54 protein-coding genes, 1 tRNA gene, 1 other RNA gene and 1 pseudogene (1 of these 57 running past the window's edge) are annotated in these 53,744 nt (G+C 71.0%); 31 read left to right on the forward strand and 26 right to left on the reverse strand.

From position 1 onward, the window contains the following. From JTJ31_RS17940 to JTJ31_RS17980, 9 genes and pseudogenes are all read left to right on the forward strand, one after another. Positions 1-620: pseudogene (locus tag JTJ31_RS17940) on the forward strand (hypothetical protein); the annotation flags it as partial. Between the two features lie 85 nt (positions 621-705). Further along, positions 706-2,028 (forward strand): Tol-Pal system beta propeller repeat protein TolB, encoded by a 1,323-nt coding sequence (gene tolB, locus JTJ31_RS17945; protein ID WP_207540109.1) that lies wholly within the window; start codon positions 706-708, stop codon positions 2,026-2,028. A gap of 124 nt (positions 2,029-2,152) precedes the next feature. Then, positions 2,153-2,656 (forward strand): peptidoglycan-associated lipoprotein Pal, encoded by a 504-nt coding sequence (gene pal / locus JTJ31_RS17950; RefSeq protein ID WP_207540110.1) that lies wholly within the window; start codon positions 2,153-2,155, stop codon positions 2,654-2,656. Between the two features lie 44 nt (positions 2,657-2,700). Continuing rightward, on the forward strand, positions 2,701-3,585 hold the full coding sequence (locus JTJ31_RS17955; RefSeq protein ID WP_236020411.1) for a tol-pal system YbgF family protein: 885 nt from the start codon (positions 2,701-2,703) through the stop codon (positions 3,583-3,585). Beyond that, positions 3,576-4,817 (forward strand): tRNA lysidine(34) synthetase TilS, encoded by a 1,242-nt coding sequence (gene tilS, locus JTJ31_RS17960; RefSeq protein WP_207540111.1) that lies wholly within the window; start codon positions 3,576-3,578, stop codon positions 4,815-4,817. Before JTJ31_RS17955 ends, tilS begins: the two co-directional genes overlap by 10 nt. A gap of 25 nt (positions 4,818-4,842) precedes the next feature. Continuing rightward, complete coding sequence (ftsH, locus tag JTJ31_RS17965) at positions 4,843-6,762, forward strand: ATP-dependent zinc metalloprotease FtsH (RefSeq protein WP_328805771.1); 1,920 nt, start codon at positions 4,843-4,845, stop codon at positions 6,760-6,762. Between the two features lie 60 nt (positions 6,763-6,822). Next, the gene (gene folP, locus JTJ31_RS17970; protein WP_207540113.1) at positions 6,823-7,833 is read left to right on the forward strand and encodes a dihydropteroate synthase; all 1,011 of its coding nucleotides are present in this window, start codon (positions 6,823-6,825) and stop codon (positions 7,831-7,833) included. Positions 7,834-7,881: 48 nt separating this feature from the next. Further along, a complete protein-coding gene (locus JTJ31_RS17975; RefSeq protein ID WP_207540114.1) occupies positions 7,882-8,634 on the forward strand; it encodes a DUF3750 domain-containing protein in 753 nt (250 codons plus the stop codon). A 29-nt stretch (positions 8,635-8,663) separates the two neighbouring features. Beyond that, a complete protein-coding gene (locus JTJ31_RS17980; protein ID WP_207540115.1) occupies positions 8,664-8,975 on the forward strand; it encodes a putative quinol monooxygenase in 312 nt (103 codons plus the stop codon). A gap of 32 nt (positions 8,976-9,007) precedes the next feature. Here JTJ31_RS17980 and lpdA read toward each other — a convergent pair whose 3' ends face one another. Next, complete coding sequence (lpdA, locus tag JTJ31_RS17985) at positions 9,008-10,399, reverse strand: dihydrolipoyl dehydrogenase (protein ID WP_207540116.1); 1,392 nt, start codon at positions 10,397-10,399, stop codon at positions 9,008-9,010. 202 nt (positions 10,400-10,601) lie between these two features. Between lpdA and JTJ31_RS17990 the strand changes: the two genes are divergently transcribed. Beyond that, complete coding sequence (locus JTJ31_RS17990; RefSeq protein WP_207540117.1) at positions 10,602-11,585, forward strand: tripartite tricarboxylate transporter substrate binding protein; 984 nt, start codon at positions 10,602-10,604, stop codon at positions 11,583-11,585. 74 nt (positions 11,586-11,659) lie between these two features. Further along, entirely contained in the window at positions 11,660-12,628 is a 969-nt protein-coding gene (locus JTJ31_RS17995) for a tripartite tricarboxylate transporter substrate binding protein (protein ID WP_207540118.1), read from the forward strand. 24 nt (positions 12,629-12,652) lie between these two features. On the opposite strand, the gene argF is transcribed toward JTJ31_RS17995, so the two are convergent. The 3 genes from argF to JTJ31_RS18010 form a co-directional block, all read right to left on the reverse strand. After that, a complete protein-coding gene (gene argF / locus JTJ31_RS18000) occupies positions 12,653-13,603 on the reverse strand; it encodes an ornithine carbamoyltransferase (RefSeq protein ID WP_207540119.1) in 951 nt (316 codons plus the stop codon). Next, the gene (locus JTJ31_RS18005; RefSeq protein ID WP_207540223.1) at positions 13,600-14,802 is read right to left on the reverse strand and encodes an aspartate aminotransferase family protein; all 1,203 of its coding nucleotides are present in this window, start codon (positions 14,800-14,802) and stop codon (positions 13,600-13,602) included. The genes argF and JTJ31_RS18005 overlap by 4 nt, the downstream gene beginning before the upstream one ends. A 129-nt stretch (positions 14,803-14,931) precedes the next feature. Continuing rightward, positions 14,932-15,495 carry an outer membrane protein assembly factor BamE gene (locus JTJ31_RS18010; RefSeq protein WP_207540120.1) on the reverse strand — a complete coding sequence of 188 codons (564 nt, stop codon included), beginning with the start codon at positions 15,493-15,495 and terminating at the stop codon, positions 14,932-14,934. Here JTJ31_RS18010 and JTJ31_RS18015 point away from each other — a divergent pair. The 7 genes from JTJ31_RS18015 (at position 15,494) to JTJ31_RS25425 (ending at position 19,701) form a co-directional block, all read left to right on the forward strand. After that, positions 15,494-16,087 carry a ubiquinol-cytochrome C chaperone family protein gene (locus JTJ31_RS18015; protein WP_236020412.1) on the forward strand — a complete coding sequence of 198 codons (594 nt, stop codon included), beginning with the start codon at positions 15,494-15,496 and terminating at the stop codon, positions 16,085-16,087. The genes JTJ31_RS18010 and JTJ31_RS18015 overlap by 2 nt on opposite strands. Beyond that, positions 16,084-16,578: a YceD family protein gene (locus JTJ31_RS18020; RefSeq protein WP_207540121.1), complete on the forward strand. Its 495-nt coding sequence runs from the start codon at positions 16,084-16,086 to the stop codon at positions 16,576-16,578. Before JTJ31_RS18015 ends, JTJ31_RS18020 begins: the two co-directional genes overlap by 4 nt. A gap of 114 nt (positions 16,579-16,692) precedes the next feature. Then, positions 16,693-16,893 (forward strand): 50S ribosomal protein L32, encoded by a 201-nt coding sequence (rpmF, locus tag JTJ31_RS18025; RefSeq protein WP_207540122.1) that lies wholly within the window; start codon positions 16,693-16,695, stop codon positions 16,891-16,893. A gap of 37 nt (positions 16,894-16,930) precedes the next feature. Next, a complete protein-coding gene (gene plsX, locus JTJ31_RS18030; RefSeq protein WP_207540123.1) occupies positions 16,931-17,980 on the forward strand; it encodes a phosphate acyltransferase PlsX in 1,050 nt (349 codons plus the stop codon). Between the two features lie 3 nt (positions 17,981-17,983). Then, positions 17,984-18,949: a beta-ketoacyl-ACP synthase III gene (locus JTJ31_RS18035; RefSeq protein ID WP_207540124.1), complete on the forward strand. Its 966-nt coding sequence runs from the start codon at positions 17,984-17,986 to the stop codon at positions 18,947-18,949. A gap of 3 nt (positions 18,950-18,952) precedes the next feature. After that, positions 18,953-19,339 (forward strand): integration host factor subunit alpha, encoded by a 387-nt coding sequence (locus tag JTJ31_RS18040; RefSeq protein ID WP_268957101.1) that lies wholly within the window; start codon positions 18,953-18,955, stop codon positions 19,337-19,339. Continuing rightward, a complete protein-coding gene (locus tag JTJ31_RS25425; protein WP_207540125.1) occupies positions 19,336-19,701 on the forward strand; it encodes a MerR family transcriptional regulator in 366 nt (121 codons plus the stop codon). The genes JTJ31_RS18040 and JTJ31_RS25425 overlap by 4 nt, the downstream gene beginning before the upstream one ends. 6 nt (positions 19,702-19,707) lie before the next feature. Here the strand turns inward: JTJ31_RS25425 and JTJ31_RS18050 are convergent, their stop codons facing one another. Both JTJ31_RS18050 and JTJ31_RS18055 read right to left on the reverse strand, forming a co-directional pair. Next, complete coding sequence (locus JTJ31_RS18050; protein ID WP_207540126.1) at positions 19,708-21,738, reverse strand: ATP-binding protein; 2,031 nt, start codon at positions 21,736-21,738, stop codon at positions 19,708-19,710. Between the two features lie 6 nt (positions 21,739-21,744). Further along, complete coding sequence (locus JTJ31_RS18055) at positions 21,745-22,269, reverse strand: adenine phosphoribosyltransferase (RefSeq protein ID WP_207540127.1); 525 nt, start codon at positions 22,267-22,269, stop codon at positions 21,745-21,747. A 155-nt stretch (positions 22,270-22,424) separates the two neighbouring features. Here JTJ31_RS18055 and JTJ31_RS18060 point away from each other — a divergent pair, with 155 nt between their 5' ends. After that, a complete protein-coding gene (locus JTJ31_RS18060; RefSeq protein WP_207540128.1) occupies positions 22,425-22,619 on the forward strand; it encodes a DUF2842 domain-containing protein in 195 nt (64 codons plus the stop codon). A 4-nt stretch (positions 22,620-22,623) separates the two neighbouring features. Here the strand turns inward: JTJ31_RS18060 and JTJ31_RS18065 are convergent, their stop codons facing one another. From JTJ31_RS18065 to JTJ31_RS18085, 5 genes are all read right to left on the reverse strand, one after another. Then, on the reverse strand, positions 22,624-23,436 hold the full coding sequence (locus JTJ31_RS18065) for a TIGR00282 family metallophosphoesterase (protein WP_207540129.1): 813 nt from the start codon (positions 23,434-23,436) through the stop codon (positions 22,624-22,626). Then, positions 23,433-23,975: a 5-formyltetrahydrofolate cyclo-ligase gene (locus JTJ31_RS18070; protein ID WP_207540130.1), complete on the reverse strand. Its 543-nt coding sequence runs from the start codon at positions 23,973-23,975 to the stop codon at positions 23,433-23,435. The genes JTJ31_RS18065 and JTJ31_RS18070 overlap by 4 nt, the downstream gene beginning before the upstream one ends. 18 nt (positions 23,976-23,993) lie before the next feature. Continuing rightward, positions 23,994-24,151: non-coding RNA, 6S RNA (gene ssrS / locus JTJ31_RS18075), on the reverse strand. 42 nt (positions 24,152-24,193) lie between these two features. Further along, positions 24,194-24,565: a cell division protein ZapA gene (locus JTJ31_RS18080; RefSeq protein WP_207540131.1), complete on the reverse strand. Its 372-nt coding sequence runs from the start codon at positions 24,563-24,565 to the stop codon at positions 24,194-24,196. 2 nt (positions 24,566-24,567) lie between these two features. Continuing rightward, the gene (locus tag JTJ31_RS18085; RefSeq protein WP_207540132.1) at positions 24,568-24,789 is read right to left on the reverse strand and encodes a hypothetical protein; all 222 of its coding nucleotides are present in this window, start codon (positions 24,787-24,789) and stop codon (positions 24,568-24,570) included. A 28-nt stretch (positions 24,790-24,817) separates the two neighbouring features. On the opposite strand from JTJ31_RS18085, the gene JTJ31_RS18090 reads away from it, so the two are divergent. The 3 genes from JTJ31_RS18090 to JTJ31_RS18100 are packed head-to-tail and all read left to right on the forward strand — an operon-like array spanning position 24,818 to position 26,946. After that, positions 24,818-25,231, forward strand: coding sequence for a hypothetical protein (locus tag JTJ31_RS18090; RefSeq protein WP_207540133.1), 414 nt, complete (start codon positions 24,818-24,820; stop codon positions 25,229-25,231). 35 nt (positions 25,232-25,266) lie between these two features. Continuing rightward, positions 25,267-26,187 carry a class I fructose-bisphosphate aldolase gene (locus JTJ31_RS18095; RefSeq protein ID WP_207540134.1) on the forward strand — a complete coding sequence of 307 codons (921 nt, stop codon included), beginning with the start codon at positions 25,267-25,269 and terminating at the stop codon, positions 26,185-26,187. A 54-nt stretch (positions 26,188-26,241) separates the two neighbouring features. Beyond that, positions 26,242-26,946, forward strand: a complete 705-nt coding sequence (locus JTJ31_RS18100) for a sulfite exporter TauE/SafE family protein (RefSeq protein WP_207540135.1) — start codon at positions 26,242-26,244, stop codon at positions 26,944-26,946. Here JTJ31_RS18100 and JTJ31_RS18105 read toward each other — a convergent pair. From JTJ31_RS18105 to dctP, 5 genes are read right to left on the reverse strand one after another with little or no spacing between them, the layout of a single operon-like run. Further along, entirely contained in the window at positions 26,878-29,040 is a 2,163-nt protein-coding gene (locus tag JTJ31_RS18105; RefSeq protein WP_207540136.1) for an acetate--CoA ligase family protein, read from the reverse strand. The genes JTJ31_RS18100 and JTJ31_RS18105 overlap by 69 nt on opposite strands. Before the next feature lie 38 nt (positions 29,041-29,078). After that, the gene (locus JTJ31_RS18110; RefSeq protein WP_207540137.1) at positions 29,079-29,510 is read right to left on the reverse strand and encodes a GAF domain-containing protein; all 432 of its coding nucleotides are present in this window, start codon (positions 29,508-29,510) and stop codon (positions 29,079-29,081) included. Beyond that, a complete protein-coding gene (locus JTJ31_RS18115) occupies positions 29,507-30,793 on the reverse strand; it encodes a TRAP transporter large permease (RefSeq protein ID WP_207540138.1) in 1,287 nt (428 codons plus the stop codon). The genes JTJ31_RS18110 and JTJ31_RS18115 overlap by 4 nt, the downstream gene beginning before the upstream one ends. Beyond that, on the reverse strand, positions 30,790-31,299 hold the full coding sequence (locus JTJ31_RS18120) for a TRAP transporter small permease (protein ID WP_207540139.1): 510 nt from the start codon (positions 31,297-31,299) through the stop codon (positions 30,790-30,792). The genes JTJ31_RS18115 and JTJ31_RS18120 overlap by 4 nt, the downstream gene beginning before the upstream one ends. Continuing rightward, entirely contained in the window at positions 31,299-32,330 is a 1,032-nt protein-coding gene (gene dctP, locus JTJ31_RS18125; protein ID WP_207540140.1) for a TRAP transporter substrate-binding protein DctP, read from the reverse strand. The genes JTJ31_RS18120 and dctP overlap by 1 nt, the downstream gene beginning before the upstream one ends. Positions 32,331-32,423: 93 nt before the next feature. Here dctP and JTJ31_RS18130 point away from each other — a divergent pair, with 93 nt between their 5' ends. Continuing rightward, positions 32,424-33,113 (forward strand): SDR family NAD(P)-dependent oxidoreductase, encoded by a 690-nt coding sequence (locus JTJ31_RS18130; RefSeq protein WP_207540141.1) that lies wholly within the window; start codon positions 32,424-32,426, stop codon positions 33,111-33,113. A gap of 7 nt (positions 33,114-33,120) precedes the next feature. On the opposite strand, the gene JTJ31_RS18135 is transcribed toward JTJ31_RS18130, so the two are convergent. The 4 genes from JTJ31_RS18135 to JTJ31_RS18150 are packed head-to-tail and all read right to left on the reverse strand — an operon-like array spanning position 33,121 to position 39,736. Continuing rightward, positions 33,121-35,205 (reverse strand): hypothetical protein, encoded by a 2,085-nt coding sequence (locus JTJ31_RS18135; RefSeq protein ID WP_207540142.1) that lies wholly within the window; start codon positions 35,203-35,205, stop codon positions 33,121-33,123. Further along, positions 35,205-37,880, reverse strand: a complete 2,676-nt coding sequence (locus tag JTJ31_RS18140; RefSeq protein ID WP_236020413.1) for a DUF4159 domain-containing protein — start codon at positions 37,878-37,880, stop codon at positions 35,205-35,207. Before JTJ31_RS18140 ends, JTJ31_RS18135 begins: the two co-directional genes overlap by 1 nt. A 7-nt stretch (positions 37,881-37,887) precedes the next feature. After that, complete coding sequence (locus JTJ31_RS18145; RefSeq protein ID WP_236020414.1) at positions 37,888-38,745, reverse strand: DUF58 domain-containing protein; 858 nt, start codon at positions 38,743-38,745, stop codon at positions 37,888-37,890. Next, positions 38,738-39,736 carry an AAA family ATPase gene (locus JTJ31_RS18150; RefSeq protein ID WP_207540143.1) on the reverse strand — a complete coding sequence of 333 codons (999 nt, stop codon included), beginning with the start codon at positions 39,734-39,736 and terminating at the stop codon, positions 38,738-38,740. The genes JTJ31_RS18145 and JTJ31_RS18150 overlap by 8 nt, the downstream gene beginning before the upstream one ends. A 140-nt stretch (positions 39,737-39,876) precedes the next feature. On the opposite strand from JTJ31_RS18150, the gene JTJ31_RS18155 reads away from it, so the two are divergent. The 6 genes from JTJ31_RS18155 (at position 39,877) to JTJ31_RS18180 (ending at position 44,965) form a co-directional block, all read left to right on the forward strand. Further along, positions 39,877-40,425, forward strand: coding sequence for a DUF1285 domain-containing protein (locus tag JTJ31_RS18155; RefSeq protein ID WP_236020415.1), 549 nt, complete (start codon positions 39,877-39,879; stop codon positions 40,423-40,425). Further along, positions 40,422-41,042 (forward strand): NUDIX hydrolase, encoded by a 621-nt coding sequence (locus tag JTJ31_RS18160; protein ID WP_328805772.1) that lies wholly within the window; start codon positions 40,422-40,424, stop codon positions 41,040-41,042. Before JTJ31_RS18155 ends, JTJ31_RS18160 begins: the two co-directional genes overlap by 4 nt. Beyond that, positions 41,033-41,263, forward strand: a complete 231-nt coding sequence (locus tag JTJ31_RS18165) for a DUF6111 family protein (RefSeq protein WP_207540145.1) — start codon at positions 41,033-41,035, stop codon at positions 41,261-41,263. The genes JTJ31_RS18160 and JTJ31_RS18165 overlap by 10 nt, the downstream gene beginning before the upstream one ends. After that, entirely contained in the window at positions 41,260-42,441 is a 1,182-nt protein-coding gene (locus JTJ31_RS18170) for a CCA tRNA nucleotidyltransferase (RefSeq protein ID WP_207540146.1), read from the forward strand. The genes JTJ31_RS18165 and JTJ31_RS18170 overlap by 4 nt, the downstream gene beginning before the upstream one ends. A 16-nt stretch (positions 42,442-42,457) precedes the next feature. Further along, complete coding sequence (locus tag JTJ31_RS18175) at positions 42,458-44,203, forward strand: ABC transporter ATP-binding protein (protein WP_207540147.1); 1,746 nt, start codon at positions 42,458-42,460, stop codon at positions 44,201-44,203. A 69-nt stretch (positions 44,204-44,272) separates the two neighbouring features. Continuing rightward, positions 44,273-44,965 carry a CBS domain-containing protein gene (locus JTJ31_RS18180; protein WP_207540148.1) on the forward strand — a complete coding sequence of 231 codons (693 nt, stop codon included), beginning with the start codon at positions 44,273-44,275 and terminating at the stop codon, positions 44,963-44,965. A 9-nt stretch (positions 44,966-44,974) separates the two neighbouring features. On the opposite strand, the gene JTJ31_RS18185 is transcribed toward JTJ31_RS18180, so the two are convergent. Continuing rightward, entirely contained in the window at positions 44,975-47,212 is a 2,238-nt protein-coding gene (locus JTJ31_RS18185) for a fused MFS/spermidine synthase (protein WP_207540149.1), read from the reverse strand. Positions 47,213-47,305: 93 nt separating this feature from the next. Here JTJ31_RS18185 and JTJ31_RS18190 point away from each other — a divergent pair, with 93 nt between their 5' ends. After that, on the forward strand, positions 47,306-48,364 hold the full coding sequence (locus JTJ31_RS18190) for an alcohol dehydrogenase (protein ID WP_207540150.1): 1,059 nt from the start codon (positions 47,306-47,308) through the stop codon (positions 48,362-48,364). 34 nt (positions 48,365-48,398) lie between these two features. Continuing rightward, positions 48,399-48,475, forward strand: a tRNA-Pro gene (locus JTJ31_RS18195). 33 nt (positions 48,476-48,508) lie between these two features. Here the strand turns inward: JTJ31_RS18195 and JTJ31_RS18200 are convergent. The 5 genes in view from JTJ31_RS18200 to JTJ31_RS18220 are tightly spaced (each overlapping or abutting the next) and all read right to left on the reverse strand, a layout consistent with a single transcriptional unit that may run on beyond the window. Continuing rightward, on the reverse strand, positions 48,509-49,375 hold the full coding sequence (locus tag JTJ31_RS18200; protein WP_207540151.1) for an ABC transporter permease: 867 nt from the start codon (positions 49,373-49,375) through the stop codon (positions 48,509-48,511). Further along, on the reverse strand, positions 49,372-50,319 hold the full coding sequence (locus JTJ31_RS18205; RefSeq protein ID WP_207540152.1) for an ABC transporter permease: 948 nt from the start codon (positions 50,317-50,319) through the stop codon (positions 49,372-49,374). The genes JTJ31_RS18200 and JTJ31_RS18205 overlap by 4 nt, the downstream gene beginning before the upstream one ends. After that, positions 50,319-51,842 carry an ABC transporter substrate-binding protein gene (locus JTJ31_RS18210; protein WP_207540153.1) on the reverse strand — a complete coding sequence of 508 codons (1,524 nt, stop codon included), beginning with the start codon at positions 51,840-51,842 and terminating at the stop codon, positions 50,319-50,321. The genes JTJ31_RS18205 and JTJ31_RS18210 overlap by 1 nt, the downstream gene beginning before the upstream one ends. Next, entirely contained in the window at positions 51,839-52,870 is a 1,032-nt protein-coding gene (locus JTJ31_RS18215) for an ABC transporter ATP-binding protein (RefSeq protein ID WP_207540154.1), read from the reverse strand. The genes JTJ31_RS18210 and JTJ31_RS18215 overlap by 4 nt, the downstream gene beginning before the upstream one ends. Then, positions 52,867-53,744, reverse strand: the 3' portion of a protein-coding gene (locus tag JTJ31_RS18220; RefSeq protein WP_207540155.1) for an ABC transporter ATP-binding protein. The gene runs 103 nt beyond the window's last position; 878 of the gene's 981 nt are visible here — the last part of the coding sequence; its start codon lies beyond the right edge, outside the window; it ends in the stop codon at positions 52,867-52,869. The genes JTJ31_RS18215 and JTJ31_RS18220 overlap by 4 nt, the downstream gene beginning before the upstream one ends.

The following is a 53,744-nucleotide window of genomic DNA, read 5'->3' on the forward strand; positions in this document are numbered from 1 at the left end:
CTCCGCCGCGTCCGCAGCAGCAGGCCCAGGCGCCGACGCCGCCCGCCCCGGCGACCCCGGCCCCGCCGCGCCCGGCGCCGCCCTTGCCGCTGCCGCCGCCCCCCGTTCCGCCGCCGCCCGAGCCGGCGCAGACGCCGGGCACCGGCCAGACGCCCCCTGTCCGCAACCCGGCGGAGCGCAGCCAGTCCGTGCTGAACACGCTGGAGCGTCTGCGCGCCCAGCAGCGGCAGACGCAGCCGCCCACGTCACGCCCCAACCCCGCACCGGGCGCGCCGCAGCAGGGCGGCGGCACGCCGCAGGGCACCGGCAACCTCACCGCCAGCGAACGCGCCGGCCTTGCCGACAAGATCAGCGAATGCTGGTCGGTGGATGCGGGGGCGCCGGGGCTGAACCAGATCAGCGTGGAGCTTCGCGTCGAGGTGGATGCGGGCGGCGTGGTGCGCGTGGTGCGTCCCAATGGCAGCGCGCCCTCCGAGCCGCGCGCGCGCATGGTCTACGAGGCGGCGCGCCGTGCGCTGCTCGATCCGCGCTGCAACCCACTGCCCTTGCCGCGCGAAAGGCTCACCGCCTTGCGTGACGCCGTGTTCCGCTTCCGCCCAAGCGACCTCGGGCTGCGCTGATCCGCCATCCCATGCGCGGGCACTTGACCCCTGAGCCGCAAGGGCCAAGGTGCAGCCCGCCGAGACCACCCCGGAGAGACAAGTCGTGAGCATCCAACGCCGCCAACTCCTCGCCGCCGCAGGCGCCGCCCCGCTGCTCTCCGCTTCGGCCGCGCTGGCGCAGGGCGGCACGGTGATCGACATCACCCGCGCGCGCACGGATCCCATCCCCATCGCGATTCCCGACATGGCGGGCGGGCCGCTGGGCGCTCAGATCAGCCGCGTCATCGCCAACAATCTCCGCTCCTCCGGCCTGTTCCGTCCGGTGGAGCGCGCGGCCTTCATCCAATCGGCCGACGCGGCCGCCGCCACTCCTCGCTTCCAGGACTGGCGCGTGATCGGTGCCGTCGCGCTGGTGACCGGGCGCGTGCAGCAGGGCGGCGACGGGCTGCGCGTCGAATTCCGCCTCTGGGACGTGCTGCCGGAGCAGCAGGCGCTCGGCACGGCCTACAACGCCTCTGCCTCCAACTGGCGCCGCATCGCCCACATCATCTCCGACGACATCTACAAGCGGATGCTGGGCGAGGATGGCTACTTCAACACCCGCGTCGCCTATGTGAGCGAGACGGGGCCGCGCGACCGCCGCGTCCGTCGCCTTGCCATCATGGATCAGGACGGCGAGAACCACGCCTTCCTGACCGATGGCCGATTCCAGGCGCTGTCGCCGCGCTTCCATCCGAACGCGCAGCAGATCGCCTTCATGTCGTATGAGCGGAACGAGCCGCGCGTGTGGCTGTTCAACCTGCAATCCGGCCGGCAGGAGCCGCTGGGCAGCTTCGGCGGCATGACGCTCTCGCCGCGCTTCTCGCCGGATGGGCGTTCTGTCGTCCTTTCCGCGGTGCGGGGCGGCGATGCCAACATCTTCGTCGTGGACCTCGCCTCGCGGCGCGAGCGGCAGCTCACCGCGGCGGCTGGGCTGGACGTGTCGCCCTGCTTCTCGCCCGATGGGTCGCAGATCGTGTTCAACTCGGACCGGGGCGGCGACCAGCAGCTCTACGTCATGGACGCGGGCGGCGGCGGTGCGCGGCGCATCTCCTTCGGCAATGGGCGCTACGCGACGCCGGTCTGGTCACCGCGCGGCGACCTGATCGCCTTCACCCGCATCGCGCGCGGCCAATTCGCCATCGGCGTGATGCGCCCGGACGGCTCCGGCGAGCGCATCCTGTCCGAGGGCTGGGCGATGGAGAGCCCCACATTCGCGCCCAATGGCCGCGTGCTGATGTTCTACCGTGAAAGCCAGGCGCGCGACTCGCGAGGCGGAGGCTATTCGGCACGCCTCGCGTCCATTGACATCGCGGGTTTCAACGAGAGGCCGATTCCCACGCCCACCGACGCAACCGAGCCAAGCTGGTCTCCGTTGCTCGGATGACCAGCCTTGCGCCAAGCGGGAAGCTTCTGCCTTGATTGCGCCACGCGGCAAGGCTACCGAAGCGGGTAGGCTTGTGCGCTGCAACACGCTCTCCCAAAAGACCGGCATGGATAGGAGAAAACCCATGGCCACCACGAAGTCCTTTCTCGCCGCCGTAATGGCGGCGGGTCTCCTCGCCGCATGCTCTTCGACCGACGAGAACGCTGCTGCCACCGGCGCCGGTGCCGCCATGGCCGGCACGGGCGCGGGCGGCGGGGTGGGCAGCATCCGCCCCGGCTCGCAGGAGGATCTGGTGGCCAATGTCGGCGACCGCGTCTTCTTCGACACCGACCGCTCCTCCATCCGCGCCGACCAGCGCACCGTGCTGGAGCGCCAGGCGCGCTGGCTGAGCCAGTACCCGCAGGTGCAGGTGATGGTGGAAGGCCATGCCGACGAGCGCGGCACGCGCGAGTACAACCTCGCCCTCGGCCAGCGCCGCGCCAACTCGGCGCGCGACGTGCTGGTGGCCTCCGGCGCCTCGGGCTCGCGGGTCCAGACGATCTCCTACGGCAAGGACCGTCCGGACGCGCTGGGTTCGAGCGAGGAGGCCTGGGCCCAGAACCGCCGCGCCGTCACCGTGGTGCGCTGACCACCGGCACCTTGCCGGTGGCATGATCTGGGGGGATTGCTCCGATGGCCATGTTCCGTGCTGAAACCGGTTCCTCCCGCAAGGGAGGGACGGCTCGGCTTCTCGCCGTCGCGCTGGTCGCGGGCGGGCTGTGGGCCGCGCCCGCCGCGGCGCAGATGGACAGCCGCGAGGCGATCGCCCTGCAGAACCAGATCCTGCAGCTGCGGCAGGAGATGGAATTCCTCCGCCGCGGCGGCGCTCCCGTGGCACCGCCCATGGCCGTGCCGCGTGGCGGCCCGGTCGGCGGCGGCGAGCTGGTGAACCAGCTGCTGGAGCGCGTCTCCATCCTCGAAGAGGAGCTTCGCCGCTCCCGCGGGCGGGTGGAGGTGCTGGAGAACCAGAACCAGCGCCTGCGCGCCGATGTGGAGAAGCTTCAAGGCGACCTGGATTTCCGCCTGAGCCGCATCGAGGGCGGCGGGGGAGGGGGCTCTGCCCCGTCGGCCCCCGCGCGCCCCTCGGCTCCGGCACCTGCCGCGCCAGCGGCGCCTTCCGCCCCGCCCCCGCGCACCCCCGAGGCCGCGATCCGCGAGGGGCAGGCCGCGCTGGCCCGCCGCGACTACGCCACCGCCGAGCAGACGGCGCGCGAAGTTCTCGCCTCCCGGGCCGGTGGCGCCCAGACGGTGAACGCCCAGCTTCTGCTCGGCGAGGCCCTGGCCGGGCGGCGCGACTTCGGAAACGCCGCCATCGCCTTCAACGAGGCCTTTACGCGTTCCCGCACCGGTCCGCGCGCGCCGGAGGCGCTGCTGGGCCTTGCCAGTGCCTTCACCGGCCTGGGCTCGCGCCGGGAGGCCTGCGACACGCTGGACGACCTCCGCTCGCAGTTCCCGCGCCTGTCGGGGCCGCTGGCGGAGAGGGCGACGCAGACGCGGCAAAGGGCGCAGTGCCGCTAACCCCGATCGGGGAAGCGGAATTCGCGGCGCTGATGGCGCCGCTCGGCCCCTTCGGGCCGGTTCTGGCAGTGGGGTGCTCCGGTGGGCCGGACTCCCTGGCCCTCACCTGGCTCGCGCATCGTTGGCGGCCGGGGCAGGTCCTGGCCATGGTGGCGGATCACGGCTTGCGGCGGGAAAGCGCGGCCGAGGCGGCCGGGACGATCGCGCAGCTCCGGGGGCACGGCATCGCGACGCGGCTCCTGTCCCTTTCCCTGCCGGGCGGTGCGCGCACGCAGGAACGCGCCCGCGCCGCCCGGAGGACCGCCCTGCTCGGTGCATGCCGCGAGGAAGGGGCGCTGCACCTCCTTCTCGCGCATCACCTGGAGGACCAGCGGGAAACGCTGCTGATGCGCGCCCTGGCCGGAAGCGGGGCCTGGGGCCTGGGCGGCATGGCGTCCGCCCAGCCCACCAGCGAGGCCCTGGTGCTGCGCCCCTTGCTGGAGCTGGTGCGCGACAGGCTGCGCGCGACCTGCGAAGCGGCGGGGCTGGTGCCGGTGGAGGACCCGTCCAACCGCAATCGGCGCTTCCTGCGCGCCCGGTTGCGTGAGGCTCCGTCTGGCCTCGACCCCGCGCCCTTCTCCCGGCGCCGATCCAGGATGGCGCGGGAAGTGGCCGAGCGCCTCGCGGTGGCGGTGGCGCTTCTGCCGGAAGGCTGCGCGCGCCTCGACTTTATGGCTCTGGGGAATGATGCGGTGGCGGCGCTGGCCCTGGCGCGGCTGGTGCAGGCCGTGGGGGGCGGAGCGCACCCACCCGCACCCTCTGCCCTCCGACGCCTGCTGAATGCGAGGGAAGGGAGCCTGGGCGGGACGATGCTGCGGCGGGATGGCTGGCTGCTGCGCGAGGCCCCGGCCCCGCCCGTCCCGGCCGAAGCGGGCGCGCTCTGGGACGGGCGCTTCCGGCTTGGCGCGGCCGCGCCGGGTCTCTCCCTCGGTGCGCTGGGCGCCGATGCGGCCCGGTTCCGTGCGGCGCGGCGCGACTTGCCCGCCCGCGCCCTCCAGGCCCTGCCGGCTCTTCGGGACGGAGAGGGGCGGCTGGTGGCGGCCCCACATGTCCAGTTTTCGGTCCAACCCTCGGGCAGCCTGCATCCGCTGCGCTTCGCGCCGCGTTCCGGTCCGGTCACGGAATGTTTTAGGCCGGTCCAAACCCCGTGCCAAAACGCCCTGGACTTCCTATGTTCACGGAAACCCGGCTGATGGCCGGCGAAGGGGAATGCGCAACGTGAGCAATTTCGGCCGCAACCTGGCCCTTTGGGTGATCGTGGCGCTGCTTCTGGTGGCCTTGTTCAACCTGTTCCAGCCCTCGGGCACGAGCAGCCGGTCCCAGATGCAGGTGGCCTATAGCGACTTCCTGAACGAAGTGAATTCCGGCCATGTCCGTGACGTGGTGATCCAGGGCCGCACTGTCGTCGGGCAGCTTTCCGATGGGCGCAGCTTCAGCACCTACACGCCGGAGGATCCGGCGCTGGTGTCCCGCCTGACCGAGCGCGGCGTGCGCGTGGTGGCGCGGCCGGAGGAAAGCGAGGTCAACCCGCTCTTCCAGATCCTGATCTCCTGGTTCCCGATGCTGCTGCTGATCGGCGTCTGGATCTTCTTCATGCGCCAGATGCAGGGCGGCGGCGGCCGGGCCATGGGCTTCGGCAAGAGCCGCGCCAAGCTGCTGACGGAGAAGCATGGCCGCGTCACCTTCGACGACGTGGCCGGCATCGACGAGGCGAAGGGCGAGCTGGAGGAGATCGTGGACTTCCTGCGCGACCCGCAGAAGTTCCAGCGCCTGGGTGGCAAGATCCCCAAGGGCGTGCTGCTGGTCGGCCCGCCGGGCACCGGCAAAACGCTGCTGGCGCGCTCCATCGCCGGCGAGGCGAATGTTCCCTTCTTCACCATTTCCGGCTCCGACTTCGTCGAGATGTTCGTGGGCGTCGGCGCCAGCCGCGTGCGCGACATGTTCGAGCAGGGCAAGAAGAACGCCCCCTGCCTGATCTTCATCGACGAGATCGACGCGGTGGGCCGCCACCGTGGCGCCGGGCTGGGCGGCGGCAATGACGAGCGCGAGCAGACGCTGAACCAGATGCTCGTCGAGATGGACGGCTTCGAGAGCAACGAGGGCGTCATCATCATCGCCGCGACCAACCGGCCGGACGTGCTGGACCCGGCGCTGCTGCGCCCCGGCCGCTTCGACCGGCAGGTGGTGGTGCCGAACCCCGACGTGGTGGGCCGCGAGAAGATCCTGCGCGTGCATATGCGGAAGGTTCCACTGGCCTCCGACGTGGAGCCCAAGACCATCGCCCGCGGCACGCCCGGCTTCTCCGGCGCCGACCTCGCCAACCTCGTGAACGAGGCGGCGCTGCTCGCCGCGCGCTCCGGCCGCCGCACCGTCGGCATGGCGGAGTTCGAGGCGGCGAAGGACAAGGTGATGATGGGCGCCGAGCGCCGCTCGCTCGTCATGTCCGACGACGAGAAGCGCATGACCGCGTACCACGAGGCGGGCCACGCCCTCGTCGCCATGCATGAGGAGGAGTGCGACCCGGTTCACAAGGCCACGATCATCCCGCGCGGCCGGGCGCTTGGCCTCGTGATGTCGCTGCCGGCGGGCGACCGCTACAGCAAGCACAAGTCCAAGATGCATGCTGAGCTGGCGATGGCGATGGGCGGCCGCGTGGCGGAGGAGATCGTCTTCGGCCCCGACAAGGTGAGCAACGGCGCCTCGGGCGACATCAAGATGGCGACCAACCAGGCGCGCATGATGGTCACCGAGTGGGGTATGAGCGACAAGCTTGGCATGGTCGCCTATGGCGAGAACAGCCAGGAGGTCTTCCTCGGCCATTCCGTCACCCAGTCGAAGAACCTGTCGGAGGAGACGGCGCGGCTGATCGACGCCGAGATCCGCGGGATCATTGACAACGCCTATGCCCGGGCCAAGCGCATCCTCACCGAGAACCGCGAGGAGCTGGAGCGGCTGGCCAAGGGGCTGCTGGAATACGAGACGCTTTCGGGCGACGAGATCCGGCAGGTGCTGCGCGGCGAGCCGGTGGTGCGGAACCGTCCGGACGAGCCGGCTTCCTCGGGCCGCGGCAGCGTGCCCTCCTCGGGGCGCAATCCGCGCCCGGATGCGGGCGGCTTCAGCCCGCAGCCGGCCGGCTGATCCTGGCCTTCGGTTGAACTTCAGCGGCGCGCTTCGGCGCGCCGCTTTCATGTCGGGGGGATGGTGGAGTTCTTTGAGCCGCTGGGATTGCTGGACGGGCCCGTGGGCTTCGCCGCCATCCGTGACGGGCTGGCCCTGCCGCTGCAGGGCGGACCGCTTGCCTTCACCTTGCTGCGCGATGGGGCGGGCCAATGGCGCGCCCTGGAGGATGCGCCCGAGGCGCTGACCCGTGCGCCCGCCCCCTTTGCCCGGCTGGAGCGGCACCGCGCCCGCCCCCTCGTCATGGGCATCGTGAACTGCACGCCGGACAGCTTCTCGGGCGACGGGCTCGGCGACCTTCACGGCGCCGCCATCGCCCAGGGCGTGGCAATGCTGGAGGCCGGAGCCGACCTGTTGGACATCGGCGGCGAAAGCACCCGTCCGGGCGCAGAGCCTGTATCTCACGAGGAGGAGATCGCCCGCATCCTCCCGGTGGTGCGGGAACTGGCGCGGCTCGCCCCCGTCTCGCTGGACACGCGCAACGCCCGCACCATGGCGGCGGGGCTGGAGGCCGGGGCGGCGATCATCAACGACGTCAGCGCCCTGCGCCACGATGGGGACGCACTGCGCGTCATCGCCCAGGCGCGCTGCCCCGTGGTGCTGATGCATGCCCGCACCACCGACCCCCGCACCATGCAGCGCGACGTCGCCTATGCCGACGCGGCACTGGAGGTAGCGCGCTTCCTCGAAGGCCGCGTGGCGACGATCGAGCGCCTGGGCATTCCACGCTCGCGCATTGCGGTGGATCCGGGGATTGGCTTTGGCAAGCGGGTGCAGGACAACCTCGACGTGGTGACGCGCCTGCCGCTCCTCGCGTCCATCGGCTGCACCATCCTGGTCGGCGCCAGCCGCAAGGGCTTCGTCGGCAAGGTGACGGGGGTGGAGGAGGCGGGGCGCCGCGTCATGGGCAGCGTCGCCCTGGCGCTGGAAGCGGCGGCGCGCGGTGCGCATGTGGTGCGGGTGCATGACGTGGCGGCGACGGTGCAGGCGCTAAAGATGCAGGAAGCGGTGCGCGCCGGCTTGGAGGCGTGACCGCGGGGCTTGCACGAAGCCACGAGACGCCAAACATCAGGCGGGACGATGTCCCTCCCCAAGCTCGGGCTGCTGCTCTTCGCCCTCTTCTTCCTCCTGCCCATTGCGGTCTCGGCCCTGCTGCACCAGCGCAGCGGGATCGGTGCCGGCTGGGCCATGGCAGACCGCTCCAGCGCCGGGCTGCTGCCCGACCCGGCGCTGCACCGGGACGCAGTGGTGCGCGTGCTCGCGGCCCCCACCGTGCGCTGGCGCGGCGTCGTTGCCGTGCATTCCTGGATCGTCCTGAAGGCCGAGGGCGCGCCGCGCTATACGCGCTACGACTACACCGCCTGGGGCGACCCGATCCGCGTGGATGGGTTCGCGCCCGATGGGCGCTGGTTCGGCCGCGCGCCGGAACTGGTCTTCGCCGCCGATGGCGCGGAGGCCGAGGCGATGATCCCGCGCCTGCGTGCCGCCATCGAGTCCTACGCTTGGCGCAACCGCGGCGATTACCGGGCCTGGCCCGGCCCCAACTCCAACACCTTCGTCCAGGCAGTGATGGACGCCGTGCCGGAGGCGGGGGTGGTGCTGCCCCCCAACGCCATCGGCAAGGATTTCCCGCATGACGGGCGCTGGCTGCGCCTGACCCCTTCCGGGTTGCGGCTCAGCCTTGGCGGCTATGCCGGGCTGGCCCTGGGCTGGGTCGAGGGGTTGGAGGTGAACTTCCTCGGCGCGGTGGCGGGGCTGGATTGGCGCCGCCCGGCGTTGAAGCTTCCCGGGCTGGGGCGGCTCGGTCTGGCCGCGGCGTCGGACGGGGCATAGGCTGCCTCCTCCACAACGAGGGGGAAACCATGATCCACGTCCTGGCCATCATCACCGCCAAGCCTGGCATGCGCGATGCGGTGCTGACCGAGTTCCGCGCCAACATGCCCGCCGTCCATGCCGAGCAGGGCTGCATTGAATACGGCCCCGCCGTGGATGCCGAGGGCTTCGGCAAGGTGCAGACCCCCTTCGGCCCCGACAGCTTCGTCGTGATCGAGAAGTGGGAAAGCCCGGAGGCGCTGAAGGCCCATTCGGCGGCCCCGCACATGGCCGCCTATGCCGCGCGCACCCGCGAGATGATCGCGAGCCGCGTCATCCATATCCTGAGCCCGGCGGGCTGACAGGGAAGGGGGCCTCCAGGCCCCCGCGCCCTTCAGATGTGCAGCGGGCGCCCGTCCACGGCCAGCGCCGCTTCCTTCACTGCCTCGCTCAGCGAGGGGTGGGCGTGGCTGGTGCGGGCCACGTCCTCGGCGCTGGCGCCGAACTCGATGGCCAGCGCCAGCTCCGCGATCAGCGTGCCGGCATCCGGCCCGATGATGTGGGCGCCCAGCAGCCGGTCGGTCTTGTCGTCGGCCAGCAGCTTCACGAACCCGTCCACGTCGCCCATGGCGCGGGCGCGGCCATTGGCGGTGAAGGGGAACTTGCCGACGCGGTAGCCCTGGCCGCGCGCCTTCAGCTGCTCCTCCGTCTCGCCGACCGAGGCGACCTCGGGCCAGGTGTAGACCACGCCGGGGATGGCGCCGTAATTCACGTGGGGCTTCTGCCCGGCCAGCTGCTCAGCCAGGGCGACGCCCTCCTCCTCGGCCTTGTGGGCCAGCATCGGGCCGACGATGACATCGCCGATGGCCCAGATGCCCGGGACGTTGGTGGCGAAATGCCCGTCCGTCTTCACGCGGCCGCGCTCATCCAGCTCGACGCCCACTTCCTTCAGGCCAAGGCTCTCGACATAGGGGCGGCGGCCGATGGCCAGCAGCACCACGTCGCAGCGCAGCGTCTCCGCCTCGCCGCCCGCGGCCGGCTCCAGCGTCAGCTCCACGCCGGAATTGTCCAGCTTGGCGCCCGTCACCTTGGTTTTGAGGCGGAACTTCATGCCCTGCTTGCCGAGGATGCGCTCGAAGGCCTTGCCGACCTCGCCATCCATGCCTGGGACGAGCCGGTCCAGGAATTCCACCACCGTCACCTCGGCGCCCAGGCGGCGCCAGACGCTGCCCAGTTCCAGCCCGATATAGCCGCCGCCGATCACCACGAGGTGGCCAGGCACCTTGTCCAGCTCCAGCCCGCCCGTGGAGGTGACGACGCGCTGCTCGTCCACCTCGACGCCGGGAAGGGGGATGCTCTCGCTGCCCGTGGCGATGACGATGTGCTTGGCCGCGTATTCCTCGCCGTTCACGGCGACCTTGCCGGGGGCGGTGATCCGCCCCTCGCCCTTCAGCCAGGTGACTTTGTGCTTGCGGAACAGGAACTCGATGCCCTTGACGTTGGAGGACACGACCTCCCCCTTGCGGGCCTGCATCCGCGCGAGGTCCAGCCCGACGGATCCGACCTGCACGCCATGGTCGGCCAGCTTGTGCTTCGCCTCCTCGAAATGCTCGGAGGATTGCAGCAGTGCCTTGGAAGGGATGCAGCCGACGTTCAGGCAGGTGCCGCCCAGCGTCGCGCGCTTCTCCACGCAGGCCACCTTCATGCCGAGCTGCGCGGCGCGAATGGCGCAGACATAGCCGCCGGGACCGGCGCCGATGACGATGACGTCGAAACTGTCGGACATGGAATTCCTCACGCGTGGGCCCACGGCTCTTAGCCCATGCGGGGAATCGCGCCAATCGCGAGGCCAGGAATGGTCCTTCCCACGCGCTCCGGGATGGGGATGCAGCGCCGAAACCGCTTTGCATTCCCCGCGCAACCGTGGCCAAATCGGGAGATGACGGCGCCGCAAGATGCGCCGGAAAATGTCTACGGAGGTTTGTCCAATGTCACGGCTGACTCGCCGCTCTGCCCTTGCGTCGCTGGGCATCATGGGGGGCGCGTCCACGCTCCCGCTGCCCGCGCTGGGCCAGTCTCGTTATCCCGAGCGTCCGATCCGCCTGATCGTTCCCTGGCCGCCCGGTGGCTCCGCCGACGCCCAGCTTCGCTCCCTCGGTGAGTTGGCGGGCCGCGCCCTGGGCCAGCCTGTGGTGATCGAGAACCGGCCCGGCGCCGGCGGCACGTTGCACGCCATCCATCTGGCGCGCGAGGCCCGGCCCGATGGCTACACGCTGGGGCAGATGCACCTGTCCATCGTCCGGCGACCCTTCCTGGTCAGCCGCCCGCAATGGGATGCGACGACGGATTTCACCCACATCATCGGCCTGACGGGCTGGCTCTTCGGCATGGCGGTGCCGGCCAACAGCCCGTTCCGCACCTACCGGGACATGATCGCCTACGCCAAGGCCAATCCGGGCCGGGTCACCTATTCCACTTCCGGCATCGCCACCACGAACCACCTTGCCATGGAGGACATCGCGCTGCGCGAGGGGGTGGAACTCCTTCACGTGCCGTTCCGTGGCTCGAACGAGGGTGTGACGGCGGCGCTGGGTGGGCAGGTTCACATGGTCGCCGACAGCTCGGCCTGGGCGCCGCAGGTGGAGGCGGGCTCGATGCGCCTGCTTTCCGTCTGGAGCGCGGAGCGCGCCCCGCGCTTCCCCGACGTGCCCACGCTGAAGGAGCTGGGCCACGACATCGTGGTGACCAGCAATTACGGCATCAGCGGCCCGCCGCGCATGGATGCCGGGGTCGTTAAGGTGCTGCACGACACCTTCCGCACGGCGCTGATGAGCGAAGAGAACACCCGCGTCCGCAACCAGTTCGACATGCCGCTCGTCTATTTCAGCACGGAGGAATACCAAGACTTCATCGTGCGCCGCGCCGCGTGGGAGCGCGACATGGTGACCCGCCTGGGCATCAAGATGGAGTAGGCTGCGAAACGCACACGCAGGACGAGGGCGCCACGGCCGAAAAGGCCGGGCGCGTGCAGGGAGGTTTCACGAGAATGACCACGAGACGCCGCGCGCTGCTGGGCGCGCTCGCCGCCGCGCCGCTGGCCACGCCGGCCTTCGGCCAGGCGCGCTTTCCCAACCGCCCCATCCGCTTCATGATCCCCTGGCCGCCTGGGGGCAGCCTGGACGCGCTGCACCGCGCGATGTTCGAGGTGTTCCAGAAGGACACCGGCCAGCCGGTGATAATCGAGAACATGCCGGGCGCCCGTGGCACCCGCGCCGCGATCTTCCTGATCCAGCAGGCGCGGCCCGACGGCTACACCCTGGCGCACCACCACCTGTCCATCCTGCGCCACCCCTACCTGACGCGGGCGCAGACCTGGGACCCGGTGAACGACTTCTCCTACATCATGCAGCTGACGGGCTTCACCTTCGGCACGGTGGTCCGGGCCGACAGCCCCTTCCGCACCTGGCAAGACATGATGGCCCACGCCAAGGCCAATCCGGGGCGGCTGACCTATTCCACCTCCGGCATCGCCACCACCAACCACATCGCCAAGGAGGACATCCTGGCGCGGGAGGGCGCGCGGATGGAGCACATCCCGATGCGCGGCGCGCAGGAGGGGGTGACGGCGCTGCTCGGCCGGCAGATCGACATGATCAGCGACGCCCAGGCCTGGCGCCCCCAGGTGGAGAATGGCGATTTCCGCCTCCTCGCCGCCTGGACGCCGACGCGCCTCGCCAGCGCGCCCAATGCGCCGACCCTGCGGGAACTGGGCTACGGCATGAGCGTGACCAGCCCCTATGGCATCGCCGGCCCGAAGGGGATGGACCCCGAGATCGTCGACCGGCTGCACAGGCTGTTCAAGAAGGCCATGGAGGACGAGACCTCGCAGGCGATCATGAATCGCTGGGAGATGCCGCGCGAGTATCTCGGCCCCGCGGAATACCTGGCCTTCGCGCGGGAGCGGATCATCTATGAGCAGGAGATGGTGCGGCGCCTGAACCTCAGCATCGACTGAGGCGCCGCGAGAACGGGCTGGCCGTCAGGCCAGCCCCATCGCCCAAAGCAGGATGCCCTTCTGCGCGTGCAGGCGGTTCTCCGCCTCGTCGAACACGACGCTCTGCGGGCCGTCCATCACCTCGTCCGTGATCTCCTCGCCGCGATGGGCGGGCAGGCAATGCATCACGATGGCGTCGGGCGCGGCCTGGCGCAGCAGCGCGGAATTGAGTTGGTAGGGCGCGAGGAGGTTGTGGCGGTTCTGGCCCTCGGCCGTCTTCTCGTCGCTCATCGAGATCCAGCAATCCGTCACCACGGCGCGGGCGTCGCGCACGGCGGCGACCGGGTCATCCGTCAGCTCAATCCGCGCGCCCTCGCGCCGCGCCCAGGCGAGGAGTTCCGCGGGCGGGCGCAGGATTTCCGGCGTGGCGACGCGGAGAGTGAAGTCGAAGCGCGCCGCAGCCTGGATGAAGCTCTGCGCCACGTTGTTGCCGTCGCCGGTCCAGGCCACGACCTGCCCGGCGATGGGGCCGCGATGCTCCTCGAAGGTCATCACGTCGGCCATCAGCTGGCAGGGGTGGGAGATGTTGGTGAGGCCATTGATGACCGGGATGGTGGCATGCTGGGCCAGTTCCCGGATGTTGGACACGTCCGAGGTGCGGAGCATGATCGCGTCCACGTAGCGCGACAGGACGCGTGCCGTGTCCTTCACGCTCTCGCCGCGGTTCAGCTGGATCTCCTTGGCGGTCAGCACCAGCGGCTCGCCGCCCAGTTGCCGGATCCCCACCTCGAAGGAGACGCGGGTGCGGGTGGAGGGAAGCTCGAAGATCATGGCGACGGTCTTGCCCGCCAGCGGCTTGCCGCTGATCTCGCCACGCTTCGCCCGCTTGCCGAGTTCCAGCATGTGCCGGAGGGTCGGCCCGTCCAGGTCCATCAATTCAAGGAAGTGGCGCGGCGCGCCACCTCCGGTTTCGACCGTCTTCAAGGCTGCGCTCACTTCGCCGCCTCCTGCGACGCAGAAGGCGTCATGCGGCGGCAGGCGCGGTCCAGCATCTCCAGCGCCTGATCGACTTCCGCCTCGGTGATGATGAGGGGAGGGGCCACGCGCAGCACGTTCTGCCCGGCCGCCACGGTCAGCAGCCCCTCGGCCACGCAGGCCGCCTGCATCTCCGTGTTGGCGATGCCGGGGCGGAGCTGCAGCCCGATCAGCAGGCCGGCGCCGCGCACGCCCTCGGCCACGGTGGGGTGACGCTCGGCCAGGGCAGCGAAGCCGCGCCACAAATAGCGCGCCACGCGGTCCACCTGATCGAGGAAGCCCGGGGCCAGCACCACGTCCAGCACGGCGTTGCCGGCCGTACAGGCCAGCGGGCTGCCGCCATAGGTGGTGCCATGGGTGCCGGGCTTAAGGTGCTGCGCCACCTTCTCCTTGGCCAGGATGGCGCCGAGCGGGAAGCCGCCGCCGATGCCCTTGGCCGCCGACATCACGTCCGGCTCGATCCCGGCCCATTGATGCGCCCAGAGCTTGCCGGAACGGCCCATGCCGGTCTGGACCTCGTCCAGGGCCAGCAGCAGGCCGAACTCGTCGCAGACGGCGCGGAGCTCGCGTAGGAAGCGCAGATCGGCCGGGCGGACGCCGCCCTCGCCCTGGATGGGCTCGATCATGATGCCAGCCGTCTCGGGCGTGATTGCGTCGCGGACAGCGTTCATGTTGCCGAAGGGCAGATGCTCGAAGCCCTGCACCGGCGGGCCGAAGCCGGCGAGGTACTTCTCGTTGCCCGTGGCGGCCAGCATGGCGAGGGTGCGGCCGTGGAAGGCGCCCTCGAAGCAGAGCATGCGGAAGCGCTCGGGCTGGCCGTTCTCGGCGTGGTACTTCCGCACGGCCTTGACCATGCCTTCATTGGCCTCGGCGCCCGAGTTGCAGAAGAACACCGAGTCCGCGAAGGAGGCCTCTACGTGGCGCCGCGCCAGTTCCTCGGCCTGCGGCACGCGGTAGAGGTTGGAGACGTGCATCACCTTCGCCGCCTGCTCCGCGATGGCGCGGACGAGGTGCGGGTGGCCGTGGCCGAGGCTGCTGGTGGCGATGCCGGAGCCGAAATCCAGGAATCGTCGCCCGTCCACCGTCCACAGCCAGGCGCCTTCGCCCCGCTCGAAAGCGAGGTCGGCACGGTTGTAGGTGGGCATCAGGGCGGGGATCACGTGGCTGCGCTCCTCTTCATGCGCGATCAGCCCCGGGCGCGGCTGCGCGCGGGGGAAGCCGTCAGGATGCCCGAAATCCGTCCCGGCGCAAGGCGGAACTGCCATGCGCCCTGCGCCGGTCTGCCGGGATCAGCGCATCATGCCCGGGGTCGGAACGCCGACGCCGGTCGTGGTGCCGCCGCCGCTGCCGCTCAGCCCGCCCGGAGTCGCGCCGAAGCGGCCGATATTGCCGAACAGGGCCTGGAGCAGGGTGCGCTCATTGCCGGGCGTCGGGGTCTCGCGCGACACGAAATTCACCGTGCTCATGTCCTGCTCGCCCAGGCGGCGCACGTTGGCCACGGTGCCGTTGGCCGCGAAATCCACCGCGACCACCTGCTGGTTTCGGATGGCGAGGGTGCGGCCCGGCCGCAACTGGCTGGCGCTGCTGATGTAGTACCAGGAATTGTCGCTGAAGGTAGAGGTGTGGCTGGGCGAGCCCAGCGCCGTCTGCACGTCCTGGCGGGTGGAGACGCCCGGCGTCACCTGGGCCAGCGCCTCCTCCGGCACGGAATGGCCGCGCGGGATGATGGGGGTCGAGAAAACCTCGCGCGGGCGCTCGGGCAGGGGCGGCAGGTAGGCGCAGCCCGCGAGCGCTCCGCCGGCAAGCAGGGCTGCCAGGAGGCGAATGTTGACGGTGAGGAGTGCGCGCGCCATGTGCGGGACTTACCGAGACACCGGCCGCGCGGTCAATCGCGCGGGCTTGCTGGACGCTGCCATGGGCCTCGCCTCCTTGTTCCGCCGCCCTCCCTTCGAGCGCGAGGGATTCCTGCTCTACGGCGCCGCCGTGGCCGCGGCGCGGGCGCCATCCCTCTATGCCGGGATCGGCGTACCCGACACCGCCGCCGGCCGGTTCGAGATGGTCTGCCTGCATGCCGGCCTGCTGATCCGCCGCATCCGGAGCGAGGCGACGGAGCGGACAGACCGCCTCGCCCAGGCCGTGTTCGACGCCATGTTCGCCGACATGGACGTGAACCTGCGGGAGATGGGAATCAGCGACCTCGCCGTCGGCAAGCGCGTGAAGATGCTCTGGGAAGGGTTCCACGGCCGCGCCACCATCTATGACGCGGCGGTGGATGCGGGGGACGAGGCGGCGCTGGCCGCCGCCCTGGCCCGCAATGCCTGGCCGAAGGCCGAGCCGCCCACCGGCGCGCCCGAAGCCCTGGCCCGCCACGCCATGGCCGCCGCCGCCCATCTCGCCACTCAACCCATCGATGGCCTTGCGCGCGGGGAGGCGCGCTTCCCATGAGCGCAGAGTTCTCGCACCCCCTGATCCTCGCCAACGTCCCGTCCACGGGACTCAGCCTGCGCCTTGCCCCCGACGCGGCGCAGCGCGAGGCGCTGGCGCGCCGCTTCGGCCTGCTCGCGATCCACTCCATGGAGGGGGAGCTTCGCCTCGCTCCGGAATCAGGCGGACGAATCGCCGTGCAGGGCACGTTGCGGGCGGAGGTGGAGCAGGAATGCATCGTCACCCTCGCTCCGCTCCAGGCGCGGGTGGAGGAGGGATTCGCTTGGCGCCTCCTTCCCGCCGGGGAGGAGCCCACGGACGAGGATGAGGACCCGGACGACATCCCGAGCGAGGATGGCGTCGTGGATCTCGGCGAAACCCTGGCCCAGCAGCTTTCCCTGGCCCTAGACCCCTATCCCCGCGCCCCGGGCGCCGAGCTTCCGGAAGAGGGGGTGGGCGACGCCGCGCATGGCCCCTTTGCAGCGCTGTCGAAGCTCAAGAAGCCGCAATAGGTTGTGCGACGGGCGGGGCGGTGCTATCCGCCCCGCTTCCTGCCGGGGCGCATGCCGCGGTGGTTCCCGCATGGGCATCCGCCCCCATTTCGAACGAGTTGAAAGGCAGCCGCCATGGCCGTCCCTAAGAAGAAGGTTTCGCCCTCCCGCATGGGCATGCGCCGCTCGCACCACGCCCTGCCGAAGGAGTCGGGCATGGAGTGCTCGAACTGCGGCGAGCTGAAGCGCCCCCACCATGTCTGCGCTTCCTGCGGCCACTATGACGGCAAGGAAGTCGTCGCGGCCGAATCCGTGAAGGGCGTGGTTCGCCTCTGACAGTGACCGAGCGGCGCGGGGCCATCCTGGCGTGAACATGACGGCTCCCGCCGACGGAACTCTGCGGCGCTTCTCCCTCGCGGTGGACGCGATGGGAGGCGACAGCGCGCCCGAAGCGGTGCTCGACGGGCTCGAGCTCGCGGCTGAGCGCCATCCTGGCGCGTCCTTCCTCCTCGTCGGGGACGAGGCGCGCCTCGCTTCCCTGCTCGCCACGCGGCCGCGCGCCGCCCGGCTTTGCGTGCTGCGCCACGCGCCGCAGGCCGTGCCCGGCGACATGAAGCCAACCCAGGCGCTGCGGATCCGCGATTCCTCCATGCGGATCGCGATCGACGCCGTGGCGCAGGGCGAGGCGGCGGCCGTGGTCTCGTCCGGCAACACCGGCGCGCTGATGGCGCTCGCCAAGATCGTCATCAAGACCATGCCGGAGATCAGCCGGCCGGCGCTGGCCGCCATCACCCCCTCGGCGCGTGGCGACGTGGTGATGCTCGACCTCGGCGCCAACGTGCAGTGCGATGCGCGCAACCTGATCGAGTTCGCCATCATGGGCGACGCCTTTGCCCGCGCCGTGCTGGGCCTGCCCGCCCCCACGCTGGGCCTGCTGAATGTCGGCTCGGAGGAGCTGAAGGGCGACGACCGCGTGCGGGAGGCGGCGGAGACGCTGCGTGCGCAGCCCGGCCTCGCCTTCCATGGCTTCGTCGAGGGGCACGACATCGCGGCCGGCACGGTGGACGTGGTGGTGACGGACGGTTTCACCGGCAACGTCGCCCTCAAGACCGGCGAGGGCGCGCTGAAGCTGATGCGCGACCTGCTGCGCCAGGTCTTCACCTCCTCCATCCCCGCCCGCGCCGGCTACCTTCTGGCGCGCCCGGCGCTGGAGCGACTGCGCGAATGGATGGACCCGCGCCGCTACAACGGCGCGATCCTGCTCGGGCTGAACGGCGTGGTGGTGAAGTCGCATGGCGGCACCGACGCCACGGGCTTCGCCCATGCGGTGGACGTCGCCATGGACATGGTGACCCACGGCTTCACCCAGACCATCCGCGACAGCCTGTCCCGCCTCGCGGCCTCCCCCGTCACCCAGGACTGACCCATGGCGCTGCGTTCCGCGATCATCGGCTGCGGGGGATACCTGCCGCCCACCATCATCACGAATGACGAGTTGGCCGCGCGCTTCAACCTGGACACCAGCGACGAGTGGATCCGAGAGCGCTCGGGCATCCGGCAGCGCCACCTCGCGGGACCCGAGGATAATTGCTCCACCCTCGCCGCCGAGGCGGCCCGGCGTGCCCTGGAATCGGCCGGCGTCACGGCGGATGAGGTGGACGTGCTGGTGCTGGCCACCGCGACGCCGGACAGCGCCTTCCCCGCGACGGCGGTGCGCGTCCAGGCGCTTCTCGGCATGACGCGCGGCTTCGGCTTCGACGTCTCGGCCGCCTGCACCGGCTTCGTCTATGCCCTCTCCCTCGCGGACGCGATGATCCGGTCCGGCCAAGCGCGCTGCGCCCTGGTGATTGGGTCGGAGGTCTACTCGCGCATCCTCGACTGGACCGACCGCGCCTCCTGCGTGCTGTTCGGCGACGGGGCGGGCGCGGTGGTGCTGCGCGCCGAGGAAGGCGAGCGCGGCATCCTCTCTACCCACCTCCATTCCGATGGCCGCCACGGCGACATCCTCCATGTCGAGGGCGGCGCCGGCTCCACCGGCGGGACCGGCCTGCTGCGCATGGCGGGGCGCGAGGTGTTCAAGCACGCCGTCACCAAGCTGGCCTCCGCGGTGGACGAGGCGCTGGAAGCGAACGGGCTGTCCCGCGACGACGTCCAGCTCCTGGTGCCGCACCAGGCCAATATCCGCATCATCGACGCGATGGGCCGCAAGCTCGGCCTGCCGAAGGACCGCGTGGTGGTCACGGTGGACCGCCACGCCAACACCTCCGCCGCCTCCATTCCGCTCGCCCTGGACGAGGCCTGGCGGGAGGGCCGCATCCGCCCAGGCGACCTCGTTCTGCTGGAGGCGATCGGTGGCGGGCTGACCTGGGGCGCCGCCCTGGCCCGCTTCTGAAGCATGTTCCGCGAAGCCGTTGACGCGGGCCGGTTTTCCCGGCTTTCCTGGGCCGTCCGAGCCTCGCAGGATTCGATGGAAACCCTGACCCGTTCCGGCCTCGCGGAAGCGATCTTCGCCCAAGTCGGGCTGTCGCGCAGCGAGTCCGCCTTGCTGCTCGAATCGGTGCTCGAAGCCATGTCCCGATCCCTGGAAGCCGGGGAGGCGGTGAAGATCACCGGGTTCGGCACTTTCGCCGTGCGCTCCAAGGGTCAGCGCATTGGGCGCAACCCCAAGACCGGGGAGGAAGTGCCGATCTCCCCGCGCCGGGTCCTGACCTTCAGGCCATCGCAGCAGCTGCGTGCCCGCATCAACGGCGAACCCATTCCCGCAGAGCCCGTGCCGGCATGAGCCATGCCGAGCCGCTCGAGCGAAGCCGGCCACGCAAGGCGGCCGGCGCCTTCCGCACGATCAGCGAGGCGGCGGAGGAGCTGAACGTCCCGCAGCACGTGCTGCGCTTCTGGGAAACCAAGTTCTCGCGGCTGCAGCCGCTGAAGCGTGGCGGTGGCCGGCGCTACTACCGGCCGGAGGATCTGGCGCTGCTGCGGCGGATCGCCGACCTGCTCTACACCCAGGGCTACACCATCAAGGGCGTGCAGCGCGTCCTGGATGAATCCGAGGCGCCCCCCGCCGAAGGCGGGGAGGGAGCGCTGCTCGAGGAACTGGAAGCCATCGCCGTGGCGCTGCGCCGCCTCAGCCGCAGGAACGCCTGAGCCGCCTCAGCCTTCCCCGGGCCGAGGAGCCGCCGAGGAGCGCTGTCCGGGAAAGGCGAGGGCGGTGCGTTCCACCAGCCCCGGAAATTCCGCGGCGCGGCTCGTCAGCTCCTCGCGCGATGCGGTGCGGCAGGCCTCCTCCAACGCACGTGCGGCATCGCGCAGGGCCGCCGCGCCGAAGGTGGCGGCGGCGGCCTTCAACGCATGCGCCTCGTCCTCCAGCACGCGCGGGTCGCGCTGGCTTTGCATGCGTTGAGCCCTGTTCCGGCTTTCGTCAATGAACAAGGCGACGAGGCGCGGCAGGCGGCCCGGCCCCACGGCGGCGCGTAGTTCCTCCAGCGTTTCCCGGTCCAGAAGCGGTGGGGCAGTGGTTGGCTCGGCCGGGGCTGGCGTTGCTTCCTGGCGCGGCATTCCGTTCACGAACTTGGCGACGGCGGCGAGGAGGCTGGCCCGTTCCACCGGCTTGGGGAGATGGCCATCCATTCCGGCCTTCGCGCAGCGCTCCTCGTCGCCCGGCATCACGCTCGCTGTCATGGCGAGGATGGGGACGCGGGCGCGTGGGCTGCGAATGGCACGGATGGCCCGCGCCGCGGTGATGCCGTCCATCAGCGGCATCCGCAGATCCATCAGGATGAGATCGAAATCCGCCGACTCCGCCGCTGCCAGTGCCTCGGCTCCGTCGCGGGCCAGCTCCACCGTGTAGCCGGCCTTCCGGAGGATCGTCGCGGCGACCATCTGGTTCGCCTTGCCATCCTCGGCGAGCAGGATGCGCCCACGGCGGCGCGGCGCTGGCGGAGCCGGCGGAGCGGGGGTGAGGCGAGCGGGTGGTGGCGCACTTTCCGGCACGACGGCCAGCGGCAAGTCGAAGAAGAAGGTGGAGCCTTTTCCGGGCGTGGAATCCACCGCGATCTGCCCACCCATGAGCGCCACCAGCCGCCGGCAGATGGCAAGACCAAGCCCCGAGCCCGACTCCTCAGAAGCCGGATCGCCCTGACTGAAGCGGCGGAACAGCGTGGCGCGCAGCCGGGGCGGAATGCCGATGCCCGTATCGGTAACCGCGAAGCCCACATGCCCATCCGGCAGGGCGGCGATGCGGAGTTCGACCGAGCCGCGATGGGTGAACTTCACCGCATTGTCGGTGAGGTTGAGCAACACCTGCCGGATACGCCCCGCATCGCCGATCAACTGCCCGGGCAGGAGGTGGTCGAGGCTCGCCGAAAGCTGCAGCCCCTTTTCCGCCGCGGCCGGGGCCAGCAGGTCCAGCACCTCGCTCACCACCCCGCCGAGGCTGAAGGCGGCCTCGGTGATCTCCAGCTTGCCCGCCTCGATGCGCGACAGGTCCAGCAGCTCGTTCACGGTGCGCAGCATGGACTGGCCGCAGCGCCGTGCCGTCTCCGCATAGGCGCGCTGCTCCGCGTCGAGCGGCGTGTCGAGAAGCAGCGCGATCGTCCCCATGGCGCCATGCAGTGGCGTGCGGACCTCGTGAGACACGAAGGCAAGGAAGTCGCTTTTCTCCTGGCTCGCGCGCTCGGCCTTGCGGCGGGCCTTCAGCGCGTTGCGCTCGGCGCGGCGGCGGGCGGAGATGTCGTGCTGGATGCCGACAAAGGCGATCAGCCGCCCATCCGGCGCCAGCACGGGGGCCATGCGAAGCTCATTGATGAAGCGGCGCCCGTCCTTGCGGTGATTGGTGAGCTCCACCGTCACCGGCTTGCGTTCCGCGAAGGCGCGGCGAAGCTCCAGCAGGGCCTCGCGTTCCGTTCCCGCGCCCTGGAGGAAGCGGCAATTGCGGCCCAGCACTTCCTCGGCCGGGTACCCGGTGATGCGGCAGAAGGCCGGGTTCACGAAGACCAGCGGGCAATCGGGCAGGGACGGATCGGCCACGGTGATCCCTGTCGGCACAGCTGCAACGGCGAGTGCCAGCACCCCGTCCAGCCCAGCCGCGGCGATGGCTCCGTCACACCCTTCGAGCAGCGCGTTCCCACCCGCGTCCCGCGTCAGGCGGGGAGGGTGGGACGGCCCGGGAAGGGAGGAGCTCATGACGCCCTAATCGTCGTAGGCGAGCAGCGTTTCGACCGGCAGATCCAGCCGCTCGCGGCCCTTCAGGAAAGTGAGTTCGATCATCACGGCGGTGGCCGGAACCACCGCGCCGACCTTGCGCAGCAGCGCCACGCCCGCCGCCATGGTGCCGCCCGTTGCGAGCAGGTCGTCGAGCAGGACGACGCGCTGGCCCGGCTGGATCGCATCGTCCTGGATCTCGATCCGATCGGTGCCGTATTCCAGCTGGTAATCCAGCCCCACAGTGCCGCCGGGCAGCTTGCCCTTCTTGCGCAGCATGACGAAGCCGAGGCCGAGCGCGAGAGCCATGGGCGCCGCCAGCAGGAAGCCTCGGCTTTCGATCCCCGCCAGCACATCCGGCTTGTGCGCGGCGACCCGCTCCGCGAGTTGCGAGGTGGCTTCCTTCCAGGCGGGGCCGTGCCGCAGCAGGGTGGAGATGTCGTAGAAGAGGATGCCGGGCTTCGGAAAGTCCGGGATGCCGCGGATGTGGCTCTTCAGTTCGGCTTCAGTCATTGATCTCGTCTGGCTGGCGGATTGTTGCGCGGAAGCGCTGCGTCGCGGCTCCGAAGGGCAGCGCGCCCTGCGGAGGATAGGTCGGCCTGGCGCGATGCGTCCAGCATGCAGGAAGCAGACTTGGCAACGCGGCAAGGGCGGTCCATGTCGCGCGGATGTCCCGGGTTCCCCTTGCCTTCCTCCTCGGCATCCTTGGCTTCCTCGCCTATGTCGGCATCGTCGTCGCGCTGGGCGATTTCGTGGTGCATCGCCATTGGATGCTCCAGTTCGTCTACTACGCGGCGGTGGGAATCCTTTGGGTCTGGCCGGCGAAGTGGCTGATGTTCTGGGCCGCGCGCAAGAACGGCTGAACCGTTACGCCGGCAGCGCCGCTTCCAGACTGCCACCCAGGCGCAGCGCGGCGACGCGGCGCGCGAGGCCGGTGCTGTCCTCCGTCTCGACGAACAACCCGCAAAGCGTAGCCTCGCCCTCGGCCGGCGCCAGGCGCTCGCCGGGCATCTTGCGCCAGAAGCGCAGAGCGGCGCCGCCCTTCTGCATTCCGATCACGCTGTCATAGTCGCCGCACATCCCCGCATCGGTCTGGAAGGCGGTGCCGCCGGGCAGGATGCGGTGGTCGGCGGTGGGCACGTGGGTGTGCGTGCCGATGACGAGGCTCAGCATCCCGTCGAAGGAATGCGCCATGGCCTGCTTCTCGCTCGTCGCCTCGGCATGGATGTCGAGGATGGCGGCCTGGATCGTCACGCCGAGCCGGTGCTTCGCCAGCTCGGACTGAACGGTGCGGAACGGGTCATCCAGCGGGTCCATGAAGAGCCGGCCCATCACCTGCATCACCAGGGCGCGGCGGCCATCGCCCACCGCAACCTCCACTGCGCCGCGGCCCGGCGTGCCGGGGGGGAAGTTGAGCGCGCGGATGACGCGGGGCTGCTCCTCCAGATAGGGGATGATCTCGCGCCGGTCCCAGGCATGGTTGCCGAGGGTGATGACATCCGCCCCCGCCGCCAGGAAGGCGCGCGCCATGTCGGGCGAGAGGCCGAAACCGTGCGAGGCGTTCTCGCCATTCACCACCACGAGCTCCGCGCCCAGCCTTTCGCGCAGCCCCGGCAGGTGCGTCACTAGAGCATCGCGGCCGGAACGGCCGACGACATCGCCCAGGAACAGGATCCTCATGCGCGCAGGAGGCCGCGCTCGGTGGCGATGGCGTGCAGGGGAATGTCGTGCGGTTCCATCGGCACCTCTTCCACCTCCTGCGCCGAACAGGCAACGCCCAGGCGGAAGGCGCGTGGCAGCAGCGCCAGGGTGCGGTCGTAATATCCGCCGCCATAGCCGAGGCGCCCGCCGCGCCGGTCGAAGGCTAGCAGCGGGACGAGCAGCCAGTCCGGCTCCCGCTGCTCCTTCATGGCAGGGTGGGAGGTGCCCATCGGCCCAGGCGCCAGCGCATCGCCTGGGGCCCAGGCGCGGAACTCCAGCGGGCGGCCGCGCGGCGGGGTGAAGGGTAGGGCGAGGAGGTGGCCGCGCCCGTGCAGCGCGAGGAGCAGGGGCCGGATGTCGATCTCCGTCCCCATCGGCCAGAACCCGCCGACCACCGCGCCGGGTGGCGGTGGGCAGTCGCGCAGCACGTGGTCGGTCAGCGCCTCCGCGGCGCCGGGTGGCGGGTCGCGGCGCGACAGGACTAAACGCCGCAGCGCCGCCTTGAGGGCTTCGCTCATTGGGGGAAGGGGGGAAAGTGCGAAGCCACCCTGGCCGTCGGCGTCTGCATCCTCCCAAGGCCTGCCGTAAGCAGGTGGGCACCAGATAGCCGGACCACGGTCCCGCCAGCGCCAGTTCCCAGGAGTTGCGTATTGGCCCTGGGGATGTCCGTGCCAGACGCACCGGGCAGCCTCGCCTGCATCAGTTAGGCGTCCGCGATGCCTGCCGCAACCCGGCCTCAGGGTTTTCCGAGATGGTTCGCCATGGTCTCGATGCGCTCCGCCAAGGCGACGAGGCGCTCGGTCACCTGCGGGTCCATCGGCGGCGGCGCAGGCGGCGTCACCACCACGGGCGGGGCCGGGGCGGGGGCTGGCACGGCTTGGCCGTTGCGCAGCTTCACGAGGTCGGCGCGAAGGTCGGATGCCTCGTCGGCCAGCAGCAGGGCGACGTGCAGCAGCATGCGCGCCTCGCTGAACTGGCCTCCCATGGCGCGGATCATCCGCACCTTCTCCTCCATCAGCGCGCAAAGCTGGCGGACGTGCTCCTCCTCGCCATCGCGGCAGCCGATGGTGTGGTTGTACCCGTTTACCCGCACATTCACCTGGCCCATCACTAATCCCCCTGCTCGGCCAGTGCCGCCTTCAGCTTCTCCAACGTCTCGTCCAGGCGGCGGGACAGCTCTTCCACCTCGCTGCGGGGGACGCGCTCTTCCTCCAGGCGCGCGTAGCGCGCCTCCAGAAGGTCGAACAGGCGCTCGAGCGCCGTTTCCAGCCGGTCAACGGCCTGGAGCGCCGGGTCGCTGGGCGCAGAACTGGACGAAGGGGCTTCAGCCATGGTGTGGAGCGTTCGCATGCAGCCTGGGATGGGTCAACCGCGGATCGTTGCCGTCCGCTCGCGCCTCGAACGCGACGCGGCGCTGGAGGCTGCGTCGGGCGCCCCGCTGCGCTTCCTGTCGGCGGAAGGGGCGGCTGCCTTCCTGGGCGCGGCGGGATTCCGCGCCTTGTTGGGCGAGCACTGGCCGCAGGGCATCCTCGATTGCGGCGACGCGCCGGGCTTCGCGCTGGAGGCGCTGCGCCTGGGCGCGCAGGCCCTGGTGCTGACGCCGGAATTTCCTGCCTTCCCGGCGCTGGAGCGCCTGGCGCGCGAGGCGGGGGCGGAGATCATGCCCGTGCGCCCCCCGGCCATCGACCTGGGGCGGATCGCGCTGGACCGCCCGGCAGGGCGTGCGCATCTGCGCCGCCTCCTCGCCCTTCACGCTGCGGGCAGGATGGACTAAGCACCGCGCACCACCAATTGCGCGAGGCACGGGCCATGAAGCTGACGAACAAGGTCAGGCAGATCCTTTCCTGGTACGAGAGCGACAATCCCGGGACCAAGGCGAACATCGCCCGCATCCTGATGGAAGGCCGCCTGGGCGGCACCGGCCGCATGGTCATCCTGCCCGTGGACCAGGGCTTCGAGCATGGCCCGGCGCGTTCCTTCGCCCCGAACCCCGAAGCCTATGACCCGCACTACCACTTCCGCCTGGCGATCGACGCCGGGCTGAATGCCTATGCCGCGCCGCTCGGCATGCTGGAGGCGGGTGCCGCGACCTTCGCCGGCTCGATCCCGACCATCCTCAAGGTCAACTCCTCCAACAGCCTGTCCACCACCAAGGATCAGGCCGTGACCGCCACCGTGGCCGATGCGCTGCGCCTCGGCTGCTCGGCCATCGGCTTCACCATCTACCCCTCCTCCGAATACCAGTTCGAGATGATGGAGGAGCTGCGGGAGCTGGCCGCCGAGGCGAAGGATGCCGGCCTCGCCGTCGTGGTGTGGTCCTATCCGCGCGGCCCGATGCTGGACAAGACGGGCGAGACGGCGCTCGACATCTGCGCCTATGCCGCGCACATGGCGGCGCTGATCGGCGCGCACATCATCAAGGTGAAGCCGCCCACCGCCGCCATCTCGCTCGACGCCGCGAAGAAGACCTACGAGAACTCGCCGGTCGCCGACGACGCGGCGGCGCGCTTCGCCCATGTGGTGAAGGCCTGCTTCAACGGCCGTCGCCTCGTCGTGTTCTCGGGTGGCGAGGCCAAGGGCTCCGACGCGCTGCTGAACGAAGTGCGCGCCATCCATGCCGGTGGCGGCAATGGCTCCATCGTCGGCCGCAACGCATTCCAGCGCTCGCGCGAGGATGCACTCAAGTTGCTGGGCGACATGATCGACATCTACCGCGGCAAGGTCGCCTGATCCTTCGTCCGCGCGTGAAGCATCGTGCATGGCCCCGGGGGTAGCCTCGGGGCCATGCTGATTCTCGCGGTCTTCCTGCTTGCCGGTTTCGTCAAGGGCGTGATCGGGCTGGGGCTGCCCACCATCGCAATGGGGCTCCTGACCCTGGCCTATCCGGCGCCGGAGGCAGCAGCGATGCTGCTGCTGCCGTCCTTCATCACCAACCTCGTGCAGATACGCCCGGCCGCGGCGGCGTGGCGCCTCGCCTTGCGCTTCCGTGCGCTCTTCCTCGGTGTGGTGGCCGGGACGGCGCTGGGCTTCGTGCTGTGGGGAGGGCTGGGTGGGCGCCATGCCGATCTGGCGCTGGGCGTGCTGCTGGTGATCTACGGGCTGCTCGGCCTCGCGGCCTGGAAGCCGCGCCTGCCGGAAGCGGCGGGCTTCCCGACCGGGGCGGTGACGGGTGCCGTCACCGCCGCCACCGGGGTCTTCGTGCTGCCTGCCGTGCCCTGGCTGCAGGCGCGCGGCCTGTCGCGCGACGACCTCGTGCGCGCGCTCGGCCTCAGCTTCACCGTCTCGACCCTTGCCCTGGGCGCGCTGCTCCTGGGCGGGCGGAGCCTCAGCTGGGCTCAGCTGGGGCTGTCGGCCCTGGCGGTGCTGCCCGCCCTGGTGGGGCAGCGCCTCGGCGAGGCGCTGCGCTCCCGCCTGTCGGAATCAGCGTTCCGCCGCGCCTTCCAGCTCGGCCTCACGGCGCTGGGCCTTTGGCTGGCCTTGCGCGGCTGACAGCTTCATCAGCCCATCCACCGCCACGCAGCCATCGTCGCGGCAGAGGAGTGGGTTGATCTCCACCTCCTCCAGCCGGTCGCCGCAGGCGGCGGCGAAGGCGCTGAACCGGGCGATGGCATCGGCTACCTTCGTCACGTCCACCTTGGCCGCGCCGCGGAACCCGTCGAAGAGCGGCCAGGATTTGAGGCCGCGCAGCATCGCCTCCGCCCGCGCGGGCGAGACGGGCGCGACATCTAGCGCCACGTCCTTCCAAAGCTCCGCCTGCACGCCACCCAGTCCGACCAGCAGCATCGTGCCGAATTGCGGGTCGCGCCGCGCACCCAGGATCAACTCGACCCCGCGCCGTTCCATGCGCTGCACCAGCACACCCTCCACGCGCGCATTCGGCGCGTGGCGCTTCACGCCTTCCATGATGCGGGCGAAGGCATCGCGCACGGCGGCCGCGTCGGCCAGGTTGAGCTGCACGCCGCCCACCTCGGTCTTGTGCGCCACGTCCGGGCTGTCGAGCTTCAGCACGACGGGATAGCCGATGGCATCGGCGGCACGCACCGCGGCCTCGGCATCGGCGGCGCGACGTTCCTCGCCCACCGGCAGCCCGGCTTCGCGGAACAGCGCCTTGGCCTCGGCCTCCATCAGCGTCGCCTCGCCATTCGGCAGGGCAGGGGCGGCGACGCGCGGCGCATCGGCCTCCGCCTTCTGGTCGTGATATTCCAGCCAAAGGCGGATCGCGTTCATCATGCGCCGCGTGGAGCGGAACAGGGACAGGTGGGGAGCGGTGTCCACCGATTCCGGCCCGGCGCCTTCGAGGCTCTCGGGAATCCACATGATGCAGATCGGCTTGCCCGAGCGCTCCGCCATCGGGTCCAGCGTCTTCATGCGGGACGGGGTGGTCGCCGGGTTGTGATAGACGACCGGGAAGATGACGGTGGCGTACTGGTCGTCCTCCAGCATCGCCGCCATGCAGTCCTCGAACAGCTTCGGGTTGGTCGCCACCTGCGCCGTGAGGTCGCAGGGATTCCGGGGCGAGCCGAATTCGGGGATGGAGGCGCGCAGAGTCTCGGCCGTGTGCGGACGCGGCTGCGGCAGTTCCAGCCCGGCGAATTCCGCGTGGTCGGCGGCCATGATGCCCGCCCCGCCGGAGGGGGTGACGATGCCCACGCCGCGCGCCTTGGGCGGCGGTGCCTTGGCCAGGAAGCCCGCCGTTTCCAGCAGCGCGTCGAAATCCTCGACCTCCAGCATGCCCGCGCGCTTGAACCCGGCCGACCAGGCGGCGGTGGAGCCGGCGAGGCTGCCGGTATGGCTCATCGCCGCCTGGGCGCCGATCTCGCCGCGGCCCAGCTTCAGCACGACGATGGGCTTGCTCGCCGCCCGCGCCATCTCGCCCAGGGCCAGGAGGCGCCGCGCGTCGCGCAGCCCTTCGACGGCCAGTGCGATGGAGCGCACTTCCGGCATGGCAAGCTGAAAGGCCGCTAGGTCGCACACGTCGAGGTCGGTCGAGTTGCCGGCGGTCAGCATATGCGCCATGGCGAAGCCGCGCTCCGCCGCCTGCATCAGCGCATAGCCCATGGCGCCCGACTGGCTGACCACGCCGACGCCGCCCGCCGGGGCGGTCATCTTCGCGTATTCCGGCATGAAGGTGGCGCCGCAGCGCTGCGTGTGGTCCACGAAGCCCAGGCAGTTCACGCCCAGCAGCGGGAAGCCCAGCTCGCGTGCGCGGGCGCGCAGTTCCTCCTCCTCCACGGCACGCTCGGGCAGGTCCGTCTCGCCATAGCCGGAGGCGTAGATCACGGCGCCGCCCGCGCCCTTCCTGGCCAGCGCCTCGACGGCCGGCAGCACGCCGGTGCGGGGCAGGGCGATCACAGAGGAATCGGGGGCGGAGGGAAGCTCGTCCACGCTGGCATAGCAGGGCCGACCGTGCAGCTCCTGCCCGGCGTATTTCGGGTTCACGCACCACACGGGCCCGTCAAAATTCGCCATGTTCTGCACGGTGCGCGCGCCGAAGCCCGTGGGCTCGGCCGAGACGCCGATCACCGCCACCGAACGTGGCGCGAGAAGGCGCTTCAGGCTCTCCGGCGAACGCAGCTTTTCCATCGTTTCCTCCGCAGTGGGTGCTTGGGCCGCATTGCGCGTCAGCTTCCGCCGGAGGGCAAGTCCCCCAGGAGCAAAGGCACGGCGGCCGGCGCGAGGATGCGCATTCCGCGCTCCGCTTCCGCCTCCCCGTAATGCCCGGCGCGGTGCAGCAGGTTCACCGTGCCCAGGACGCGCCCATCATGGAGCACCGGCAGGTTCAGCACGCTCTTGCAGCCCAGCGCCAGGATGGTCTCGGCATCGGGGAAATGGGTGCGGATGTCGGCGGCGTCGCGGCCGATGAAGGGCCGGCCCTCGCGCAGGAGGATGCGCGTCCATTCCGTCTCCCGCACCTTCTTGGCCCCGCCGGGGGGATAGGCTGCCGGGTTGGACGACCAGACGCGCTGGTTGTGCCCGCCATGGTGGCGCATGACGGTGAAAAGGCGGTGTCCGATCTCGCGCTGGGCCAGCGCCTCCAGCTCCTCAAAGGTCACAGCACCCCCGCGACGCGTGGCAGCCACAGCGCGATGCCCGGAAACGCCACGACCAGCGCCAGAGCGGCGAACATGGCGAGGATGAGCCACAGCACCCAGGGGATGGTGCTTTCCATCGAGACCTGGGCGATGCGGCAGGACACCATCAGGTTCACCGCCATGGGGGGCGTGAACTGGCCGATGGCGATCTTCATGGTGAGCAGCACGCCGAACCAAGTCAGGTCCCAGTTGAAGGCGTTGGCGATGGGGATCAGCACCGGCAGCAGGATCAGGAAGGTGGAGACGCCGTCCAGGAACATGCCGATGAAGACCAGCGCCAGCATCAGCAGCGCGATGGTACCAACCTCGCCGAGGCCCAGGCCGACGATCCAGGCGGCGATGGGCTGCACGATCCCGAGCGTCGCCGTGCTCCAGGCGAAGACGCTGGCCAGCGCCACGATGATGAGGATGACGGCGGAGATCTCGCCCGCCTCCACGAGCATCTCCCACAAGTCGCGCAGCGTCATGGAGCGATAGATCACGAAGCCGACGAAGAGGCCGTAGAACACGGCCATGACCGCGGCCTCGGTCGGGGTGAAGGCGCCGATCCGCATGCCGCCCAGGATCACCACCGGCGCCATGAGGCCCCAGAAAGCGTCCTTGAAGGCGCGCCAGACCGAGGTGTCGGCGCGCTGCGGGCTGCGGCCGCCGAAATCCTTGAGCCAGGAGATCAGCAGGATGGGCACGAGCAGGGCGCAGCCCGCGAGGATGCCGGGCAGCATCCCGGCCAGGAAGATGGCGGGGACGGAGACGCCGGGCACCATCACCGCATAGACGATGAAGGCGATGGAGGGAGGGATAAGGATGTCCGTCGCCGCGGCCGCGCCCACGGTGGCGGCGATGAAGGGGCGCGGGTAGCCATCTTTCACCATGCCCTCCGTCACCACCTTGCCCACCGCCGCCGCCGTCGCGGGCCCGGAGCCGGAGATGCCGCCGATCACCATGGCGACGAGGATGGAAACGGAGGCCAGGGCTCCGCGTCCCGCCCCGACCAGCGCATTGGCGAAGCGCACGAGGCGCAGCGCCACCCCCGTCCGGTCGAAGACGCAGCCCACCAGCACGAACATCGGGATGGCGATCAGCGGATATTTGGCGATGCCGGCATAGACGTTGGTGGGCATGGCCATGATGGATTGCCCGGCCAGCGAGATCGAAAGCGCCCCTGCGAGGCCGAGCGCGACGCCGATCGGCACGCCGCCCAGCAGCATCGTCAGGAAGGTGGCGAAGAGGATCGTGCCGATCACCCATCCTCTCCGCGCGCCAGACGGATCATGCGCCCCAGGGCGCGGCCCATCACGAGCAGCGAGAGCACGGGCAGCCAGACCGTGTAGAGCCACTGCGGATGGCCCAGCCCGGCGGAGAGCGCCTCGAAATCCCACTCGTCATAGGTCATCCAGGCGCCGTACCAGGCGATGATGCCGAAGCAGAGAAGCAGCAGCGCCATGGCAACGATCTCGGCGACGCGCCGGGCGTGAGGCGGAAACTTGTCCACGAAATAGCCGATGCGGATGTGCCGCCCCGCCGCCGTGGCCAGCGCCGTGCCGGTCAGCGCCACCCCCACCATCAGCGCGACGGAATACTCCTCGGTGAAGGCGAGGGAGATGTTCGACAGGTAGCGCGTCACGACATTGGCAAGGGTGATGAGCGCCATCGCCGCCATGCACCCGGCCAGCAGCGCGCGCTCCAGCGTCAGTGGGACGCGTGTGCGCGGCTCCGGCGGAACCAAGTCGGGATCGAACTCCGCCGCCATCAGGAGACGGTGCGGATCGCGGCCTCGGCCTTGCGGGTCAGTTCGGTGCCGACGGTCTGGCTCCAGCGGTCGAAGACCGGGCGCAGCGCCTGGCCGAAGGCGCGCTTCTCCTCCGGGCTCAGCACCGTCACTTCGACGCCGCGGCGCCGCAAATCCTGCAGCGCGCTGTCGTCCGTGCCGGGGATGCCGAGGCCCTGGCGGGCCAGCGCGATGTTGCGCCGCGCCGCCTCCACCGCGCATTCGCGCACCAGCTCGCGGTCCTGCGGGGTGAAGCTGGCCATGACCGACTTCGAGACGCCGAAGATCAGCGCGTCGTTCACGTAGTTCCAGATGGTCATGTGCTTCTGCGCCAGCGTGTCCATGCGGAAGCCCAGGAAGAGGTTCACCGGGTTTTCTTGCCCATCCACCGCGCCGGTGGAGAGGGCGGGCTGGAGGTCCGCGAAGGACATCTGCAGGGGATTGGCGCCGAGGGCGTTGTAGATGTCGTTGAAGATGGCGCCGGCGGCGAAGCGGATCTTCAGCCCGCGCAGGTCGCCAGGGGCGCGGATGGCGCGCTTGCTGTTGCTGATCTCGCGGAAGCCATTCTCGCCAAAGGCGAGGGCCGTCACGTCGCGCCGGTCCATGATAGCGGACAGGTCGCGCCCGACATCGCCGTTGATCAGCGCGTCGAAGGCGCGATGGTCGGGCATCAGGAAGGGAAGCTGGAAGATGCCCGCCTCGCGCACCTGAGGGGCGATGTTGATGGTGCTGAACACGCACATGTCGATGATGCCCTGGCGCATCGCCAGCAGCTCGCGCGTCTGGTCCCCGCCCACCAGCTGCGAGCCCGGATAGACGCGCACGTTGATCCGACCCTGCGAGCGCTGCGTCACCAGCTCCGCCCACTGGAAGGCGCCCTCGGCAAAGGGGATGGGCCGGTTGCCGACCACGGAGAGCTTGTATTCCGTCTTGTAGGCAGGCTGCGCCGCCGCGACGAAGGGCGTGGCGAGGCCGCCCAGCAGCATGGCGCGGCGCGTGGCGTTCAGGGACATGGGGCGGTTCCTCCGGGCGGCTTGCGGCGCCGCGCTTGCCCTCACACCATGCGACGCGGGAAACCCACCGCGCAAGCCGGGGAGGGAAGGGCCATGACGAGCACGCTGGCGATCACGGGCGCGGCCTCCGGGCTGGGCGCAGCCCTGGCAGCCAGGGCGCGCGACGCAGGCTGGACGGTCGCCGGGGCGGACCGCACCCCGGGCGCAGGCATCACCGCGCTGGACGTGACGGACGAGGCGGCGGTGGAAGCCTGGATCACTGGGCTGGGCGACCTGCGCGGCCTTGTCACCTGCGCCGGCATCAGCGCCCACACGCCGATGCCCGAGGCGGATGCCGCCACCTTCCGCCGCGTGCTGGAGGTGAACGTCACCGGCACCTTCCTCGCTTCCCGTGCCGCCGCGCGCGTCATGGCGCCGGGCAGCGCGATGGTGCTGATCTCCTCCGTCTCAGGCCTGCGCGGCTCGGTAGGGCGCGTCGCCTATGGGGCCAGCAAGGCGGCGGTGGTGAACATGGCGCAGGTCATGGCCATCGACCTCGCGCCGCGCGGCATCCGGGTGAACTGCATCTGCCCCGGCCCGATCGAGACGCCCATGGTGCGCGAACTGCATGATCCCGCGACCCGGTCTGGCTGGACCTCGCGCATCCCGCTCGGCCGCTACGGCACGCCGGAGGAGGTGGCGGACGCGGCGCTGTTCCTGCTCGACGGCGAGCGCGCGGCCTACGTGAACGGCCACGCCCTGGCCGTGGATGGCGGCTATGCCGGCGCGGGGCTGATGACCTGAGGGCGGTTCAGCGCGCCTCTCGCCGCCAGGCAACCAGGGCGACTCCGCCCAGCAGCAGCAGCGCCAGCCAGGGGGGCAGCAGCGGGACGGCGGCGATGCCGGTCACCGTGTGGTCCCCGCGCTGGCGCAGCCCGGCCCAGTTGGCCCCGTGCGCGTCGCGCCCGGTCCCCACGCGCCGGACCTCGGGCAGGAGGGAGCCGTCGCCGATGTGACGGGCCGAGCCGCCGCTGGCAGCCACCAGCGTCTCCAACCGTCCGGCATCGGCGCGCAGATCGTCGAATTCGGGCGGGTTGGCCGGGACGGCGGCGGCATAGGCGCTGCGGCGTCCGTCGCTCACCTGCCAAAGCCCTTGCGCCTCCGCCGGGATATCGAGCACGGCGCGGCCGGCCTCCATCCGGAAGGCATGGCGGGAGGTGGTGCCATCGGGTGCCGTCACCACCGCCTCGGGCGGCGGCGATGCGTCCAGGCTGCGCCGCGTGGCGCGGAGGCGGCCTTCCTCGATCCGCGCCGACAGATCCTCCTCCTCCAATTCCGGCTCGCGCATCAGCCAATGCGCGATGCGGCGCAGGAGCTCGGCCTGCGGGCCGCCGCCATCGTGCTGCCGCGACCACAGCCAGATATGGTCGCTGAGCATCAGCGCGACCCGTCCCTGGCCCACGCGGTCGAGCAGGAGCAGCGGCGCGCCATCCGCCCCCTCCATCACCGCTGTCCCCGCGCGCGGCTCGGTGCGGATGGTGCGGTACCAGCGGCCCCAGCTGGCTTCGCGCCCTTCGGCGTTGGCGCCGGGAAGCCCCTCCGTCACCGGGTGGCGCGTGCCCTGCGGCGTCACGCGCGGGCGGTAGGCGCGCTCCAGGATTGCCTGCTGCGGCGAAAGCGGGCGGGCCGGCAGCACGGAGCCGAGCGGCGTGTTGGCGAGGCTCACCGCCCCCGCATATTCCGGCCCGACCGAGAGCAGCAGGGCGCCGCCCTGGCGCACATAGTCGGCGATGTTGCGCAGATAGGTGGGCGGCAGGATGCCGCGATTGGCGAAGCGGTCGAAGACGATCAGGTCGAAATCGCGCAACTTCACCTGGAACAGCTCGCGCACCGGGAAGGCGATCAGAGCCAGCTCGTTCAGGGGCGTCAGGTCGTCCTTCTCGGGCGGGCGCAGGATGGTGAAGTGGACGAGGTCCACGCCCGGGTCGGATTTCAGCAGGCGGCGCCAAGTGCGCTCCCCGGCATGGGGCTCGCCGCTCACCAGCAGCACGCGCAGCCGGTCGCGCACGCCGTTCAGGTTCAGCACGACGCGGTTATTGGTGTCGCTCACCTCGCCGGGTCGCGTCTCGGCCACCACCTCGATCACCGAAGGGCCGGCGCGCTCCACCGGCAGGGCGATGACGTGCTCCCGCCCCACCGGCACGCTTTCCGTGACCGGGGCGGCGCCGTCGCGGCGGATGGTGAGTCGGGCCACGCCTTCCTGACGGGCGAGGCCCAGATCTTCCACGATCAGCCGCATTTCCACGGTGCGGCCGACAATGCCGAAGCTCGGCGCTTCCACCAGCCGGATGCGGCGGTCCACCTGGGCAGGGCGTCCCGGCAGAAGCAGGTGCAGCGGCACCTCGCCGCCCGGTGCCCAATGCGGCGGCGCGTCATGCACCTGCCCGTCGGAGAACAAGAACACGCCGGCAAGCCGCGCGGCGGGGATCTCGGCCAGGGCGCGCTCCATCGCCGCGAAGGCGCGCGTGCCCTGGTTGCCACCCTCCGGCACCTCGGCCACGCGCACCTCCAGGTCGCGCAGCCGACCCAGACGTGCTTCCAGCCCGCGCCGCGCCGCCTCGATGGCGGCGGCATGGCCGGTGGCGGCCACGGTGCTGTCCGTGCGGTCCACCAGCACCAGGGCGATGTCCGGCCGGATCTCGCGCGTTTCCTCGACGAGGCGCGGCCCCGCCAGCGCACCGAGGATCAGCGCGAAGGCTAGGGCGCGCCACCACGCCCCCCGCGCCCGGCGCAGCACGGCCGGCACCAGCGCCAGGAGGCAAAGCACGGCGAGCGCCCCCAGCAGGGTCAGCGGCAGGATGGGCGCGAAGTCAAGGGCGAAGCTCGTGCGGTCCATCAGTTGCCGAGCCTTTCGAGGATGGCGGGGACGTGCACCTGATCGCCCTTGTAGTTCCCGGTCAGCGCATAGGTGACGAGGTTGGCACCGAAGCGCAGCGCCAGGACGCGCTGCCGCGCCCCACCCGGAATCGCGGCGTGCAGTGCGTTGCCGCGCATGTCGCTGGCCCAGGCAGCCGCCCAGTCATGCCCGCCGATCACCACGGGGCTGACGCTGTCATTCGCCCGGTCCTGCTCGCGCGAGACCCAAACCGTGCCGCCGGCGAAGCGGCCGGGCAGTTCCGGCAATAAGTAGAAGGCGCGGCGCAGCACGTGGTCCTCCGGCACCGGCATCAGCGGCGGGATGGAGAGGCCTTGGGTGACGCGGCGCAGCGCCGCGCGGGCGCCGGGCGCGTAGCCTTCTCCCGAGCCTTCGTCGCGCGTGTCGAACAGGATGATACCGCCATCGCGCATGAAGGCGTTGAGCGCCCCCTGCGCCGCCGGGTCCAGCACCTGGGCGTCGGGCCGCACGACGAAGAGCAGCAGCGGGAAGAAAGACAGCTCGTCCCGCCCCGGCACCACGCCCACCGGTTCAGCGAGCGAAGCCGAGGTGCGGCGGTTCACGAAGTCCGAAAGGCCGGACAGGCCGGCGCGCGCCGTCTCGTCCGCCGATGCGTCACCGGTGACCACATAGGCGAGGCGCGTCACCAGCGCGTGCTCGCCTTCTCCCTGCGCCCAAGCCGGCGAGGCCGCCAGCATGGCGAAGGCGACGCCCGCCGCCCGTAGCGCCAGCAGCCCGCGCAGCCGCAGCGAGAGAAGGAGGTCCAGCGCCAGCAGCACCAGCGCGGCGGCCAGGAGCCACGGGCCGAGATCGCGCTCCGGCGGCAACCCAGCGATGGCGCGCGTGGCAGCGCCGGGCGGCGGTGCGGCATGGGGTGCGGGCAGCGGCACCACGCCGCCCAGGTTCAGCGCGCGGCGGAACCCTTCCGTCCCTGGTGCGCCATACCAGCCGGGCGGGGTACGGGCGGTGATCGCGGCCTCGCCTTGGGCCGGGATGGGCTGCGCGCCGGGTGGCGGCGGGACGAGGCGCCCGAACCCGTCCAGCGCCTCGACCGGCGCCAGCGTCCCTTCCGCCTCGTTGCCCGCGACGCCGCCCGAGAGGGCGACGAGGCGCCGCAGCATCTGCACGAACAGGCCGGAGAGCGGCAGGTCGGACCATTCCGCATTGGCAGTGACGTGGAACAGCACGACGCGCCCGCGCCCGCGCGTCTGCCCCGTGACCAGCGGTGTGCCATCCGCCAGCCGCGCCCAGATGCGCGGCGCGAGATCGGCCGAGGGCTCGGCCAGAACCTGCCGCGTCACCGTGACCTCGGCCGGGATGGGTAGCCCGGCGAAAGGCGAGGTGTCGGGGAAGGGCGCGAGGCGTTGCGGCTGCTCCCAGGACAGAGCGCCGCCCAGCTGCCGCTCCGCGCGCAGCCGGACAGGAAGCAGCGCATCGGCCTCCTCCGCCAGGCGAGGGCCGGCGAAGCGGACCAGCGTGCCGCCCTCCTCGACGAAGCGGGTGACGGCGGCGAGTTCGGGACCGTCCAGCGGGCGGTCGGCCAGGATCAGCACGGAGAGCGGGCGGGACAGAAGGCGTTCCGCCTCACCGCGGCGCAGCTCGGCGAAGGGCTGCAGGGCGCGCTCCAGATAGAACAGCTCGCCGATCAGCGGGGCGTCGGCGCCCTGCTCCGCGCCGGGCAGCAGGCCCACGGGGCGGCGGCGGAAGCGCTCATCCAGCAGAACCGTGGCGCCGGCCCCCGCCTCCTCGGCGATGTCGAGGCGGAAGATCTGGTTGCGGATCTCCGCCGGCAGGTCGAGCGAGGTTTCACCGGAGGTGGAGCCGGCTGGCAGGGCGATGCGCGCCTGGGCCAGGGCGCGCCCGTCCTGGCCACGCGCGACAAGCTGCGCCTCGGAGGCGACGGGGGCGGGGGACTGGTGCAGCACCGCCACCATGCGGTCACCCTCGGCGCGCGGCGGCAGCAGGAGGCGCACCGGCCGTTCCTCATTGCGCGCGAGGGTGAGGGAAGGGCCAAGACGCGCCATCAGTGCCTCAGCCGCCGCGCCGTCGCCATGCGCCAGCCCGTCGGAGACAAAGATCGCCTCAAACCGCCCAGGACCGCCACGCTCCCAGGCCTCCAGCGCCGCCAGAGCGGCCGCACGGTCGGGGAGCCAGGAACGCGGGCGCAGCGCGGCGACGCGGGGCATGAGGTCGGCGGCGGGCATGGGGCCGAGGACTCGCGGCGCTGCCCCGCCTTCGCCGGGCGCGGTGGCCAGCAGGGCGGCCGGGCGCTCCTCGCGTGAAGCGCGGTCCAGCTCGGATTGCATGAGGGCGGCGCGCAGCGGCCAATCCGGCCCGCTGGCCCAGCCATCATCCACCACCAGCAGCAGGATGCCCTGGCCCGACCCCCCGGCCTGCGGCCCCAGGACCGGCCGGGCGAGACCGAGGATCACCAGCGTCGCGGCCAGCAGGCGCAGCAGCAGCACCCACCAGGGCGTGCGGGCCGGTGTCTCCTCGCGCGTCGGCAGGTCGCGGAGCAGGATGGAGGCGGGGAAATCCTGCCGCCGCGGCATGGGCGGGGTGACGCGCAGCAGCCACCAAAGCGCCGGCAAGGCAGCGAGGCCAAAGAGCAGCGTGGGCGCGGCGAAGGAGATCATAGGCGGCTCATGCCGGGGACAGCGCCTGCCACAGGCCCAGGAGTGCAAGCTGGGGCGGCTGGTCGGTGCGGTGGGTGGCGAAGCCCCATCCGGCGGGGCGGGCTAGGGCGGAAAGGGCGGCGCGGTGCGCGGCCAGGCGCTCGGCATACAGGCCGCGGACATCCTCGACGCGCGGGACCAGGGTCGGCGCCTCGCCTTCCAACCCTTCGAACCTGACCCGTCCGCCGTAGGGCAGGGCCTCCTCGGCGGGATCCAGCACCTGCAGCATCTGGCCGCGCAGGGGGCGGGCCGCGAAGCGGTGCAGGAATTCCTGCGCCTCGGGCAAAGGCTGGAGGAAGTCGCCAAACAGGACGATGCGCGCGTGGCGGGGGGTGGTGGCGTCGTCCGGCGCGCCCTCCGCCCCCGGGCGTGCCAGGGCGGCGGCCAGCGTCGGCAGGGCGCTTCGCCCGGCAAAGGAGCGCATGGGGCCGGGTGCCAGCCGCACCCTTTCACCGCCCCGCAGCAGCAGGGCAGCGAGGGCAAGAAGCAGAAGGTCCGCCCGCTCCGCCTTGGTCGGCAGGGCGCGGCCGGAGCGCCAATCCATGGAGGCGGTGCGGTCGCGCCACAGCACGACCGTCTGCGCTGCCTCCCATTCCGTCTCGCGCACGAAGAGCCGGTCGCCCTTGGCGCTTTGCCGCCAATCCACCCGCGCGGCGGCATCCCCTGTCACATAGGGGCGAAACTGCCAGAAGGCGTCGCCCATGCCGGCGCGCCGGCGGCCATGCGCACCCTGCATCAGCGTGGCGGCCACGCGTTCCGCTTCCACCACCAGGGGCGGCAGGCGCGCGGCGGCCGCCTCCGCCCGCGGGGCGAGGCCGTCAGCCAATGGAGGCCGTGAGCGCGGCGATCACCTCCGACAGCCGCACCCCGTCGGCGCGGGCGGCGAAGCTGAGCGCCATGCGGTGCCGCAGGACCGGCTCCGCCAGTTCCAGCACATCCTCCACCGAGGGGGCGAGGCGCCCGTCCAGAACGGCGCGGGCTCGGCAGGCCAGCATCAGCGCCTGGGCGGCACGCGGCCCCGGCCCCCAGGCGAGGTGGGCCTGCGCCTCGGCCAGCACGCCCTCCGCCCCTGGCCGAGCCCCGCGCACGAGGCGCAGAATGGCATTCACCACCTGCTCGCCGACCGGGATGCGGCGGATCAGTGCCTGCGCGGCCATGAGTTCCCGCGCCGTCATCGCGGGCTCCGCCCGTGCCTCGGCGGCGCCGGTGGTGGCGAGCAGCATCTCGCGCTCCGCCGCCTCGTCTGGATAGTCCATCTCCACTTCCAGCAGGAAGCGGTCCAGCTGCGCCTCGGGCAGTGGGTAGGTGCCCTCCTGCTCGATGGGGTTCTGGGTGGCGAGGACGTGGAAGGGCTCGGGCAGGGGAAGGATGCGCCCGCCCACCGCCACCTTGCGCTCCTGCATGGACTGCAGCAGCGCCGACTGGGTGCGGGGCGAGGCGCGGTTGATCTCGTCTGCCATGAGAAGTTGGGTGAAGACCGGCCCCTCGATGAAGCGGAAGGCGCGCCGCCCGTCATGGCCTTCCTCCAGCACCTCGGAGCCGAGGATGTCGGCGGGCATCAGGTCCGGGGTGAACTGCACGCGGCGCGCATCCAGCCCCATCACCGTGCCCAGCGTCTCGACCAGCTTGGTCTTGCCGAGGCCCGGCACGCCGACCAGCAGCAGGTGCCCGCCGGACAGCAGGGTGACGAAGGTGCGCTCCACCACCGCCTCCTGCCCGAAGATCACGCGGCCCACGGCGGCGCGGGCGCGGGCGAGGCGCTCGCCCAAAGATTCCACCTCGCCGATCAGGGAATCCGCGGAGGGCACTTCATTCATCCGGAACCGTCTCCCATATTGACGCGGCAGGAGGGGAGATGTTGCCCTTCCGCCCCAAAACGCGCCCTCGTGGCGGACTGCCAGGGAAGCCTATGCTGACGGAACGCCGGAACAAAGCGCCCAGTGCCCCTCAGGCGCACATGCCCGCACCCGCATGGGCCAAACGCCCCAAGCATGATTGCGGTCGGCTGGACATGCGCATCGCGCGTGACGGGACTTGGCACTACAAGGGCAGCCCGATCAACCGCAAGGAATTGGTCTGCCTTTTCGCCTCCGTGCTGCGGCGCGGAGAGGATGGCTCCTTTATCCTCGAGACGCCCGTCGAGCGCGGGATCATCGAGGTGGAGGACGTGCCCTTCGTGGCGACCGAGATGGTGTGGCGCGACTGCGAGGGCCATCATGGCGGCCGTTGCCAGTGCCTCAGCTTCCGCACCAATTGCGATGAGGTCGTCACCGCCGGTGCCGAGCACCCGATCCGCATCCATCTTGACCCCCATACCCGAGAGCCGCGGCCCTATGTCACGATCCGCCCCGGCCTCGAGGCGCGGATCACCCGCGCCGTCTTCTATGAGATGGTGGCGCTCGCTACTCCCGAAAGGGTGAATGGGCGCGAGGTACTGGGCGTATGGAGCGACGGCGTCTTCTTCCCGATCGACGAGGTCGCCGCGCTGGACTCCGCCGCCGAGTGACCGCCGCCGAGCTTCGATCCACCCTGGCGCGGCCGGACCTCTTCGACGGCCTGCCGCAAAGCTTCTCCGACGATGCGGAGGGGCTGTCCGAGACGGGCATCAAGCCCGCAGCCGTGCTGGTGCCGGTCATCCTGCACGAAGGCATGCCGGGCATCCTGCTGACACGCCGCGCTGCCCATCTTTCCAGCCATGCCGGGCAGGTGAGCTTCCCCGGCGGCCGCATGGAGCCGGGCGAGACGCCCGAACAGGCAGCGCTACGCGAGGCGGCGGAGGAAGTCGGCCTCGATCCGCGCCTGCCCACCGTGATCGGCCGCCTGCCGCGCCACCGCACCGGCACGGGCTATGTCATCACCCCCGTGGTGGCGAGCGTTGAGCCGCCGCTTTCCCTGACCACCGACCCAGGCGAAGTGGCGGCAGCCTTCGAACTGCCCATCTCCGTCCTGCTCGACCCCGCGGCGCCCCGGCGCGACTCCGCGATGTGGAAGGGACGGCGGCGCGAATACTGGGTCTGGCCGCATGGCGAGCACCATATCTGGGGCGCCACCGCCGCCATCCTGGTGAACCTCGCGCGTGCCCTGCGGGGCGACGACCGGCAGCGAAACGCCGCATGGGCGTGATCCTTGAGATCCTTCTCTTCATCTCTCCCTTCGCCCTTTACGCGCTCTGGTTGAAGACTGGCGGAAGGGCGCTCTCCCCTTCCACCGCCGTGCTGTCCCTCACGGCCATCGGCCTCGTCACCGCCATTGCTGTCGCCTTCTGGCTCGGCCAGGGGCGCTCGCTCAATCGGGGCGAGCGCTACGTCCCGGCCCGTATCGAGGATGGGATGATCCGGCGGTGACGCTGCCGGAGGCACTCCGGGCGCCTGCGCCGCAGGGCATCCTTGCCGCGCTGCCCGGTGCGCGCGCTGTCGGGGGCTGCGTGCGCGATGCCCTGGCGGGGCTGCCTGTGCACGACGTGGACATGGCTGCGCCCTTCCCGCCCGAGGAGATCGCGCGTCGCCTGAAGGAAGCCGGTTTCAAGGTGATCGAGACGGGCATCGCCCACGGCACCGTCACCGCCCTGCTGCACGGCCCGCCGGTGGAGGTCACGTCGCTGCGCCGCGACGTCGCGACCGATGGCCGCCACGCCGAGGTGGCCTGGACCACCGACTGGCGCGAGGACGCGGCGCGGCGCGACTTCACCATCAATGCCATGTCGCTCGACGCGGTGGGCACGCTGCATGACTATCACGGAGGCGAAGCGGATCTCGCCGCCGGGATCGTGCGCTTCGTCGGGGACTCGGCGGCCCGCATCCGCGAGGATTACTTGCGCGCCTTGCGCTTCTTCCGCTTCCAGGCGCGCTACGGGCGCGGCGCGCCGGATGCGGAGGCCATTGCCGCCATCACCGCTTCGGTGCCCGGCCTCGCCCGGCTTTCCGCCGAGCGCGTCTGGATGGAGATCAAGCGCCTGCTGGAAGCGCCCGACCCGCGCGATGCCCTGCTGCTGATGCGCGAGACTGGCGTGCTGCAAGCCATCCTGCCTGAGGCGGGGCCGCCGGAGCGCCTGGCTCCGGTGCTGGACTCCCGCGATCCGCTGCTGCGCGTCGCGGCGCTGCTTCCCGTGGGCATGGACCTCCAGGCGCTCTCCGCCCGGCTGCGCCTGTCCGGCGAGGAGCTTGCGCGGCTGCGTGCCCTCCATGGCACGGATGCGGTGCCCATTGGGCGCGACCCCGCCAGCCTGCGCCGCTTCGCCGCCCGCATCCGGGCGCGTGGCCCGCATGCCACCCCGGGCGAGGTGGCGCGCATCGCCGCCGCCTCTGATCCGAAGGCCGGGCTGGAGACGCTGTTCGACCTCGGCCCCGGTCCGGAATTCCCCCTGCTGGGCCGTGACGCCCTGGCCGCGGGCATCAAGCCGGGGCCGGAGATGGGCCGCCTCCTCGCCGCCACGCGGGATTGGTGGATCGAGGGCGGCGCGGCAGTGGGGCGCGAGGAATGCCTCGCCCATCTGCGCCAACTGGCCGGATTGCCCCCCGCCTGATAGGCACGGCCGCAGCATGGCCGACCTTTCCAGCCTCCCCCTCATCCGGCGCTTCTGGCGCGAGCACGGTTCGCCGCAGCGTGGGCGCATGGCCCTCGCCGTGCTGTTCACCGTGCTGCTGGCCGGGACCACGGCGCTGTATCCCATCGTGATCCAGCAGGCCTTCGACCTGTTCGGACGCGGCGATCAGACCGTGGTGTGGCTGCTGCCGCCGGTCATCATCGGCGTGACGGCCGCGCGCGGCCTGTTCATGTACGGCCAGCAGGCCGCCATCCAGGGCGCGGTGCTGCGGACGGTGGAGCACCTGCAGAATGCGCTGTTCCGCGCCCTGACCCGCGCCGATTACGCGGATGTCGCCGCCCATGCCCCGGCGCGCCATGCCAGCCGCTTCACCACCGATGCGGTGGCGATCCGCGACGCCATGGCGCGCTCGGTGAACGGGCTGGGCGACGCGCTCACCATCATCGGCCTCGTCGCCTCCATGCTGTGGCTGGACTGGCAATTGGCGCTGCTGGCGGCGCTGCTCTACCCGGTCGCGCTCTGGCCCATCCTGTCCATCGGAAAGCGCATCCGCCGCGCCTCCTCCGGCATGCAGGACCGCATGGCCGAGACCAACGCCCTGCTGAACGAGAGCTTCGCCGCCGCGCGCGTGGTCCGCACCTATCGGCTGGAGGAGGCGGAGGAGAGCCGCGCCCGTCGCGCCTTCGCCGATCTGCGCGCGAGCCTCTACCGCATCGCCCTGACCCGCGCGCGCGTGGACCCGATCCTGGAGGCGCTGGGCGGGCTGACCGTCGCCCTGGTGCTGGCCTTCGTCGGCTGGCGGGTGGCGAGCGGGCAGGGGACGATCGGCGAGTTCACCGGCTTCGTCGCCGCCGCCCTTATCGCCTCGCGCCCGGCCCGGGCGTTGGGCTCGCTCAACGCTTCGCTCCAGGAAGGGCTTGCGGGGCTCCAGCGCGTCTTCGGCGTGATGGATGCGCCGCGCCGCGTCACCGACGCGCCGGGCGCTGCTCCGCTTCCGCCCGGCCCTGGCCGCGTAGCCTTCGAAGGCGTCGGCTTCCATTACCCCGGCCGCGAGGGCGCCGCGCTGCGCGACCTATCCTTCGTGGCCGCGCCGGGCGAGACGGTGGCGCTGGTTGGACCTTCGGGCGCCGGGAAGTCCACTGCGCTCGCCCTGCTGCCGCGCCTCGCCGATCCCAGCGCGGGGCGCATCACCGTGGATGGGGCGGAGCTGCGCAAGATCACCCTGGCGAGCCTGCGCGACGCCATCGCCTATGTCGGGCAGGATGCGGTGATCTTCGACGACACCGCCTTCGCCAACATCGCCTGCGGCCGCCCTGGTGCCAGTCGCGACGAGGTGGAGGCGGCGGCCCGCGCCGCCCGCGCGCATGAGTTCATCGCCGCGCTGCCGCAGGGCTACGACACCATGCTTGGCCCCGGCGGCGGAGCGCTCTCGGGTGGGCAGCGCCAGCGCGTCTCCCTTGCCCGTGCCTTGCTGCGCGACCCGCGCATCCTCCTGCTGGACGAGGCGACCAGCGCCCTCGACACGGAGAACGAGGCGGCGATCCAGGCGGCGCTGGCGCGGCTGCGTGCGGGACGGACGACGCTCGTGATCGCGCATCGCCTCGCCACCGTGAAGGACGCGGACCGCATCGTGGTTATGGAGGACGGCACGGCGACCGAGCAGGGCAGCCACGCCGAACTCATGGCGCGGGACGGGCTCTACGCTCGGCTGGTCCGCTCCCAGGCCTTCGCCGAGGCCTGACTTGACCTGGCGCAAGCCAGGCTTTGCGATGATGCGCTATCCTGTCGGGACCAGCACAGGAGGATGCGCATGATCGCCCGCGACGTGATGACCCGCTCCCTGGTGACGGTGCGGCCCGACATGCCGGTGGCGAGCCTCGCGGCCCTCCTGTCGGAGCGCGGCGTTTCCGGCGTGCCGGTGACGGATGAGAAAGGCTGCCTCCTCGGCATCGTCACGGAGGGCGACCTCCTGCGCCGCATCGCTGCGCCGCGCGACGAGAAGCCTGGCCTGCTGGCCGGGCTTTTCGGCGACACCGCCTCCCTCGCCACGCGGTTCAGCCGCGCCCATGGCCACACCGTGGCCGACGTGATGACGCGCGAGGTGGAGACGGTCACGCCCGGAACGCCGCTCCCCACCATCGCGGCGCTGATGGAGCAGCGCAACATCCGGCGTGTGCCGGTGGTGGAGGAAGGAATGCTGCTCGGCGTCGTGTCCCGCGCCGATCTGCTGCGTGCCCTGCTCGCGGAAAGCCCCGAGGCGACGCAGGCGGACGATGCGGAGATCCGGCGCGAACTGGCGCGCCGCCTGCGCGAGCAGCCCTGGGCGGACCGCCACTTCCTTCACGCCTCGGTGCGCGAGGGGGAGGTGACGCTGTCCGGCTTCGCCCGCAACCCGGAGGTGGCGCGGGCGCTGCGCGTCTTGGCAGAGGAAGTTCCAGGTGTGCGCCGCGTGACGGTGGACCTCGCCCCGCCCCCGCCTTTCATGCCGCGCGGGATGCCCTAGCCCGGGGCCTTACCGCTCGGCGTCACGCGGGCGCCAGGAATCCAGGTGGACGTGGTTCAGGAAGAACTCGTCGCGCGGGAACATGTCGGTCAGCGGTGGCTCGGCGCGGGGCGTGTTTTCGTCCCACACCGTCACTGGGCCGCCCACCAGCTTGGTGAGGTCCGTTGCGCGCGGGTTGCCGCGCCGGGCATGGGCGATGACCTCCGGGCTGCGGAGCAGTTCCAGCAGCGCCGCGTGATCGAAGCGGATGGGACGGTCGCTGCCGATCATCACCTGGACCGGCGTCAGCAGGATTGCGTGGGGAAAGCTGGCGGCGAAGGTGTCGATGACGCGCCAGGTCGGTGCCCACTGCACATAGAGCCCGCCGGGGGCGAGGCGCGCACGCACCTGCTGCAGGAATTCGGCCGAGTAGAGCAGGCCGGAATGGCTGGATTGCGGACGGATCGCATCCGCCTCGATCACGTCGTAGAGGCCCTCGCCGCGCGTCAGCGCCCGCCGCCCGTCCCCGTATTCCAGGGTGACGCGCGGGTCGGCGAGCATGGAGGCCACCGCGCCGTCCGGCCGCTCCCGCGCGATGTCCTCGAGCGCCTCCAGCACGGGTGCCACCAGTTCGATGGCGCGGATCTCCTCCGTGCGTGGGCTCACCGTCGCGCCATAGGGCGTGCCGCCGGAACCGACGCCGATGGCGAGGATGCGGCGCGGCTCCGGGTGCAGCAGCGGCCCGAGCATGCCGAGCAGGATGTGCGTGTCGAGGAAGGGCACGAAGCCCTGGCCATGCCCCATGATGAAGAAGCGCCCATCCTCGCGCCCCGGCAGGGTCGCGCGCTCGCGGTAGAGCACCACGCCCGAGCGGTCCTCGCCCCAGGCGGTCAGGGTTGGATTTGTGATGCCGTGCATGCGCGTCCAGAAGGCGGCGTTGCCCGGGGTGGCGACGAGGATCAGGGCCGTCGCGCCGGCGAGGGCGAGGACGGGCCGCCGCGCCGCGCGCGACTGGAACAGCCAGAACAGCAGCAGCAGCAGCGACAGCATCGCTAGCAGCCGCAACGTCCCCGCCGTGCCGAGATAGTGGAAGGTGACGAGGCCGGTGAGGATGGAGCCCGCGGCATTGCCGAGGATGTTCGCCAGCTGCACCCAGCCGACGCGCGCCCCCACGCTCGCCAGGTCCTGCTGCACGGCGCGCTGCACGAAGGGGAAGGTCATGCCGATGATGAAGGAGGGCGGCGCGACCACCAGAAAGATGATGAAGGTGGATGCCGCGATCTCGCGCGGGCCGAAGCGGTCGAAATCCACGCCCATCCAGTCGCGCAGCGGGTTCTCGCCAATGGCCCACCACAGCACGCCCAGCAGCAGTGCGCCCAGGGCGAAGCCGCCGCCTTGCGTGAGGAAAAAGGCGGGGCGCGGGTCGTCCATGCGGCGAACCATGCGCGCGGCCAGCGCCATGCCCAGCCCGTCGGCGAGCAGGAAGATGCCGAGCACGGTGGGGAAGAGATAGGCGTGGTACTGGCCGAACTGGCCCAGCACCCGCACCCAAACGATCTCCAGCGCCACGATCACGTAGCCCGACAGGAAGACCAGCACGCACCAGAGCGGCAGCCCGCCGAAGGGATCGCCGCCCTTGGCACTCTCCGCCTTCGCCGCGGCGGGTGCGGTGCGCGGCGTCGCGCCCAGCAGCGTCAGCGCCAGCCCCGCCGCCACGAGGTCCAGCCCGGCGGCGAGGGCGAGCGCACCCACGTAGCCGAGATTGCCGACGATGAACCAACCGCCGAGCAGGGCGCCCAGCCCGGCGCCAAAGGTGTTCAGCCCGTAGAGCGTGCCGATCCGCTCCGCCACCGTCTCCAGGCTGGTGGCAACCGCGCGTGCCAGGAAGGGAAGGGACGCCCCCATCAGCGTGGTCGGCACGACGAGGCCGGCGAAGCACAGGGCGAAGATGGCGGGGGCGCTGGTAACGCTCTCCGACAGGCCCATGGCGATGAAGTCGTAGAGGAAGAACTTGGATAGCAGGGCGCAGAGCGCCACTCCCGCCTCGCAGAGTGCAAAGCCCGTGAGGGCGGCGCGCGGCGAAAGCCGGTCTGCCCATTTCGCCCCCAAAATGGATCCGAGCCCCAGCCCCGCGAGGAAGGCCCCCACCACCAGGGCGGCTGAGACCGTGTCGCTCCCTGCGAAGACCCCCAGCATGCGCTGCCAGATGATCTGGCACAGCAGCGCGCCGAAGCCGGACAGGAAGAAGGCGATCATCAGGCGGGTCATGCCACCTTGACTGCGATGGAATCGCGACCTCGACAAGGCGGCTTGACCCACGGGGAGGGCTGGTTTCCCATCCGCTAAAACATGGAGGATCCCATGAAGGCCTGGGTTGTGGTCGAGTGCGGGAAGCCGCTCGAGGAACTGGAGCTTCCCACCCCTGAGCCGCAGGGCGACGAGGTGCTGCTGGAGGTCACCCATGCCGGGGTGTGCCACAGCGACCTGCATATCTGGGAGGGCGAGTACGACCTCGGCGTGCGCGGCAAGCTGCGCATGACCGATCGCGGGGTGAAGCTGCCCCTGGCCATGGGGCATGAAATCGTCGGTCGCGTGGCTGCGTGGGGACCGGGCGCCGAGGGCAAGGTGAAGAAGGGTGACATCCGCCTTGTCTTTCCCTGGGTCGGGTGCGGCGAGTGCGCCCGCTGCAAGGCGGATGAGGAAAACATGTGTGCGGTCCGGCCGCGCGCCCTCGGCGTCTACCAGAATGGCGGCTACGCGACGCACGTGCTGGCGACGCATTGGAAGCACCTGATCCCGATCGACGGGCTGGAGCCGGCGCTGGCCGCGACCTACGCCTGCTCCGGCGTCACCGTATATTCGGCCATCGGCAAGCTGATGCCCATGGCACCGGACGATCCCATCGTGGTGGTGGGCGCCGGCGGGCTGGGCCTGCAATGCGTCGCCATCCTGAAGGCGATGGGCCACCGCGCCATCTGCGCCGTCGATGTGGACGCCTCCAAGCTGGAAGCCGCGAAGGCGCAGGGTGCCTCCGCGACCGTCCTGGCCGGCGAGGACACGGCGAAGCGAATCGTCGAGGCCTGCGGCGGACCGGTGATGGGGGTGATCGACCTCGTCAACGGCACCCAGACCGCGATGGCCGCCTTCGACGCGCTGGGCAAGGGCGGCAAGCTGGTGCAGGTCGGGCTGTTCGGCGGTGAGATGCGGGTGCCGCTGCCGCTGATGCCCATCCGCGCCATCACCATCCAGGGCTCCTACGTGGGATCGCTGAAGGAGCTGCGGGAGCTGGTGTCCATGGCGCAGAAGGGGCAGGTGCCGCCCATCCCCATTACCAAGGAGCCCTTCAGCGCCGCCAACTCCGCCCTGAACCGGCTCAAGGATGGGAAGGTGACCGGGCGGATCATCCTTTCGGCGGGTTGAGCGCCGGCGGAAGCGGTGCTACAGCCCCGGGCGTCGGAGCGTAGCGCAGCCTGGTAGCGCATCAGTCTGGGGGACTGGGGGTCGTGGGTTCGAATCCCGCCGCTCCGACCATCCATCCCCCCTACCCACCCTTCGGTTCCTGCCTCAGCGCGACTCGCGTGGGTCCAGCGCATCGCGCAGACCGTCGCCCAGCAGGTTGAAGGCCAGCACCACCACGAAGATCGCCAGGCCGGGGAAGATGGCGAGCCACGGCGCCGCCTCGATAAAGCGCTGCGCCGAGTTCAGCATGGACCCCCAGGAGGGCGCGGGCGGCTGCTGGCCCAGCCCGAGGAAGCTCAGCGATGCCTCAGCGATGATCGCCTCCGCGATGGCCAGCGTGCCCTGAACCAACAGCGGCGGCAGGATGTTGGGCAGGACGTGCAGCACGGCGATACGCCAGGGCGGGTTGCCCAGGGCGCGCGCCGCCTCGACCCAATCCGTCCCCGTCGCCTCCAGCGCCATGCCGCGCGCCAGCCGCACGAAGACCGGAGAGATGGAGATGGCGATGGCGAGCATCGCATTCTCCAGCGCCGGGCCGAGGAAGGCGGCGAGCGCGATGGCGAGAATCAGGAAGGGGATGGACAGCATCGCGTCTGAGATGCGCGAGATGACGGCATCCACCCATCCCTTCGCCAGCCCGGCCACGAGCCCGACCGGCACGCCGATCAGCGCCGCCCCCAGCACCGCGACCACGCCGGCCATCAAGGAGGCGCGGGCGCCGAACAGCACGCGCGACAAGACGTCGCGGCCGTTCTCGTCCGTGCCGAAGGGATGCGTCCAGGACGGCGCCTGACGCAGCCGCGACCAGGAGGTCTCGAGCGGGTCATGGGACGCGATCCAGGGCGCCAGCACCGCCGCCATCACGAAGATCGTGACGACGATCAGCCCGAACATCGCCAGGCGGTGCCGCATGAAGCGACGCAGTGCCCGGCGGCCGGGGCTCTCCCCGGCTTCGGCCAGCGCCGTGCTCATGCCTGCCGCATCCGCGGGTTGATCGCCATGTAGAGGAGGTCCGCGATGAGGGAGAGGGTGACGAAGATCAGCGCCGTGGCCAGAACCACGCCCTGCACCACCGGGTAGTCGCGGTTGAACACCGCATCCACCACCAGCTTGCCGAAGCCCGGGATGGTGAAGATCTGCTCGGTCAGCACGGCGCCGGCGAGCAGCTTGCCGAACTCCACCGTGCCCAGCGTCACCACCGGGATCAGCGCGTTGCGCAGCGCGTGGCGAAACACGACGCGGCGCTCGGCCACGCCCTTGGCGCGGGCGGTGCGGACATAGTCCTGTGACAGTGCGGAGAGCATGGCGGCGCGGGTGTGGCGCATCAGGATGGAGGCGACGCCCGTGCCCAGCACGAAGGCCGGCATGATGGTAGTCGCGAGCGACTGCACCGGGTCCTCCCAGAGCGGCACGTAGCCGGAAGGCGGCAGCCAGCCGAGCTGCACGGAGAACAACAGGATCATCATGATGCCGAGCCAGAAATTCGGCATGGAGATGCCGAACAGCGCGACCCCATTGATGACCCAATCGGAGGGCCGGTCCTTCCAGACGGCCGACAGCACGCCGAGCGGCACGCCCAGCGCCACGCCGATCACGAAGCTCATGGAAGCCAGCTGGAAGGTGACGGGCAGCTTGGACAGGATGAGTTCCGCCACCGGCAGGCGGATGCGCCACGAGAAGCCGAAATCCCCGTGCAACACGCGCCAGAGCCAATGGAGATACTGCTCGACCAGCGGGCGGTCGAGCAGGAGTTCGCTCCGGATCTGCGCCAGCACCTCCGGATCGCCGCGCTCCTCGCCGGCCAGGATCAGCGCGGGGTCGCCCGGCATCAGTTGCTGCAGGGCGAAGACCAGCACCGACAGGATCAGCAGCGTGGGGATGACCTGCCCCAGCCGGCGGAGGAGGAAGGCGGCCATTACTGCAGGCGCAGCGCCTGCGGACGGATCAGCCCGTCAGGATTCACGCTGAAGCCCTGGAGGCGCGCCGTGTGCGCCACGATGTTCTTGCGGTGCCACAGATAGACGCGGCTGCGGTCTTGCCGGATCGAGATCTCCCAGATGCGGCCATACAGGGCGCGGCGCTTCTCCGCATCCTGCTCCACCCGCGCCTCGTCCAGCAGTCGGTCCACCTCGGGGTTGGCGTAGCGCCCGTCATTCTGCGGCCCGCGCGAGTGGATGAAGGTCCAGGTGTTGCCGTCCGGGTCCACGCGGCCCGACCAGGCGATCAGGTAGGCCTCGAACTCGCCGCGCGTCGCGGCCTGGAGGCTGCTGGCGAATTCCATGGCGTTGAGGCGGACGTCGAAGCCGGCCTCGCGCGCCATGGCCTGCACCACCTCGCCGACCTGACGGAGGTCGGGGTTGTTGGGCACGGTCAGCTCCACCCGCACGGGGGTCTGCACCCCGGCCTCGCGCAGAAGGGCGCGGGCGCGCTCCACGTTGCGGGGTTCCGGCTGGAAGCCGCGGACGTGGAAGGGATTGGCGGGAGGCACCGGCTGGGCGGTGGGAGTGTACATCCCCTCATACACCACCTGGTTCAGCGCGTTGCGGTCCAGCGACAGCTCGAAGGCGGCGCGGACCCGGGCATCCTGGCCGATCGGCGTCTGCGCACGGGCGCCGTTGCCGATGTTGAAGGTGATGCTCTGGTAGCCCAGCTCGTCGCTCACCGAGACGCGCAGGCGGGAGTTGCGGCGCACCGCAGCCACGTCATCCGGGTCGATGGTCTGCACGATCTCCAGCGCGCCGGATTGCAGATTGGCGAGCCGCACCGTGCTGTCCGGAATCGGCAGGAAGGTGATGCGCGGGATGTGGATGGCCTGGGCGTTCCAGTATTCCGGGAAGCGCTCCAGCACGATGCGGTCCTGGGCGAGGCGCTCCACGAAGCGATAGGGGCCGGCGCAGACAGGGCGGTTGCCGAAATTGCGCCCCGCCGCCTCGGCCGCCTTGGGCGAGATGATCATGCCCGCGCGGTCGGTCAGCTGCGAGAGGAAGGCGGCGGAAGGCTGGCGCAGCCGGATGCGGACCGTGCGGGGATCCACCACCTCCACCGCTTCCATGCTGCCGATCTCGCCGCGGCGGAAGGAGCCCTGCATCGTCAGGTGACGGTCGAGGGAGTAGCGCACCGCTTCGGCGTCCATCACCTCGCCATCATGGAAGCGCACATTGTCGCGCAGCGTGATGATGAGGGTGCGCGGATCCTCCCACCGGTGCCCGGTGGCGAGCTGCGGCACGATCTCCAGCTTATCGTTGATGTCGAAGAGCTTGTCGCAGAGGCTGGCGAAGACGATGCGGCCGACGAAGGTGCGCGCCAGGGTGGGGTCGAGGATGTCGGGGTCCTCGCGCAGCCCAATGCGGAGGTTCTGTCCCTGCGCCTGGGCCTCGTGCGCGGCGGCGCCCAGGCCGAGCGCCGCGCAGGCGGCGAGAAGAACACGGCGGAATGTCATGGCGTCGTCTCCCGGTCGAAGAAGGATTGCAGGTGCCGCAGTCGCGCATCCGGCCCTGCCTCGCGCAAGGGCGGGGCGGGGGGCAGCGAATCCTGGAAGTGGCAGGCCGCGCGATGCGTGAGGCCCTCCAGGCTTGGCTCAACCTCGCGGCAATAGGGCTGCGCGAAGGGGCAGCGCGTGTGGAAACGGCAGCCGGAAGGCGGCGCGACGGGGGAGGGGATGTCGCCCTCCAGCATCGCAGGCTTCTGCCCCTGGCCGGGCACCGCGGCGAGGAGCGCACGGGTGTAGGGGTGGCGTGGGTTGCGGAACAGGGCCTCGGCGGCGCCTTCCTCCACGATCTTGCCCAGGTACATGACGGCCACGCGGTCCGCGACCTGACGCACGACGCCGAGGTCGTGGGAGATCAGGATAAAGGTGAGCCCCAGCTCCTTGATCAGCCCGCCCAGCAGGTTCACCACCTGCGCCTGCACCGAGACATCGAGGGCGGAAACCGGCTCGTCGCCGATGATCAGCTCCGGCTCGGAAGCCAGCGCGCGGGCGATGGCGATGCGCTGGCGCTGCCCGCCGCTGAACTCGTGCGGCCAGCGCCGGGCGAGTTCCGGCCGCAGCCCGACGCGGGAAAGGAGTTCCGCCACGCGCTCCCGCTCGCGGCCCCGGTGCAGCCCGTGCAGCTTCAGCGGCTCGGCGATCGCCGCCTCCACCGTCATCCGCGGGTCCAGGCTGCCGAACGGGTCCTGGAAGATCAGCTGCATCTTGCGACGGCGCTTCCGCAGGGCGGAGGGAGCCAGGGCGCGCAGATCCTCGCCCTCGAACTCCAGCGTGCCGGCATCGGGCTCGATCAGGCGCAGCAGGAGCCGGCCGAGCGTGGACTTGCCGCAGCCGCTCTCGCCGACCACCGCCAGCACCTCGCCGCGAAAGACGTAGAGGGACACGCCATCCACGGCGCGCACCGCGCCCTTGGCGCGACCCAGCGCGTCCCGGATGGGGAAGTGGCGGACCAGCCCCTTCGCTTCGATCAACGCGCTCATGCCGCCAGCACCGCTTCGAGAGGCGCGCGGATGCAGGCGGCGCGATGTGCTTCCTCCATCAAGCGGAACTCCGGCTGGCCCGCATCGCAGGCCGCGACGCTGAATGGGCAGCGCGGTGCGAAGCGGCAGCCGGGCGGCGGGCGGTACAGGTCGGGCACGGTGCCGGGAATGGAGGCGAGGCGGCCGCGCTTCTCGTCCAGCCGCGGCGCGGCGCCGAGCAGGCCGATCGTGTAGGGGTGCTCCGGCCGGTCGAAGAGGCGGGCGGCGGGCGCCTGCTCCGCCATGCGGCCGGCATACATCACCAGCACCTCCTCCGCGTGGTCGCGCACCACGCCGAGGTCATGGGTGATGAGCACGACGGCGGTGCCTGTCTCCCGCTTCAGCTCGTCCAGAAGGGCAAGGATCTGCGCCTGCACCGTCACGTCCAGCGCGGTGGTCGGCTCATCCGCGATCAGCAGCTTCGGGCGGCAGGCCAGCGCCATGGCGATCATGACGCGCTGGCGCATGCCGCCGGAAAGCTGGTGAGGGTATTGCTGGGCGCGGCGTGCCGCCTCGGGGATGCGGACCCGCTCGAACAGGGCAATCGCGCGTTCCATGGCCGCGCGGGGGCTGACGCCCTCATGCGTGCGGATGGCCTCGGCCACCTGGTCCCCGGCGGTGAAGGCCGGGTTCAGGCTGGTCATCGGCTCCTGGAAGATCATCGCCATGTCGCGGCCGCGCGCCGCGCGACGCGCCGCCTCGTCCATCTCCTGGCCCGCGAGCCGCACCGTCCCACCCACGCTGGCATTGGGCGCCAGCAGCCCCATCACCGCGAGAGAGGTGACGGATTTCCCGCAGCCGCTTTCTCCGACGATCGCCAGGGTGCGGCCGGGCG

This window comes from Sabulicella rubraurantiaca, assembly GCF_017355885.1.
Taxonomy (GTDB): Bacteria; Pseudomonadota; Alphaproteobacteria; order Acetobacterales; family Acetobacteraceae; genus Roseococcus; species Roseococcus rubraurantiacus.

What these genes read in the sequence shown, in the direction of transcription:
- pal (WP_207540110.1), top strand. Translation starts at nt 2,153, where the DNA reads ATGGCCACCACGAAGTCCTTTCTCGCCGCCGTAATGGCGGCGGGTCTC.
- JTJ31_RS17955 (WP_236020411.1), top strand. Translation starts at nt 2,701, where the DNA reads ATGGCCATGTTCCGTGCTGAAACCGGTTCCTCCCGCAAGGGAGGGACG.
- folP (WP_207540113.1), top strand. Translation starts at nt 6,823, where the DNA reads ATGGTGGAGTTCTTTGAGCCGCTGGGATTGCTGGACGGGCCCGTGGGC.
- JTJ31_RS17975 (WP_207540114.1), top strand. Translation starts at nt 7,882, where the DNA reads ATGTCCCTCCCCAAGCTCGGGCTGCTGCTCTTCGCCCTCTTCTTCCTC.
- JTJ31_RS17980 (WP_207540115.1), top strand. Translation starts at nt 8,664, where the DNA reads ATGATCCACGTCCTGGCCATCATCACCGCCAAGCCTGGCATGCGCGAT.
- lpdA (WP_207540116.1), bottom strand. Translation starts at nt 10,399, where the DNA reads ATGTCCGACAGTTTCGACGTCATCGTCATCGGCGCCGGTCCCGGCGGC.
- JTJ31_RS17990 (WP_207540117.1), top strand. Translation starts at nt 10,602, where the DNA reads ATGTCACGGCTGACTCGCCGCTCTGCCCTTGCGTCGCTGGGCATCATG.
- JTJ31_RS17995 (WP_207540118.1), top strand. Translation starts at nt 11,660, where the DNA reads ATGACCACGAGACGCCGCGCGCTGCTGGGCGCGCTCGCCGCCGCGCCG.
- JTJ31_RS18015 (WP_236020412.1), top strand. Translation starts at nt 15,494, where the DNA reads ATGTGCGGGACTTACCGAGACACCGGCCGCGCGGTCAATCGCGCGGGC.
- JTJ31_RS18010 (WP_207540120.1), bottom strand. Translation starts at nt 15,495, where the DNA reads ATGGCGCGCGCACTCCTCACCGTCAACATTCGCCTCCTGGCAGCCCTG.
- JTJ31_RS18020 (WP_207540121.1), top strand. Translation starts at nt 16,084, where the DNA reads ATGAGCGCAGAGTTCTCGCACCCCCTGATCCTCGCCAACGTCCCGTCC.
- rpmF (WP_207540122.1), top strand. Translation starts at nt 16,693, where the DNA reads ATGGCCGTCCCTAAGAAGAAGGTTTCGCCCTCCCGCATGGGCATGCGC.
- plsX (WP_207540123.1), top strand. Translation starts at nt 16,931, where the DNA reads ATGACGGCTCCCGCCGACGGAACTCTGCGGCGCTTCTCCCTCGCGGTG.
- JTJ31_RS18035 (WP_207540124.1), top strand. Translation starts at nt 17,984, where the DNA reads ATGGCGCTGCGTTCCGCGATCATCGGCTGCGGGGGATACCTGCCGCCC.
- JTJ31_RS18040 (WP_268957101.1), top strand. Translation starts at nt 18,953, where the DNA reads ATGTTCCGCGAAGCCGTTGACGCGGGCCGGTTTTCCCGGCTTTCCTGG.
- JTJ31_RS25425 (WP_207540125.1), top strand. Translation starts at nt 19,336, where the DNA reads ATGAGCCATGCCGAGCCGCTCGAGCGAAGCCGGCCACGCAAGGCGGCC.
- JTJ31_RS18050 (WP_207540126.1), bottom strand. Translation starts at nt 21,738, where the DNA reads ATGAGCTCCTCCCTTCCCGGGCCGTCCCACCCTCCCCGCCTGACGCGG.
- JTJ31_RS18055 (WP_207540127.1), bottom strand. Translation starts at nt 22,269, where the DNA reads ATGACTGAAGCCGAACTGAAGAGCCACATCCGCGGCATCCCGGACTTT.
- JTJ31_RS18060 (WP_207540128.1), top strand. Translation starts at nt 22,425, where the DNA reads ATGTCCCGGGTTCCCCTTGCCTTCCTCCTCGGCATCCTTGGCTTCCTC.
- JTJ31_RS18065 (WP_207540129.1), bottom strand. Translation starts at nt 23,436, where the DNA reads ATGAGGATCCTGTTCCTGGGCGATGTCGTCGGCCGTTCCGGCCGCGAT.
- JTJ31_RS18070 (WP_207540130.1), bottom strand. Translation starts at nt 23,975, where the DNA reads ATGAGCGAAGCCCTCAAGGCGGCGCTGCGGCGTTTAGTCCTGTCGCGC.
- JTJ31_RS18080 (WP_207540131.1), bottom strand. Translation starts at nt 24,565, where the DNA reads ATGGGCCAGGTGAATGTGCGGGTAAACGGGTACAACCACACCATCGGC.
- JTJ31_RS18085 (WP_207540132.1), bottom strand. Translation starts at nt 24,789, where the DNA reads ATGGCTGAAGCCCCTTCGTCCAGTTCTGCGCCCAGCGACCCGGCGCTC.
- JTJ31_RS18090 (WP_207540133.1), top strand. Translation starts at nt 24,818, where the DNA reads ATGGGTCAACCGCGGATCGTTGCCGTCCGCTCGCGCCTCGAACGCGAC.
- JTJ31_RS18095 (WP_207540134.1), top strand. Translation starts at nt 25,267, where the DNA reads ATGAAGCTGACGAACAAGGTCAGGCAGATCCTTTCCTGGTACGAGAGC.
- JTJ31_RS18100 (WP_207540135.1), top strand. Translation starts at nt 26,242, where the DNA reads ATGCTGATTCTCGCGGTCTTCCTGCTTGCCGGTTTCGTCAAGGGCGTG.
- JTJ31_RS18105 (WP_207540136.1), bottom strand. Translation starts at nt 29,040, where the DNA reads ATGGAAAAGCTGCGTTCGCCGGAGAGCCTGAAGCGCCTTCTCGCGCCA.
- JTJ31_RS18120 (WP_207540139.1), bottom strand. Translation starts at nt 31,299, where the DNA reads ATGGCGGCGGAGTTCGATCCCGACTTGGTTCCGCCGGAGCCGCGCACA.
- dctP (WP_207540140.1), bottom strand. Translation starts at nt 32,330, where the DNA reads ATGTCCCTGAACGCCACGCGCCGCGCCATGCTGCTGGGCGGCCTCGCC.
- JTJ31_RS18130 (WP_207540141.1), top strand. Translation starts at nt 32,424, where the DNA reads ATGACGAGCACGCTGGCGATCACGGGCGCGGCCTCCGGGCTGGGCGCA.
- JTJ31_RS18135 (WP_207540142.1), bottom strand. Translation starts at nt 35,205, where the DNA reads ATGGACCGCACGAGCTTCGCCCTTGACTTCGCGCCCATCCTGCCGCTG.
- JTJ31_RS18140 (WP_236020413.1), bottom strand. Translation starts at nt 37,880, where the DNA reads ATGATCTCCTTCGCCGCGCCCACGCTGCTCTTTGGCCTCGCTGCCTTG.
- JTJ31_RS18150 (WP_207540143.1), bottom strand. Translation starts at nt 39,736, where the DNA reads ATGAATGAAGTGCCCTCCGCGGATTCCCTGATCGGCGAGGTGGAATCT.
- JTJ31_RS18155 (WP_236020415.1), top strand. Translation starts at nt 39,877, where the DNA reads ATGCCCGCACCCGCATGGGCCAAACGCCCCAAGCATGATTGCGGTCGG.
- JTJ31_RS18165 (WP_207540145.1), top strand. Translation starts at nt 41,033, where the DNA reads ATGGGCGTGATCCTTGAGATCCTTCTCTTCATCTCTCCCTTCGCCCTT.
- JTJ31_RS18175 (WP_207540147.1), top strand. Translation starts at nt 42,458, where the DNA reads ATGGCCGACCTTTCCAGCCTCCCCCTCATCCGGCGCTTCTGGCGCGAG.
- JTJ31_RS18180 (WP_207540148.1), top strand. Translation starts at nt 44,273, where the DNA reads ATGATCGCCCGCGACGTGATGACCCGCTCCCTGGTGACGGTGCGGCCC.
- JTJ31_RS18185 (WP_207540149.1), bottom strand. Translation starts at nt 47,212, where the DNA reads ATGACCCGCCTGATGATCGCCTTCTTCCTGTCCGGCTTCGGCGCGCTG.
- JTJ31_RS18190 (WP_207540150.1), top strand. Translation starts at nt 47,306, where the DNA reads ATGAAGGCCTGGGTTGTGGTCGAGTGCGGGAAGCCGCTCGAGGAACTG.
- JTJ31_RS18200 (WP_207540151.1), bottom strand. Translation starts at nt 49,375, where the DNA reads ATGAGCACGGCGCTGGCCGAAGCCGGGGAGAGCCCCGGCCGCCGGGCA.
- JTJ31_RS18205 (WP_207540152.1), bottom strand. Translation starts at nt 50,319, where the DNA reads ATGGCCGCCTTCCTCCTCCGCCGGCTGGGGCAGGTCATCCCCACGCTG.
- JTJ31_RS18210 (WP_207540153.1), bottom strand. Translation starts at nt 51,842, where the DNA reads ATGACATTCCGCCGTGTTCTTCTCGCCGCCTGCGCGGCGCTCGGCCTG.
- JTJ31_RS18215 (WP_207540154.1), bottom strand. Translation starts at nt 52,870, where the DNA reads ATGAGCGCGTTGATCGAAGCGAAGGGGCTGGTCCGCCACTTCCCCATC.